The 56027-nt window shown below is 41.1% G+C and carries 64 protein-coding genes and 4 tRNA genes (1 of these 68 cut by a window edge); 35 read left to right on the top strand and 33 right to left on the bottom strand.

What is annotated here, in order from left to right; translation table 11 throughout:
- The first annotated feature begins 84 nt into the window (after positions 1-84).
- From CP947_RS02810 to CP947_RS02780, 8 genes are all read left to right on the top strand, one after another.
- Positions 85-170 (top strand) — tRNA-Leu (locus CP947_RS02810).
- A gap of 467 nt (positions 171-637) precedes the next feature.
- Positions 638-952, top strand: a complete 315-nt coding sequence (locus CP947_RS02805; RefSeq protein ID WP_096711726.1) for a DUF6951 family protein — start codon at positions 638-640, stop codon at positions 950-952.
- A gap of 78 nt (positions 953-1030) precedes the next feature.
- Positions 1031-1885 carry a universal stress protein gene (locus CP947_RS02800; RefSeq protein ID WP_096711725.1) on the top strand — a complete coding sequence of 285 codons (855 nt, stop codon included), beginning with the start codon at positions 1031-1033 and terminating at the stop codon, positions 1883-1885.
- A gap of 5 nt (positions 1886-1890) precedes the next feature.
- Positions 1891-2946, top strand: a complete 1056-nt coding sequence (gene arsB, locus CP947_RS02795; RefSeq protein ID WP_096711724.1) for an ACR3 family arsenite efflux transporter — start codon at positions 1891-1893, stop codon at positions 2944-2946.
- 66 nt (positions 2947-3012) lie between these two features.
- A complete protein-coding gene (locus CP947_RS02790; protein WP_096711723.1) occupies positions 3013-3867 on the top strand; it encodes a fumarate hydratase in 855 nt (284 codons plus the stop codon).
- Positions 3852-4427, top strand: coding sequence for a FumA C-terminus/TtdB family hydratase beta subunit (locus CP947_RS02785; RefSeq protein ID WP_096711722.1), 576 nt, complete (start codon positions 3852-3854; stop codon positions 4425-4427). The genes CP947_RS02790 and CP947_RS02785 overlap by 16 nt, the downstream gene beginning before the upstream one ends.
- Before the next feature lie 23 nt (positions 4428-4450).
- A complete protein-coding gene (locus tag CP947_RS10910; protein ID WP_277749683.1) occupies positions 4451-4576 on the top strand; it encodes a hypothetical protein in 126 nt (41 codons plus the stop codon).
- A 225-nt stretch (positions 4577-4801) separates the two neighbouring features.
- Positions 4802-5965: an MFS transporter gene (locus CP947_RS02780; protein WP_241645864.1), complete on the top strand. Its 1164-nt coding sequence runs from the start codon at positions 4802-4804 to the stop codon at positions 5963-5965.
- Position 5966: 1 nt separating this feature from the next.
- Here CP947_RS02780 and CP947_RS10905 read toward each other — a convergent pair whose 3' ends face one another.
- Positions 5967-6095 (bottom strand): hypothetical protein, encoded by a 129-nt coding sequence (locus CP947_RS10905; protein ID WP_277749682.1) that lies wholly within the window; start codon positions 6093-6095, stop codon positions 5967-5969.
- 537 nt (positions 6096-6632) lie between these two features.
- On the opposite strand from CP947_RS10905, the gene CP947_RS02770 reads away from it, so the two are divergent.
- Together CP947_RS02770 and CP947_RS02765 are read left to right on the top strand one after the other, a co-directional pair.
- On the top strand, positions 6633-8153 hold the full coding sequence (locus CP947_RS02770; RefSeq protein WP_096711719.1) for an AMP phosphorylase: 1521 nt from the start codon (positions 6633-6635) through the stop codon (positions 8151-8153).
- A gap of 42 nt (positions 8154-8195) precedes the next feature.
- Positions 8196-8723, top strand: a complete 528-nt coding sequence (locus CP947_RS02765) for a tRNA (cytidine(56)-2'-O)-methyltransferase (RefSeq protein WP_096711917.1) — start codon at positions 8196-8198, stop codon at positions 8721-8723.
- A 1-nt stretch (position 8724) separates the two neighbouring features.
- Here the strand turns inward: CP947_RS02765 and CP947_RS10490 are convergent, their stop codons facing one another.
- Together CP947_RS10490 and CP947_RS02760 are read right to left on the bottom strand one after the other, a co-directional pair.
- Positions 8725-8874: a hypothetical protein gene (locus CP947_RS10490; RefSeq protein ID WP_164909016.1), complete on the bottom strand. Its 150-nt coding sequence runs from the start codon at positions 8872-8874 to the stop codon at positions 8725-8727.
- A gap of 9 nt (positions 8875-8883) precedes the next feature.
- Positions 8884-9624, bottom strand: coding sequence for a Nif3-like dinuclear metal center hexameric protein (locus CP947_RS02760; RefSeq protein WP_096711718.1), 741 nt, complete (start codon positions 9622-9624; stop codon positions 8884-8886).
- A 305-nt stretch (positions 9625-9929) separates the two neighbouring features.
- On the opposite strand from CP947_RS02760, the gene CP947_RS02755 reads away from it, so the two are divergent.
- Both CP947_RS02755 and CP947_RS02750 read left to right on the top strand, forming a co-directional pair.
- The gene (locus CP947_RS02755) at positions 9930-10721 is read left to right on the top strand and encodes a beta/alpha barrel domain-containing protein (RefSeq protein ID WP_096711717.1); all 792 of its coding nucleotides are present in this window, start codon (positions 9930-9932) and stop codon (positions 10719-10721) included.
- Between the two features lie 9 nt (positions 10722-10730).
- Entirely contained in the window at positions 10731-11504 is a 774-nt protein-coding gene (locus CP947_RS02750; RefSeq protein WP_096711716.1) for a DUF364 domain-containing protein, read from the top strand.
- A 9-nt stretch (positions 11505-11513) separates the two neighbouring features.
- Here the strand turns inward: CP947_RS02750 and CP947_RS02745 are convergent, their stop codons facing one another.
- The 8 genes from CP947_RS02745 to CP947_RS02710 form a co-directional block, all read right to left on the bottom strand.
- Positions 11514-12284: a formate dehydrogenase accessory sulfurtransferase FdhD gene (locus CP947_RS02745; protein WP_096711715.1), complete on the bottom strand. Its 771-nt coding sequence runs from the start codon at positions 12282-12284 to the stop codon at positions 11514-11516.
- 2 nt (positions 12285-12286) lie between these two features.
- A complete protein-coding gene (locus tag CP947_RS02740) occupies positions 12287-13594 on the bottom strand; it encodes a formylmethanofuran dehydrogenase subunit B (protein ID WP_096711916.1) in 1308 nt (435 codons plus the stop codon).
- A 1-nt stretch (position 13595) separates the two neighbouring features.
- A complete protein-coding gene (locus tag CP947_RS02735; RefSeq protein ID WP_096711714.1) occupies positions 13596-13985 on the bottom strand; it encodes a molybdopterin dinucleotide binding domain-containing protein in 390 nt (129 codons plus the stop codon).
- 9 nt (positions 13986-13994) lie between these two features.
- Complete coding sequence (locus tag CP947_RS02730) at positions 13995-14804, bottom strand: formylmethanofuran dehydrogenase subunit C (protein WP_096711713.1); 810 nt, start codon at positions 14802-14804, stop codon at positions 13995-13997.
- 4 nt (positions 14805-14808) lie between these two features.
- The gene (locus tag CP947_RS02725) at positions 14809-16566 is read right to left on the bottom strand and encodes a formylmethanofuran dehydrogenase subunit A (RefSeq protein WP_096711712.1); all 1758 of its coding nucleotides are present in this window, start codon (positions 16564-16566) and stop codon (positions 14809-14811) included.
- Between the two features lies 1 nt (position 16567).
- Positions 16568-17593, bottom strand: coding sequence for a 4Fe-4S dicluster domain-containing protein (locus CP947_RS02720; RefSeq protein WP_096711711.1), 1026 nt, complete (start codon positions 17591-17593; stop codon positions 16568-16570).
- Entirely contained in the window at positions 17586-18197 is a 612-nt protein-coding gene (locus CP947_RS02715) for an FmdE family protein (protein ID WP_096711710.1), read from the bottom strand. Before CP947_RS02715 ends, CP947_RS02720 begins: the two co-directional genes overlap by 8 nt.
- Before the next feature lie 182 nt (positions 18198-18379).
- Positions 18380-21127 carry a UPF0182 family membrane protein gene (locus CP947_RS02710; RefSeq protein ID WP_096711709.1) on the bottom strand — a complete coding sequence of 916 codons (2748 nt, stop codon included), beginning with the start codon at positions 21125-21127 and terminating at the stop codon, positions 18380-18382.
- A 180-nt stretch (positions 21128-21307) separates the two neighbouring features.
- Between CP947_RS02710 and CP947_RS02705 the strand changes: the two genes are divergently transcribed.
- From CP947_RS02705 to engB, 4 genes are all read left to right on the top strand, one after another.
- Complete coding sequence (locus CP947_RS02705) at positions 21308-22912, top strand: BatD family protein (protein WP_096711708.1); 1605 nt, start codon at positions 21308-21310, stop codon at positions 22910-22912.
- Positions 22913-23047: 135 nt separating this feature from the next.
- Entirely contained in the window at positions 23048-23206 is a 159-nt protein-coding gene (locus tag CP947_RS10485) for a hypothetical protein (RefSeq protein WP_165868996.1), read from the top strand.
- Positions 23207-23392: 186 nt separating this feature from the next.
- Positions 23393-24370 (top strand): single-stranded-DNA-specific exonuclease RecJ, encoded by a 978-nt coding sequence (locus tag CP947_RS02700; protein WP_096711707.1) that lies wholly within the window; start codon positions 23393-23395, stop codon positions 24368-24370.
- On the top strand, positions 24367-24990 hold the full coding sequence (gene engB, locus CP947_RS02695; protein ID WP_096711706.1) for a GTP-binding protein EngB: 624 nt from the start codon (positions 24367-24369) through the stop codon (positions 24988-24990). Before CP947_RS02700 ends, engB begins: the two co-directional genes overlap by 4 nt.
- A gap of 13 nt (positions 24991-25003) precedes the next feature.
- Here the strand turns inward: engB and CP947_RS02690 are convergent, their stop codons facing one another.
- The 9 genes from CP947_RS02690 to CP947_RS02650 all read right to left on the bottom strand — a co-directional run bounded on the left by CP947_RS02690 (position 25004) and on the right by CP947_RS02650 (position 33332).
- Positions 25004-25603 carry a TatD family nuclease-associated radical SAM protein gene (locus tag CP947_RS02690; protein WP_096711705.1) on the bottom strand — a complete coding sequence of 200 codons (600 nt, stop codon included), beginning with the start codon at positions 25601-25603 and terminating at the stop codon, positions 25004-25006.
- The gene (locus tag CP947_RS02685) at positions 25600-25944 is read right to left on the bottom strand and encodes a gamma-glutamylcyclotransferase family protein (protein WP_096711704.1); all 345 of its coding nucleotides are present in this window, start codon (positions 25942-25944) and stop codon (positions 25600-25602) included. The genes CP947_RS02690 and CP947_RS02685 overlap by 4 nt, the downstream gene beginning before the upstream one ends.
- Positions 25945-25946: 2 nt before the next feature.
- Positions 25947-27137, bottom strand: a complete 1191-nt coding sequence (locus CP947_RS02680) for a geranylgeranyl reductase family protein (RefSeq protein WP_096711703.1) — start codon at positions 27135-27137, stop codon at positions 25947-25949.
- Between the two features lie 46 nt (positions 27138-27183).
- Positions 27184-27636, bottom strand: coding sequence for a hypothetical protein (locus CP947_RS02675; RefSeq protein WP_096711702.1), 453 nt, complete (start codon positions 27634-27636; stop codon positions 27184-27186).
- A gap of 11 nt (positions 27637-27647) precedes the next feature.
- Positions 27648-29126 carry a dihydropteroate synthase-like protein gene (locus CP947_RS02670; RefSeq protein WP_096711701.1) on the bottom strand — a complete coding sequence of 493 codons (1479 nt, stop codon included), beginning with the start codon at positions 29124-29126 and terminating at the stop codon, positions 27648-27650.
- A gap of 69 nt (positions 29127-29195) precedes the next feature.
- Positions 29196-30356 carry a cell division protein FtsZ gene (gene ftsZ / locus CP947_RS02665; protein WP_096711915.1) on the bottom strand — a complete coding sequence of 387 codons (1161 nt, stop codon included), beginning with the start codon at positions 30354-30356 and terminating at the stop codon, positions 29196-29198.
- Positions 30357-30712: 356 nt separating this feature from the next.
- Positions 30713-31426: a UPF0280 family protein gene (locus CP947_RS02660; RefSeq protein WP_096711700.1), complete on the bottom strand. Its 714-nt coding sequence runs from the start codon at positions 31424-31426 to the stop codon at positions 30713-30715.
- Positions 31427-31440: 14 nt separating this feature from the next.
- Positions 31441-31827, bottom strand: a complete 387-nt coding sequence (locus CP947_RS02655; protein ID WP_096711699.1) for a 4Fe-4S dicluster domain-containing protein — start codon at positions 31825-31827, stop codon at positions 31441-31443.
- A 2-nt stretch (positions 31828-31829) separates the two neighbouring features.
- On the bottom strand, positions 31830-33332 hold the full coding sequence (locus CP947_RS02650) for a homocysteine biosynthesis protein (protein ID WP_096711698.1): 1503 nt from the start codon (positions 33330-33332) through the stop codon (positions 31830-31832).
- A gap of 187 nt (positions 33333-33519) precedes the next feature.
- Between CP947_RS02650 and CP947_RS02645 the strand changes: the two genes are divergently transcribed.
- Complete coding sequence (locus CP947_RS02645; RefSeq protein WP_096711697.1) at positions 33520-34527, top strand: PAS domain-containing protein; 1008 nt, start codon at positions 33520-33522, stop codon at positions 34525-34527.
- Between the two features lie 75 nt (positions 34528-34602).
- Positions 34603-36234 carry a sensor histidine kinase gene (locus tag CP947_RS02640; RefSeq protein ID WP_172425443.1) on the top strand — a complete coding sequence of 544 codons (1632 nt, stop codon included), beginning with the start codon at positions 34603-34605 and terminating at the stop codon, positions 36232-36234.
- 68 nt (positions 36235-36302) lie between these two features.
- Here the strand turns inward: CP947_RS02640 and CP947_RS02635 are convergent, their stop codons facing one another.
- Both CP947_RS02635 and CP947_RS10365 read right to left on the bottom strand, forming a co-directional pair.
- Positions 36303-36512 (bottom strand): ATP-binding protein, encoded by a 210-nt coding sequence (locus CP947_RS02635; protein WP_096711695.1) that lies wholly within the window; start codon positions 36510-36512, stop codon positions 36303-36305.
- Between the two features lie 17 nt (positions 36513-36529).
- Entirely contained in the window at positions 36530-36700 is a 171-nt protein-coding gene (locus tag CP947_RS10365; protein WP_123151341.1) for a HAMP domain-containing histidine kinase, read from the bottom strand.
- 273 nt (positions 36701-36973) lie between these two features.
- On the opposite strand from CP947_RS10365, the gene CP947_RS02630 reads away from it, so the two are divergent.
- Positions 36974-37699 carry a peptidylprolyl isomerase gene (locus CP947_RS02630; protein WP_096711694.1) on the top strand — a complete coding sequence of 242 codons (726 nt, stop codon included), beginning with the start codon at positions 36974-36976 and terminating at the stop codon, positions 37697-37699.
- A 63-nt stretch (positions 37700-37762) separates the two neighbouring features.
- A tRNA-Ser gene (locus tag CP947_RS02625) sits at positions 37763-37847 on the top strand.
- A 39-nt stretch (positions 37848-37886) separates the two neighbouring features.
- Here the strand turns inward: CP947_RS02625 and CP947_RS02620 are convergent.
- From CP947_RS02620 to CP947_RS02605, 4 genes are all read right to left on the bottom strand, one after another.
- Positions 37887-38414 (bottom strand): DJ-1/PfpI/YhbO family deglycase/protease, encoded by a 528-nt coding sequence (locus CP947_RS02620; RefSeq protein ID WP_096711693.1) that lies wholly within the window; start codon positions 38412-38414, stop codon positions 37887-37889.
- 335 nt (positions 38415-38749) lie between these two features.
- Positions 38750-39112 carry a response regulator gene (locus tag CP947_RS02615; protein ID WP_096711692.1) on the bottom strand — a complete coding sequence of 121 codons (363 nt, stop codon included), beginning with the start codon at positions 39110-39112 and terminating at the stop codon, positions 38750-38752.
- A complete protein-coding gene (locus CP947_RS02610; protein WP_096711691.1) occupies positions 39112-39363 on the bottom strand; it encodes a PleD family two-component system response regulator in 252 nt (83 codons plus the stop codon). Before CP947_RS02610 ends, CP947_RS02615 begins: the two co-directional genes overlap by 1 nt.
- Positions 39360-41258 carry a PAS domain-containing sensor histidine kinase gene (locus CP947_RS02605; RefSeq protein WP_096711690.1) on the bottom strand — a complete coding sequence of 633 codons (1899 nt, stop codon included), beginning with the start codon at positions 41256-41258 and terminating at the stop codon, positions 39360-39362. The genes CP947_RS02610 and CP947_RS02605 overlap by 4 nt, the downstream gene beginning before the upstream one ends.
- Positions 41259-41559: 301 nt before the next feature.
- Here CP947_RS02605 and CP947_RS02600 point away from each other — a divergent pair, with 301 nt between their 5' ends.
- The 7 genes from CP947_RS02600 (at position 41560) to CP947_RS02570 (ending at position 46051) form a co-directional block, all read left to right on the top strand.
- Positions 41560-42006: a 30S ribosomal protein S13 gene (locus CP947_RS02600; protein WP_072359858.1), complete on the top strand. Its 447-nt coding sequence runs from the start codon at positions 41560-41562 to the stop codon at positions 42004-42006.
- Positions 42007-42018: 12 nt separating this feature from the next.
- A complete protein-coding gene (locus CP947_RS02595) occupies positions 42019-42573 on the top strand; it encodes a 30S ribosomal protein S4 (RefSeq protein ID WP_096711689.1) in 555 nt (184 codons plus the stop codon).
- A gap of 14 nt (positions 42574-42587) precedes the next feature.
- The gene (locus CP947_RS02590) at positions 42588-42968 is read left to right on the top strand and encodes a 30S ribosomal protein S11 (RefSeq protein WP_013037689.1); all 381 of its coding nucleotides are present in this window, start codon (positions 42588-42590) and stop codon (positions 42966-42968) included.
- A gap of 51 nt (positions 42969-43019) precedes the next feature.
- Positions 43020-43820, top strand: a complete 801-nt coding sequence (locus tag CP947_RS02585; protein ID WP_096711688.1) for a DNA-directed RNA polymerase subunit D — start codon at positions 43020-43022, stop codon at positions 43818-43820.
- Positions 43821-43958: 138 nt separating this feature from the next.
- Positions 43959-44046, top strand: a tRNA-Leu gene (locus CP947_RS02580).
- 526 nt (positions 44047-44572) lie between these two features.
- Entirely contained in the window at positions 44573-44932 is a 360-nt protein-coding gene (locus CP947_RS02575; RefSeq protein WP_096711687.1) for a hypothetical protein, read from the top strand.
- 147 nt (positions 44933-45079) lie between these two features.
- Entirely contained in the window at positions 45080-46051 is a 972-nt protein-coding gene (locus tag CP947_RS02570; RefSeq protein ID WP_096711686.1) for a hypothetical protein, read from the top strand.
- A 23-nt stretch (positions 46052-46074) separates the two neighbouring features.
- On the opposite strand, the gene CP947_RS02565 is transcribed toward CP947_RS02570, so the two are convergent.
- From CP947_RS02565 to CP947_RS02550, 4 genes are all read right to left on the bottom strand, one after another.
- The gene (locus CP947_RS02565; protein ID WP_096711685.1) at positions 46075-47088 is read right to left on the bottom strand and encodes a DNA-methyltransferase; all 1014 of its coding nucleotides are present in this window, start codon (positions 47086-47088) and stop codon (positions 46075-46077) included.
- 303 nt (positions 47089-47391) lie between these two features.
- Complete coding sequence (uppS, locus tag CP947_RS02560) at positions 47392-48258, bottom strand: polyprenyl diphosphate synthase (protein WP_243641544.1); 867 nt, start codon at positions 48256-48258, stop codon at positions 47392-47394.
- 44 nt (positions 48259-48302) lie between these two features.
- Positions 48303-48614, bottom strand: a complete 312-nt coding sequence (locus tag CP947_RS02555) for a DUF2551 domain-containing protein (protein ID WP_172425442.1) — start codon at positions 48612-48614, stop codon at positions 48303-48305.
- Positions 48615-48818: 204 nt separating this feature from the next.
- Entirely contained in the window at positions 48819-49865 is a 1047-nt protein-coding gene (locus tag CP947_RS02550) for a radical SAM protein (RefSeq protein ID WP_096711912.1), read from the bottom strand.
- A 181-nt stretch (positions 49866-50046) separates the two neighbouring features.
- Between CP947_RS02550 and CP947_RS11005 the strand changes: the two genes are divergently transcribed.
- From CP947_RS11005 to CP947_RS02520, 6 genes are all read left to right on the top strand, one after another.
- Positions 50047-50124: a 4Fe-4S binding protein gene (locus CP947_RS11005; protein WP_096711911.1), complete on the top strand. Its 78-nt coding sequence runs from the start codon at positions 50047-50049 to the stop codon at positions 50122-50124.
- 76 nt (positions 50125-50200) lie between these two features.
- On the top strand, positions 50201-50593 hold the full coding sequence (gene tsaA, locus CP947_RS02540) for a tRNA (N6-threonylcarbamoyladenosine(37)-N6)-methyltransferase TrmO (RefSeq protein WP_096711684.1): 393 nt from the start codon (positions 50201-50203) through the stop codon (positions 50591-50593).
- Between the two features lie 72 nt (positions 50594-50665).
- Positions 50666-50743: transfer RNA gene (locus CP947_RS02535), tRNA-Arg, on the top strand.
- A gap of 167 nt (positions 50744-50910) precedes the next feature.
- On the top strand, positions 50911-51186 hold the full coding sequence (locus CP947_RS02530; protein WP_096711683.1) for a DUF1699 family protein: 276 nt from the start codon (positions 50911-50913) through the stop codon (positions 51184-51186).
- Positions 51187-51301: 115 nt separating this feature from the next.
- Complete coding sequence (locus tag CP947_RS02525) at positions 51302-51811, top strand: N-acetyltransferase (RefSeq protein WP_279387846.1); 510 nt, start codon at positions 51302-51304, stop codon at positions 51809-51811.
- Between the two features lie 48 nt (positions 51812-51859).
- Entirely contained in the window at positions 51860-52801 is a 942-nt protein-coding gene (locus CP947_RS02520; RefSeq protein ID WP_096711681.1) for a DNA polymerase subunit beta, read from the top strand.
- Here CP947_RS02520 and CP947_RS02515 read toward each other — a convergent pair whose 3' ends face one another.
- A complete protein-coding gene (locus CP947_RS02515; RefSeq protein WP_096711680.1) occupies positions 52802-53113 on the bottom strand; it encodes a DUF2098 domain-containing protein in 312 nt (103 codons plus the stop codon).
- 14 nt (positions 53114-53127) lie between these two features.
- A complete protein-coding gene (mptA, locus tag CP947_RS02510) occupies positions 53128-54081 on the bottom strand; it encodes a GTP cyclohydrolase MptA (protein WP_096711679.1) in 954 nt (317 codons plus the stop codon).
- Positions 54082-54323: 242 nt separating this feature from the next.
- On the opposite strand from mptA, the gene CP947_RS02505 reads away from it, so the two are divergent.
- Positions 54324-54626: a non-histone chromosomal MC1 family protein gene (locus CP947_RS02505; RefSeq protein ID WP_096711678.1), complete on the top strand. Its 303-nt coding sequence runs from the start codon at positions 54324-54326 to the stop codon at positions 54624-54626.
- A gap of 103 nt (positions 54627-54729) precedes the next feature.
- Complete coding sequence (gene argB / locus CP947_RS02500) at positions 54730-55617, top strand: acetylglutamate kinase (RefSeq protein ID WP_096711677.1); 888 nt, start codon at positions 54730-54732, stop codon at positions 55615-55617.
- Between the two features lie 4 nt (positions 55618-55621).
- Here the strand turns inward: argB and CP947_RS02495 are convergent, their stop codons facing one another.
- A protein-coding gene (locus CP947_RS02495) for an archaeosine biosynthesis radical SAM protein RaSEA (protein ID WP_096711676.1) crosses the window boundary here: on the bottom strand, positions 55622-56027 show its end. The gene runs 635 nt beyond the window's last position; 406 of the gene's 1041 nt are visible here — the last part of the coding sequence; the start codon falls outside the window, past its right edge; it ends in the stop codon at positions 55622-55624.

The raw sequence follows: 56027 nt of genomic DNA, 5'->3' as shown, positions 1-56027 counted from the left end.
TAGATTTATAAAAAATCATGTTATTTAGAGGTTGCATATTCTGGTTGCAGGAAAATGTCAAACCAAATCTGCAATAAAAAGTGTGCGAGAGTAGCCAAGCGGCCAACGGCGATGGACTCAAGATCCATTCTCGTAGGAGTTCGTGGGTTCGAATCCCCCCTCTCGCACCAATCCATATTTTACATGTTTTAACTTCATTTAACAACTACCTCTTTAACCGGCTATATTTTCTCAGTTTTCAAGAATCATTTAGGGCAGAAATGTAAATGTATTTTGTTGCATTTATTTTTGTAGGTTGTTGTTTTTAATTTTAAATAACACTATGTGAGTATTTCATATTTACATTTTCAAAATTTCAGTTCTTCTGTCATGATTAATTCTCCATGACTTTGATACTTATGTAGCCCCTTTATCCACACTGAATCGATCAACCAAAGAGCTTTCAAGATCGTCTGTACCTCTACAGGGTTTAGATAAAAATTTCTTTAAAATAGGATGAATCAATTAAAGTACACGCAAAAAATCTATTTACATGCTGGTATTTCAAAATTCGTTGAAATACATATATATACAAGAAATAACAACCAATTAACTAGCGATATTCGATATATTAGTTGTCACACAACGGAGATAAAGAATGGCTGAAATTACCATTAATTCAAGCATATGTGGATTTGAACATAAAGTTGTTGGGAAAAAGGAAGGAAAAAACATAATTATTGACATCGAAACGGATTGTGCTAAAATAAAAAAGATGTCGCATATGGAAGTACCCATTGATCAGACACTTGATATCAAGGACAATTATGTGATATCAAAGGCCCAGGAATTGAACTGCTCATCCAATTGTCTTGTGCCCTGTGGAATATTACATGTGTGCAGGATGGAAATGGGAATTCTGTCTGAATCCCTGGCAAAGAAATCCGGAAGAGTCAGCATCGATTTCCAATAAATTATCGTATTGTAAATAGATATCTGATATTATATCAAGATCTCCTTGTCTATTAAGTAGATAATATTTGGGGAAAACATGATTCAAACTATACTTATACCTACTGATTTTACGATTGAGAGTGAGAAACTGCTCTCCTGTATTGCAGAATTGAAAAACACAGGCTTGAAGAAAGCTATATTGTTGCATGTTGTGGACATTTTTAAATCCCAGGGACTTGCTCCCATGTTCGAGGAAAATGCAAAGAAAAAAATTGCTGAATACAAGCAACTGCTGGAAGAAATGGGAATCGATACAGTCACACATGTTGTTGAAGGCGATGTTAATAAAACTATAATTAAAGTTGCAGATGAAGAAAACGTAGATTGTATTGTTATGGGTGCAACCACATCGGGAGTTATAAAAGGAAAGCTTACAGGCAGGACTACAAACTATATTTCCCGAAGGTCCGATAAGATTCTGCTCATTGAGAAATACAATAAACTTGAAAACGGTGAAGAAGAATTATATGCGAAGGCATGTTCTGCAAAGTTTTCAAAAGTAATGGTTCCGTTAGACTTCTCGGATAATTCAAGTAAAATACTTGATATGCTCCGGCAAATGACAGATGTCATCCATGAAGTTGTCTTTGTACATATTATAGAAAATGCAAAAAATAAGCCTCAACTTGAACATAAGAAAAAGGGAAGTCTTGATAAACTCTATGAGATCGGTAATGATTTGGAGAAAAAGCTGGTAGTCAATTATGTTGTAAAGGAAGGCAAACCTGCAAAAATACTGGATGAACTTGCAGAAGAAATGGGAATCACCCTGATAATGATAACCACACATGGAACCGAATCATTAAAGGATATTCTTCTGGGAAGTACTGCCGAAAACCTCCTCCGAAATACTGTCAAACCAATATTGCTAATTCCTGCAGATAACAGGTGAAAACAATGGAAGAAGAAAGAGAACTTGATTTTTTCAGCAAGTATTTGTCCATATGGGTAGCCATCTGTATTGTACTGGGTACTGCAATAGGTTCCCTGTTCCCCAAATTTGCAGATACAATTGGTCAATATGAAATTGCAAATGTGTCTATTCCAATTGCAATCGTCCTCTTGATCATGATGTATCCCATCATGTTAAAAATAAGTTTTGAAGAAATACTAAAAGTAAAAGAAAATAAAAAACCTCTTTATCTGACCGTTTTTGTAAACTGGGCAATCAAACCATTTACAATGACCATAATTGCCTGGATATTTATCAGTATATTTTTCTCTGGTCTTATACCGCTTAATCTTCAAGCGGAATATATTGCGGGTTTAATTATACTGGGACTTGCACCCTGTACCGCAATGGTACTGGTATGGACATATTTAGCAAACGGTAATATCAATTACGCTCTTGTACAAGTTTCTGTAAATGACCTGATTATATTGATATTGTTTGCTCCCCTGGGAGCGTTTCTTGTTGGCCAGACCACTGACTTCCCAATACCTGTACTGACCATATTCTATTCTGTACTATTCTATGTAGCGCTCCCTCTCGTCCTCGCAATGTTAACCAGACATTATGTCATTAAAAGCAAAGGCCTAAGCTGGTTTGAAAACAATCTCATCAATAAAATAGAATGGATTACACCCGCGGGACTCCTTATAACCTTGGTCTTGATTTTCACTCTTCAGGGTGAAATGATAATCAAATATCCTTTACATATTGTCCTGATTGCTATACCTATCATAGTGCAAACATATTTTATATTTGCAATCAGCTATTATGGCGCAAAAAAACTGAAAATCCCCTTCTATGAAGCTGCACCTTCTACATTTATTGCACCAAGTAACTTCTTTGAACTGGCAGTAGCCACCACATTAATACTGTTTGGTGCAACTTCAGGAGCAACGCTGGCAACTGTAGTAGGTGTACTGGTAGAAGTACCTGTAATGTTATCACTTGTAAAGATAATGAAAATGAACAGGCACAAATTCCAGTTTGAAGAGGGAATGTGACAGCTGGTCTGAAAATTATAATGCAGCGTAGTCATCTTCCTTTTTTTATAATGCAGGTGATTTTTCTTGGAATCAGGAATAAAATATGAAGACATTGTGCAGGCAACAGTCTCGGCCATACAAAGGGCAGAGACTGAATTGCCTGATGATGTGGTTGCTTGTCTGGAAAACGCTGAGCAGGAGGAGAGCAGTGAGATTGCACGCTCCCATTTGCAGGCAATACTGAAAAATACAGGGATTGCTCGCAGACATTCTGTGCCCATATGTCAGGATACCGGAATTATCATTCTTTTTGTGGAAATCGGCCGCAAACTCTCACCCCTTCCAGATATTGAACAAGCTCTTATTGAGGGGGTGATGAAGGCCACATCTGCTGTACCTCTGCGGCCCAATGCCGTACATCCCCTGACACGTATTAATAGTGGGGATAATACTGGAGATGGGTTACCGGATATAAAATATTATTTAAATAATTCAGAAGAATTGAGGATCACAGCCGTTCCCAAAGGTGCAGGCTCGGAAAATATGAGCATACTGAAAATGCTTAATCCCACAGAAGGTGATTCAATCGACCGTCTTGTCCTTGAAACCGTCAGGAATGCCGGGGGAAAGCCCTGCCCGCCTGTGATCCTGGGTATTGGTGTTGGTGGATCATTTGACAAAGCCGCTCTGCTTGCCAAGTGCGCTTTGCTGGAGCCGGTAAATGACATGGATGAAAAGGAAAATGCTCTGCTGAAAAAAGTCAATTCCCTTGGGGTTGGTCCTATGGGTACAGGTGGCGATACGACGGCTCTGGCGGTACATATCAGGACAGCCCACTGCCACACTGCTTCCCTGCCCGTGGCTATCAACATCCAGTGCTGGGCCAACAGGCATGCCACAGCTGTTATTGGAGGTAATGGCAAATGGAATATCATCTGAAAACCCCTCTTTCCATCGAGGACATATCACCCTTGAGAATTGGTGATATAGTTTACATATCAGGCAAAGTCCTCACAGCCCGTGATGAGGCTCATAAACGTATTCTGGAAACCCCTCTGGAAAATATGCCCTTTGATCTGGACGGGTCTACTATCTATCATTGTGGTCCTCTTATTCAGGAAAAGGAACCTGGAATATGGCAACCTGTGGCAGCCGGCCCGACCACCAGTGCACGCATGTCTGCAATGACTCCTCAACTTCTGAAAAAGCACAATGTGAGAATGTTGATAGGTAAGGGTGGAATGGACAATGTCGCCGATTCAATGAAAGGAAAATGTGTCTATCTTGCCTATACGGGAGGATGCGCTGCACTGGCGGTCAATTCCATAACAAAGGTTTGTGATGTCCACTGGCTTGATCTGGGTATGCCAGAAGCAATATGGGTACTTGAAATGAATGAATTCGGCCCCTTGGTTGTGGGAATAGATACTGGGGGAGAAGACCTTTTCAGGAATATCAGGGAAAAGGTAAACGAAAATCTTGAAAAGGCTCTCAGATAAGGAAGGTGAAAGTGGTCCGTGCTATGATGGTCAGCAATAAGAAGTACTTTAAGCCTGCTGACACCTGTCCTTCCCTCATCTGGCCCGCTACGATTCCTGTAACAAACCCCTGGATCACAGAAGCATGGAATAATATACGGGTGAACTGATCCGGATCAAAAACACCTGTGAATTGGCTTCTTGCACCTGCAAGAGATGTGGCTACATTGGCAGAAACAGTAGTTTTGCCGTTTTTCTCTTTCCCCGGGCAAATGTATAAATTGAAGCCACTTTATTACCCAATAAATATTATATTTATCGATAATTCAGGGATCTATAAATAATGATATCCCGGTTAAAATACAATACTGATAGGACTGATTATAATGGGATTCATGGATGAGTTGGTGCTTTCTATCATATGTCTTGTTGCTTTTTTCGGTATGGCTGGCGGTGCACTAATGGGGCCTGTATTACCATCAATGGTCGAGCCGCTTAATACATCCCGTGAAGCGGTTGGATGGGTGCTTGGTGTATATACGATTTCTACCGCATTGTTCATGGTACTGTTAGGTGTGGTGACAGATAGAATAGGTCGCAAAAAAGTGCTCATACCCTGTCTTTTAATAAATGGAGTAGCTGGTTTGGCGGGTTATTTTGCACCAAACCTTCCAATACTTCTTGTATTCAGATTTATCCAGGGTATCGGTATTGCAGGCATGGTGCCTGTGGTAATGACCATGATAGGCGAACTCTATGATGGACTTGAAAGAGTTCATGCTATGGGCATAATGAGCATGACCACAGCCGTAGGTTCGGTGTCGGCACCATTTATTGGGGGAACCCTTGCAGTTTTCGGGTGGAATTACTCCTTCCTGTTTTATGGGTTGACTATTCCTCTTGCATTTATAGCAATGCTTGTCTTGCCCGAAACCATGAACATGAAGGCCAATCCAGAACAAAGAACAGGTTTTAAAAAAATGTTCATGTCTCTCAAAGATATCAGAGTGGCATATACAGTGTTTTTAAGTTTTGCAGTATTCTTCCTTTTATACACAATTGTAATTTATGTCCCATTTATATTGAAAGATAATTTTGGTTTTACATCACAGGGTGCAGGTCTGGCTCTTGGTGTAGAGGGTGCTTCTGTGGTGATATTTGCATCCCAAGCAAAACGTCTGGCATCAAAATATCCAAAATATACCATACTTGGGATTGGGTTCACCTTACTAGGTATTGCAGTCGTGGGAATGTCTGGTGCTAACTCTATACCACTGGTATTCATGTTATTGCTGGTTTTTGGTGTTGGTTTTGGGATGGTTCAACCGTTGCTAAACGCACTTATCACTCAGGTGGCTCCTGATGATGAAATGGGAAGTGTTGTGTCACTGTTTAATACAATGAAGTATGTCGGCCAAACTGCAGCACCTGCGGTACTTGGTGTAATACTGTTAAATTCCAACCTTGCTGTAGTCTTTATAATCTCAAGTTTGCTGGGTTTTTGTGTTGCTATATCTACCTTCATAATGAGACACAAAATCTATACAACAGACACCTGAATCACTGCACAATCGTGAAAGGTACCAATGTGAAGCAGAGTGCTCCAAGAGCAAAAGTAACAATTCCTACTCCAAGTCTTCCTTTATCAAGGTTTATATTGTCTTCAAGAGGTTCTGGATGTCCAACCATTGAAAAAACGACAATATAAATCCCCCATATCAGCCATATAGAACCATTTTTATTTAGTATATAATTTACATATATGCCGATACCAAGAAATAAAAACGGCATGGTCGACGATATTTATCTGGATTTGTTACCAAATATTGCTTTTAATATATGCCCATCATCAAGCTGTCCTGCAGGAAGCAGATTCAATCCTTGTTTATTGGATGTAGATCTACAACACTTATTAGTATAATGTCCACCCAGCGTGATATAATATCAATGTACACACATGGTAATTATTATCACAAAAAAACATCCAATGGGTGATATGGACACTTGTAGGGATCTCCATGTGTAAGCGTGGTACAGTTCATTTATTATATATTAAGATTTGTTTTCCTGCAGAAGTTTATATAGCTTTTTCGATATATGATTCCATTAAGATTTGCTTTGAATAAGCATAAATGAAAAGTAGATAACTTGGATAAACAAAATCTTCTTGAAAAGTTAAATAAATTATCGATGTAATATAATATAAAACTCATATAAGGTGTAAGAATGGAACTTAAAGTCCAGCCAATCGATATCAAAGTCGGAAAATACAAAATTATACTTAACTCCATAGATGCTAAAGAACTGGGTGTTTATGAAGGAGACCGGGTTCGTGTAACAGGGCATGTTACAGTTACAGCAATTGTGGATTTTACAGAAGATATGATATCTCCGGGAATGATCGGACTGTATCACGAAGTTAAAGAACAGCTTCAGAGGGAGTGGACTGAAATTGTAGAGATCGAACCTGCAGAGAAACCCAAATCTGCACGATTGATCCGCAAAAACATGGATGGGGAAAAACTTGTTCAGGAAGAGATATATGGCCTTGTCAAAGATATTGTGGAAGAGAACTTGAGTGAAATCGAACTAGCTGCTTTCCTGACATCCACTTATATAAATGATATGACGGATGACGAAACCGAATGGCTTACCCGGGCGATGATAGATACAGGAGAAAAACTTGAATTTGCGAAGGGTCCGATCATGGATAAGCATTCTATCGGAGGAGTGCCGGGTAATAAAATTTCTCTTCTGGTAGTACCTATTGTAGCAGCTAACGGGCTACTTATTCCAAAAACAAGTTCCCGTGCAATTACAGGTGCAGGGGGGACATCCGATCTTATGGAAGTTCTGGCACCCGTTGAATTTTCCGCTTCCCAGGTAAAGGAAATGACAGAAAAGGTTGGAGGTGTTCTGGTATGGGGTGGTGCCACCAACATAGCCCCTGCAGATGACAAACTTATCAAAGTAGAATACCCCCTCTCCATTGATCCACACTGTCAGCTGTTGGCATCAATAATGGCTAAAAAGGGAGCTGTTGGTGCTGATAATGTGGTTATTGACATACCCACCGGCCCCGGTACCAAGATTGCAAACGTGCAGGAAGGTAGAAAACTTGCTCGTGATCTTATCAATCTGGGTGAGCGACTCGGAATGAATGTGGACTGTGCCCTTACCTACGGTGCTTCTCCGATTGGTCGGACTGTGGGACCAGCACTTGAAGTACGAGAGGCTCTCAAAGTGTTGGAAACAGGTGAAGGACCTAACAGTCTTATCGAAAAAAGTATGGTTCTTGCAGGAATGCTGCTTGAGATGGGTGGAGTGGCTGCCCGTGGCCAGGGTAATGAACTTGCCATGGAAACTCTTAAAAATGGCAAAGCTCTTGCCAAATTCCGGGAAATAATAGAAGTACAGGGCGGCAATCCCGATGTGACTTACAAGGATATTACTGCCGGTGAGCATACAGCTGAGATAACCGCACCTGCAAATGGATATGTACTTGAATTCAAAAATAAGAGAGTGGTGCAGATTGCACGGCTTGCCGGTGCACCCAATGATAAGGGAGCGGGTGTGCTGATTCATAAGAAACAGGGAGAGCCGGTCAAAAAAGGTGAACCCGTTCTTACCATTCACGCAGAAAAGAAAAATAAACTGGAAACAGCTCTGCGGAATGCCCAAAGAGACTCCCCTATAGTGGTTGAAGGTATGCTACTTGAACGAGTACAATCCTTTAAGGAAGTGTAAAGCGGCCATTACGCTTTAATATCCTTTTTCCTATTTTTGCCCATGAAAAGAATTGTAATACTGCGTCTGGGACACAGGCCTCAAAGAGATAAACGTATCACAACCCACGTGGCCCTTACAGCAAGGGCTTTCGGTGCTGAAGGGATACTCCTTGCAAGTAACGATCCCTCTATTACCCGGAGCGTGACCCAGCTGTGCCAACGCTGGGGAGGAGAATTTTATATCCGCAATGATGTAAAATGGAAGACCGAGATTAAAAAATGGAAATCAGAAGGCGGGAAGGTTTGCCATCTTTCAATGTATGGTATCAATCTGCCAGATGCCGTTGCGTCTATGCAGGAATGTGAAAAACTCATGATCGTTGTCGGTGCGGAAAAAGTCCCCTTTGAGGTCTATGAACTGGCTGACTGGAATGTTGCGGTGGGTAACCAGCCTCATTCAGAAGTGGCCGCTGTAGCTGTTACTCTGGACAGGATCGCAGAAGATGAGCCCTTGAAGAATGAATTTAAAGATGCACAACTTCATGTTGTACCAATGGATCACGGGAAGAAAATAATCGAAAATCCCTGATTCAGTCTTCCTTTTTGTCCTTTACCTCGGCACCCCTGTATATCTTATTGCGCTCGTATCCACCAAATCCCCGGTGTTTGCGATCCCTTTTTCTGGATGATTCTGCAAGCATGTTTTCCAGTTCATCATCCGATATTTCATCTGAACCCATATTATCACTTCAGGAAGTGCGTATCAGGGGATTGTGGTCAATAAATTCGGTGTCGATACCCAGGTCATTTTCCAAACGGGTTGCAAGTGCTTGCATTGCAGGATTTTCGGTGGCATAATGGGTTGCATCCACCAGCAGCATATCTGTAAAACTGCGGATCACATCATGTTTGAGTTCGGAGGACACATAGGCATCTACCTCCATTGAATTAGCAATATCAAGAAAAGGTCCTTTAAATCCACTCCCACCGAAGACCATAACTTTGGAAATCATCTCTTTTTCACCGACGTATTGTACATGGGTGTTCAGGGACCTGCACACGTGATTGATGAAAACATCCTTCGAGACAGGATCCATTTCTCCTATACATCCCATGTCCAGTTTCTCAATATTTTTAAGACCCAGCTTTTCAGCAAGAATGTCATTCACTCCTCCTTCTGCGCGGTCATAGTTGGTATGCATTGCATAGAGGGAAATATTGTTATCCAGCGCGATCTTCAGGTTTGTGGCCAGCTTGCAGGATATTGAATTAATCGAATGGAATAATAGGGTATGGTGTGTAATAAGCAGGTCTGCTCCAATATCTGCTGCCCGGCTAAGCGTATATTCAGTAGGATCCAGGGCCACAGCTATTCGATTAACTTCATTTTTCAGGTCCAGCGTCAATCCAATCCTGCCTTCATCAAAATCTTCTGCAAGTTCAGGAGGTGCAATTACTTCCAATTTTCTGACAATTTCTGAAAGGTTCATATTCCTGAAATTAATTTATCCCAATATCAAACTGTCGGGTTTTAGATCGATAGCTTTTTATTGATATGTATGTATGTACATAACGCATAGGAAATAGCCGATTGTCTCTGTCGGAAAAAACACTGGCCGAATAGATGTTACCTCTCTTAAAAATCGTTACATGCATCATTTATCGGTAGTCTCCAAACCTTTTTATTCTATTCGGAAAGTGTTATATTCTATGCAGCTGGCAAAATGAGGGATGTCCAGGAACTTTTATACACTTAGGATTTGAAAGGCTGGCGTAAATTAAAGGTTGGTTTAGTATGATAGAGAATTTTGAACATTACTTGCAGGAAGACTGTCCTTACGGGGATGAAACCACAGAATTGCTTCAGATAAATGGTGGAGGTACCCTGAACATTCTGTCACGGGATGAGGGAATTGGAGCATGTGCTGATGATCTGGAACAATTCTACAAAAACAAAGGACTGGATGTGACCTACAGGGTTGAGAACGGTGAATATTTCGAAGGAGGGGCTGTAATATTCTCCGCACAAGGAAACCTCAGAATATTGTTCAAACTCTGGCGTGTCTCTCAGACTTTCCTTTCAATAGTATGTGCGATTGCAGCGCGGACTCATAATTTCGTAGAGGCTGCAAGAAAAGAAAATCCCGATATAATGATTGCCACAAGTCGCAAAACCCATCCGGGATTCAGGAAATACGAATTAAAGGCAGTAAAGGTAGCCGGAGGAACTCACCACCGTAATTCCTTGAGTGATTCCATTCTTGTGACACAGAACCATCTGGATGTGGCAGATTCTTTTGAGAATCTCAAGGCAGTGAAAAAAATAGAAATAGAACCACGTGATAATGACGAAGCACTCAAATACGCTGAAATTGCCGATGTCCTGTTACTTGATCATTATTCTCCCGAAGAAATGGCTGTGCTTGTTACCAAACTTAAAACAATAAATCCCGGCCTTGAGATTGCTGTGGGTGGTATTAAATCGGATGAGATTCCGCAATATGCTCCTTATGTGGATATTATTGTCTCCACTGCACCTTATTATGCTCAACCTCTTGATCTGACCACCAGAATTGAAAGAATTTGAGGTGTTCCAATGGGTGATATACTAACCGGATTGATTGACAGGCTTGCTAAAGAAAATGCTGATACTTTTCCTGAAAGCATTGTAGATGAAATATCTCTGGGAGTGGTTTACAGTGGTGCCAGAATTGGTATCCACGGCGGTGTTGCTGCAACTCAGATTCCTCAATCAGCCCATTGTGAAATCCTTTCATCCGCAGGTAAAATTCATAATAACCCTTTGCCCCGGGTTCTTGAGATGGGTAAATCATCCAATTCCCTAAAACGAACAGTTGCGACCAGTGCACTCAATGCTTTCATCAAAAAAACCGGGGAAGAGATTTCTTCTTACGAATCGTCAGATACCAGTGTATTGGATATTATTAAAAATAATGACAGGGTAGCAATGGTGGGCCATTTTGCCCCCATGATTCCCGGTATACTAAAAAAAGCCTCAACCCTTTATGTGGCGGAAAAAAGGCCAATAAAAGATGAAAGGATAACCATTGTACCCGAGGAAGAGCTGAAAGAAACAATAGCATCATCAGATGTTGCTATAATCACAGGTACCACTCTTTTGAACAACTCCCTTGGTCCTTTGATGGAATCAGTAAGCCAGGCATCTAACGCGATTCTGCTTGGACCTACTACTCCCCTGTATCCAGAACCTTTCTTTGAGGAAGGCTTTACTGCTGTAATGGGTACAAGAATTGATGATGCACCAACAATGTTAAGAATAGTTAGCCAGGCTGGCGGGACAAAGCAGCTTCACAGAAATTGTGGTACAAAGATATCTTTTGTTCAGTAAATATTATCCTTAGATCAATCGCTCAGGATTGGAATAGATGTAAAGATTGGGCCTGCGTGCAAATCCCACAAGCGTCATATTATTTTGTCTTGCGAGCCTGATTCCCTTATCCATTGGTGCAGCTTTACTTACCATGAGGGGAATTCTGGCATTGACGCCTTTTCCTACCATTGTAACGGACAATCTGCCAGAAGTTGCCATTATGCAGTTATCAAGTTCCACACCCCCCATTGCAGCTTTACCGATTGCTTTATCAACTGCTGATGCCCGGCTGACATCCTCACAAAATGTGAGGATTTCTCCTTTAGATGTTGCGATTACAGTCGAATGGGCACCACCGGTACGCCTCCAGATCTTGCCCTTTTCAAAAATGTAGTCGATAAGATCGAACAGGGTACTGCTTTTGACCTTCATTTCAGGGTTAGGAGTGGTCTTATCTAAGGATGATGGTTTTGTTTTGCAGAACAACTTATTTTTATCTATAACAATAGAAATGATCTGGTCAATATTTTCAATATGTCCTTCACATATGAGGTGACCTGCAGCCATTTCCTTAAGTTGTCGGGGGCTTGCCAAAAAAGAAGATATGAAGTTGCCATTGAGGAATACTTCATACATTTTCTCAATAACAACATCTACACTGATCTCTTTTGGAGAAGCATCTCCTTTCACTTCGATACACTGGATGGGAATATAAGGAGCGGTAGTATCCCGCTCCTCCTCTTTCCACGTAATCTCTGTATCCGGTTTCTTATCGAAGTGCCAGTCTGCTTTACTCATGCTTAACTCTTCATTTCCTTTATCTTCGCAAAGAGTTGTTTGAGGGTATCCTCATTGCTTTCTGTGAAGTCAAAGGGAGAGGAAGTAAAGGGTTTGAAATAGACAGACACGTTGTCCAGCCTGTAGAATGTACCGTCACATTCCATGGCATCAATTACACCAGGCAGTATTACATCAGCTGCAGTTGGTGTTGGGCCTGGAGCAATGTCTATGCATACCATTGGAATTTCTGCAAGATAGGATGCACAGTCTGCCGGAGTATGTGCCATAAGGTCGGCACCTACAACCATTGCCGCATCCGTGTCCTTTTCCCTGAGAATATCCACACAGGTGGTTTCACCGGGGTTGTATCTGGGGTAGCCGCGTGTGAAATCAAGACCGAAGGGATAACCGTAGAGATAGGATGCAACCATGTTGAATCCTGCAACATTGCAGTGACCACGAAGGGCACCGATACTGGCTTTAGTACCGTGGTTGTTGTTCAGTTCTTTGACCACGTTAAGCGCCATTTCGATGTTGCGGTGTTTTCCATATGATGAACTTACACCCAGACCAACGGAGAAACTGGCAAAGTTGGCATCGAGAATCATGTCCGCCATTTCTTCCATGACAGCAATCGGAACACCGGTTACTTTTTCAACGGAATGGTGAGGCTCTTTGCCGTTAAGGATTGTCAAAAGAGCATTGAACAGTTCATAGTCACTGTTGGGATTGAGCTGGACATGAAGGTCTGAAGCATCGGCTGTAGGGGTTCTTCTTGGATCTACAGTAATAACTTTCCTGTCGAAACGTCCTCTCTTGGTCCAGTAACCTCTGGGGAAAATACCATACTTGGACATATGCCTGGGCATGGATTCCAGTGGGTTGGTACCCCAGTAGATGCTTACGTCACTGCGGTTCTTTTTTGTACCCGCAGTTGCTGCGGCACATCCTGCTTCCTGGATACCCATTACAGTTGGGCCGTGACAGATTGTCGCATTGGAGTCTACTGTTCCACCAAGATATTCGCCTATATGCAGACCAACTTCCTGGGCTTCGCAGGAGGTTTCACTTCCTATAAAGAGCATGGGTTTTCTAGATGCTGCGAGAATTTCTGCGGCCTTTGTCAGGGCTTCTTCCCAGCTGACTTCCACGAATTCCCCATCTTTTTTTACCATGGGTTTTTTGATACGGTGGTCGCTTACGACCTCCTGGAACTTTGCATTGCCCATCTTACATGCGTTCTTGACAGTGATGCTGTTATCTTTCAGTTCAACCTGTACATCATCACAAGAAGCACCACAGACGGGACAGAATATGTTCTTGAACATTTCACTTACCTCCTGCATATACTTTCAATACAATATCCTCGGCTGTAAGAACCTCCTCGTCAGTGGGTTCTATATCTACAGGACTTCCCTTGTAGATCGGTGATCCTGTGGAGAAGGTGTGTGGGTCGATTACCACATTGGACCAGATAGCACGGGGCATGAATATGTTACCGCACATTACCCTGTCAGTGCATCTTGTGTATACAGCTACGGTATGTTTACCATCCATGCTGGTTACTTTAACCTTTTCAGGACATCCCAGTTCTTCAAAATCTAAGGGGGAGATCCAGCACAGGGCACATTCCTTCATGTAACCTTCAGAATATTTTTCGCCACCCTTGGCAAATTGTCCTTCGTAAATTGTACTTCCGGTATTTAGTAATGCTTTCATAATATCACCTCAGAGTTCCAGGTTTGCTTCCTTGCCAGCATACAGGATCCCTTTTGGTTTTTTGGATATGGCAAAGTCACCTGTGAATCTTTTGAATACTCCGCCACATTCGATGTCTTCGAAACAGAGATCATATTGCTCGTCTTCATACTGCATACCGGGAGTGAAATTGGTAATATGGCCTTCGACCACAATTGTCCCACCGCTCATTTCGGCACCAATTGCACGTATAGCATTTCCTCTGATGACAATAAGACCACCGGACTGGCGTATACCACAGAAATTTTCGGCATTACCGTTAACGATGATCTCGCCACCAGTTAATCCTCCGCCGATCTGGCTCTGGGCATTTCCGTCAACAACGATACGACCACCGGTCATTCCTTTCCAGCTGCCGCGGTAGGCACATCCCAGGTGATCGACTGTGTTGCCCTTTACATGGAGCAAACCGCCTTTCATCTCGGTTCCTGCCCAGGAATCTGCATCCCCTTCTACGACAATTTCGCCGCCTTTCATCTCAGCTCCGACTTTCAGGCCGATGGAACCCTGTATAGTGATCTTACCGGCGGTCATTTCCGCTCCGATCATTTTTACGCGGGCTACATCCCCTTTAATCACAATGGAAGTCTCTTCAGCAGAGCTTCCACCCTGACCTTTCACATCAAAGAAATTCTTCAAGGGCAATTTGTCCGGTCCCTGCCAGACAATCAACTGCTCAATTTCTTCCTTGCTCTTGCCTGCAAACTCATCTGGTTTGATTACATCGGCTTCGATCTTAATATCAATTTCAGTGTTTGGTGTAAGTACTACCTCTGTCATGACATCACTTCTCCATGTTTACATTGATGGGGGTTGGGTTGACGAGGTATTTCTCAGGTGTCGGATAGTTCTCGAAACCAAGGGTGTAGTACCTGAACCAATCCTTCACGTCCTCAAGCATCTTCTTTTCCTCGTTTGCATCGACCTTTATGTCACTGTAGTAGGTCCTTCTTTCGGGAATCGACATTATCTCGCCGTTATGGGCTACAATTTCTCCACCCTTGACAGTATAATCGGCATACCTGAATTTGGTGAGCAGGTCATTGTAGTTGGCTGTAACGTCCAACCTGGTTGGATCGATATCATAAATGGTTACATCACCATCTGCTCCAACAGCAAGACTTCCTTTCCTGTGTGCCATACCATTGGTCTTTGCAGGAGTGGCACGGGTAATGGTTGCAATGTCATAGAGCGACAGTTCACGGCTGACACCACCGAGTGTACTTCTGTCATTTGCCCATTTGTGGACTTCGTTGAATGTTTCATTCCTGTAAGCCTCTGACATCAACCAGGTCATGACATTCGGATATTTGGTGAATGGTCCACCGTTAGGATTATCGGTTGTCATGATGGTCTTCCATGGATCATCGATCAGAAGCAGAGATTCAAGTCCCATTGCCCACTGGACACTGTGTACGGGGTTGCTCTTAAGATATGTGAACGGGCATACACCGGAACCACATTCAAGTTCTACATCACAGTTGGACCATTTACCGCCTGTAAGGACTGCGATATCATGAATAGACGGACCGTCACCGGTCATACATGTGGCTTCACCGAAAGGTACACTACCACTGTCAATTACCACATGGTCCTGACTGTTAACATAATCTGTAATATCCTTCACACCGGATTCAAAGTCTCTCCAGGATGTTCCGCCAAAAGCATTGAATTGCAAGTGAGTCAGGTAGATGGATTTATCCTTTGTAGGATCGATCTTGGTTTCTGCCCATTCTACTCCCATATCCTGATTGGGTTTGACTTTTGATGGAATGGTAAGGGATTCCTTTGTTGTTTCATAACATCCCGGATGACCCAGATTGTTGGCGTGCAGGTGTACTGGCATAGGAATACCGAGCATTTCATTGACTTCGGTAAGTCCTTCGATGATTTCCCTTGGTGTAATTTCAAAATGGATGTTGGTCTCATCCAGGGATTTGACATTCTTACCCCATCCCCAGTTCTCCACACCGGCAGGGTTCACACATTTTATACCATAGGTCTTGTGTGTCCTCATCATCCAGGCCACATATGCAGCAGCCTTTTCGAGATCGCCTTCCTTGAGATAGCGCATCATGAACCAGTTGTTACCAAGAACAAGGTATCCTCCCATGTCAAGCATTGGGATGGAATGCATCTCTTCATGGGTGTGACGTGCTTCCATAGGCGGGACTGCAGCTTCAAAAGCTGTTGTATATCCCATCTGGGCATACTCATATCCTTCAAGATATACAGAAGGTACGGTTTCCCCGGTTCCGCCATGGGTTATTGAGGTCTTTGGACGATTCCACTTATAACTGTCCTCTGGCCGCATCAGACGGCCGGAGTTTACTTTGGCACCCGCAATATGGGTGTGTGAATCCACACCGCCTGGCATTACAGTTTTACCAGTGGCATCAACGACCTTTGCGTTTTTCATTTCCGCATCAGATAATTCAGGGACTACTTTTCCGTCCTTGATATAGATGTCCATGATGTCCCCATTTATCTCATTGAGGGGATCAAAAACATGTCCATTTTTTATTGCAATAGTAGCTGCCATATTATTCCACCTCTCTCTTCTCCAGCCATATAGCGTTTGTCGGGCAGATCATGGCACATGCGCCACAGGAGCCACAAACGTCCTGATCAATTATATTAACTGCTCCGTTCTTGACTTCCAGCAATGCTTTTTCATCCATGTTATTGAGGTGCCCCGCAGCAAGTTCTTTGTTTGCATAGGCATTCACAGGACAGACAATTACACAGTTTCCGCAGCCAAGACAGTCATATTCGTCGGTGACAAGTTTGGAAGTAAGTGTTGGCTCGGGGGAAGGTTTGTCGAGGAGTTTTTTCTCGAATACTTTCTTCTTTTCCATTTCAGCTGTAATTGCAGTTTTCCTGACATCAATTGCCTGTACTGGACAGGAAACTGCGCATGCTCCACAGTAGATACATGCATCCGGCCTCTGGGCTACTTTGTCAACACGTTCCCCGGCTTTCCACTCCGGATTGAATAATGCATTGCATGGGCATACATCCACACAGGTACGGCACGCCTGGCAGACATTCTCGTCCCTGAACCAAGTTCCTTCAAATGGTTTCTCCACTTCTATGGCATCAACCGGACAAACGGATTCACACCATCCACAATGCACGCAGCATTCCTGATTGATTGTTGTTGTACCATCGATTTTTGCTTCATTATCGTTGGAAAGCCACTGATCCACTTCGATGCAACCCTGTGGACATACCTGCTCGCAAAGTCCGCAGTGTACACAATCATCATTGACAGTGGTTGGTTTAATAGCATTTATGAGGAAGGTTTTTTCCTCGACTGGCTTTCCGTCTTCTCTCATTTCAAGAGCACCTGTAGGACAAACTTTGGAACACATTCCACATGTTATACATGTGTTCGGTCTGATCTCCAGGAACTCTTTGTCGATGAGTCCTCTGGCAACCGGCCCGACTGAACCGATGACCAGTGTCTCTTTTGGACACACCATGACACAAGTTCCACAGCCGATACACTTCTCAGGAATGTATATCACCTGTTTGTTGTCCTTTGTCGAAATCACTGTTTCATTCATATTGTATAGTCTCCGTTTGGCTATCATTACATGCATCACAAAGAACTTCATTGTTTCTTTGAATAAAACTTTCATTGCATTTCTGGCATAATTTTATTGTCTTTTTCTTTTTTACCGGCACATCTATATCTACCATTTCACAGGAATAGACATTCTCACCGGCTTCAAGAAGCACAGGAACAACTTCTTCGTGGCGAAGTTTCTTTGTGTTCATATACCAGGCATGCAATTTAGGGTAATCTTTAGTCTTCTCCGGGTCGAGATATATTCTTACTCCTTTAACAGAAGCAATTCCCGATGGAGCTTGTTTGTTCACGATCACAGCCATTTTTCCTGTATCGTGAACTCTCAAACGTTTATTGCCAGTTGTGGCACTTTCAAGTATCTGAAAAGGGTCCGGTATACAATTATACGTTTCACTTTGAACGTATATCCTTTCTCCTTCCTTTACATCAAGTACCCTTTTTGCAATATTTAGCATGTGGATTCCTATTAAAGCACCACTGCTCAAAAAACCGTGGAATGGGACGACCTTTTCGACCTGTGTAAATAGTTCTGGATATTCCACTTTTATCTTCTCTAGGATCTCATCCATAGTTTCCATATAAAAACCTCTAATAAAGAAGGCCGGTGAGATGCTTATAAGCGTCCGGATGCCTAAAGAACATAGCGATGAAAATTATATATAATTATCGATGTGCATCAACCCGCAGACCTACCATAAAAGAGGCTATGCAGCCTTGCTAAAGGCTGCAATAACTATCTGCAAAGAAGCTATTCTTCCTTTTATTCTGTTGCTGTGGAATTGTCTTCAGCCAGGCTCTGGGAAAGCTGGTTTAGTACATCTTCCATCTGATCTATTTCTTCCCCGTAACCGGTCCAATTGCCTTCTTTCAGATATTCCCGGGCCTGATTGTAATGGTCCAGTGCTTTTTGTGCAAGCTCCCGGGAGGTTTGGGATACTTCCGGCTGATCGGTTCCTTCTTCCCTGTCAACACGGCCTTCAACTAGCATTTGCAGGGATTCTTTCAGGTCTTCCCCCATGACAACTCTTTGTCCCGAAGAAACAACAACTCTCCTTAGTTCCGGAATTTCAGACTGTTCAGCACTTATGAACAGGGGTTCTGAATACAATATCGAGTTACCGATTGGAACTACAAGCAGATTTCCCCTAATTACACGGGAACCACTTTGACCCCAGAGGGTCAGTTGCTGAGAAATATCAGGGTCCTGATCGATTCTGGATTCAATTTGGGTAGGTCCATAGACAAGTTCTCCCTTTGGCAATTCGTAATGCTTGAGTTGTCCATAGTTTGGCTTATCACATCTGGCTGCAATCCAGGCAATCATATTCTCTCTGTTACGGGGTGTAAACGGTTGCAGCAACACATATTCCAATCCACCATCATCGGGTAATTTGGTGACCATGTAATAGGGTTCCATTTCAATACTGCTTCCCCTGTAAACTTCCCTTGGTATTTGCCAGGAATCCTCTTTATTGTAGAATTCTTGGGCAGATTTCATGTGGTAATTTTCGTATAAGTCCATCTGGACCTTAAAGAAATTCTTGGGATAGCGGATATGTTTTTGCAGGCCTTGCGGCATTTCATCAAATGACTTAAACAAATCCGGGAAAATCTTAGAGTAGGTATTTACGACCGGTTCGTCCTCTATCATATAGAAATCAACCGTTCCATCATAGGCATCTACAACAACTTTCACTGAATTTCTGATGTAATTAATACCGTTAAACTGTGCTCCGTAATAGGTTTCAGAATAAGGATACTTGTTAGCCGTAGTGTAAGCATCCATTATCCAGTAGACCTTGCCTTCATGGATTACCGGATACGGGTCATTGTCATATTCGAGGAATGGTGCTATTTCCTGTGCCCTGTCCTCAATCTGTTGACGGTACAACAAGCGGGATTCATCATCGATATACTGGCTCAGGATAAAATTCGGTTCACTAAAGGTATATGCGAATATCAGCTGTTTTACAAATGAATCCAGTAGTATTCCACTTTTACCTTCATATTGTGTAAATACATTCTGCCCTTGTTTTGGATAATCAAATTCATCCTTTCCGGTATTTACTATATTGTAATCCCTGTTGATTTCCCCGTAATATATCCCTGGACTATCAACTTCAAATTCTCCTCTTGGAGGAATGTCCTGTAAGACCAATTCAGGTCTGCCATCTTCGGTTTTTGTACTGACCGGATTCATAACCATCCCGTAACCATGGGTATATACCAATTTTTCATTGACCCATGTCTTGGCTTCAGGGGATAGGCGAGAGGTATCCAGTTCCCTGGCCGATATCATATACTGCTTGTATCCATCTTCAACATGATAGCGGTCTGTATCAACATCGTTGAAAGTATAATAGGTTCGGATCTGCTGAAGCTGTTTATAGGTCTGCTCCAGGGCACGCCGATCCCATATCCTTATATTATCAATTACCTCTGAATTGTCTTCCAGCTCTGATGAAGTCAAATTCATATTGGCTTTGAACGGCTTTTCTTCAATATCAGAAAGTCCGTAAGCAGTTCTTGTATAATTTATATTGTATTCCAGATAGGGTTCTTCAAGCTGGATTTCAGTCGGTTCGACCTTGAATTGCTGATAAACACCCGGTACAAAAGAGCTGGCCACTATAAAGAGTGCTATAAGAGCTATAGCCACAAAAGGTATTTTTATGTTTTTCAATTTGACGTTGGCCAGTAAAGCAATTGAGGTCAGCACTGACAATACAGTCAGAATGGTGAAAATCGGCAAGCTTACATTGACAGCGGTATACCCGGCGCCTGCGACAACCCCCTGCTGGGAGAATAATATTTCATATCTTTCAAGGAAAAATCCAAAAGCAATTAATGCAAACAGGAATGCAAGTATTGCAGAAATATGGACAAGAACTTTTGTAGGCAATTTATCCATAATTTGCTTTAAATCAATTGATTGATTCAAAAAATAAGGTTCTTCAGAATCTTCTATTTCAATTTTGTCGGAGCTGAATAAAGGTTCAAGCCTGTAAAAATAAAGAGCCAGTACCAGTATTAGAGAAAGAATTGTCAGACCGAGAAAAACGCCTCTTATCATATGAAGGAAAGGTAGCTGGAATACGTAAAACCCGATGTCATTCATAAGAATGGGGTCTTCTAATCCGAAAGATGTACTGTTAAAATATAACAGTATAGTTTTCCAGTTTCCACTGAATATGAGGCCAAAAATAAATGATACAGCCACAATTGACACCAGGATTATCTGGGAATCTACTTTTTCTGATGTAATGTTCTTCTCTGTAAGGATCTTATCAATCGAATCTCTTGCAAATTTTGCATTTATATAAAGAAATAAGAATGCAATTATAAAACCGGGAATTATTGCAATTAATTTCCATTGTAATATTGTTGTAAATACGGATGTATATCCTATCATATCAAACCATAGGTAATCCGTGTAAATTCCTACCAGGGGACTTATCCCCAAAAATAATGCCAGAATTAACAGGAATATAATTTTCATATCTTTCATAATAAACCCCATGAGTAACCTGACTCATATAAAAGTCTCATTTAGAGAAGAAGTTGCATGTTTATAAACCTTTTTTCCCACATAATTGGGATAATTATATGAATATTGGTACATTTAGCCAATACACAAAGTAAATATAATCTGCCTTATATACATTCCCACAAATAAAGAGGTATATCCATGTATTCAAGAATTTTCTTATCCCTCCTGTTAATATGTGCTGGGGCCACTACAGCATCTGCTTACACACTTGATGACATCCAGTGGGACAAAAGTATCGATTCTGCAACCCTTCATTGGGGAGATTCCGTGGAGGATAATGGTTATACTATTACTGCTGAGGATTTTCAAAAGGATGAACACGTCTATATAAGCATATCAAAAAATGGCCAAACCTTGAAACATGGAGCATTGCTTGTTGGCGATAATCTTGAATACAGGGATACAGAAGAGGGAAAAGATATACGGGTTCATGCGAATGAAGTAAAGGTTAACATTGATGAGTGGACTGGAAATATGGAAGATCCCACCGCTGAAATTAGTATTTATAATCGAGGGAAACCTGAGTTTGACATTAGTATCGAAACAGATAGGGATGAATACGACCCCCGTATAACTTCCAAGGCCGAAATAGAAGTTACATTGAAAATCAAAAATGATGGTTCAGCGAAAGCTGAAGATGTTCAGCTTAGTGTTGACCCGGCAGGGATGGATGTTGTTGAAGGGGACCTTACAGAAAGCATATCTTCGCTTGAGATCGATGAAACTACAGAGGAATACGAGTTAACTCTAAAGGTTCCTCATCTGTGGGAGGAAACGGATTTAGATATTGTTGCTACAGTAGAAGGATATGATATCAACGGGGATTTGCATAAAAATGAGGAGATCGAAACTGTAACAATCGCTCCTAAGGTTGAGTTAATGATAACCAAATCCATACCTGAAGAAATATATATGGATGAAACGGCCCGGGTTTTAGTTTCAATACGTAATAATGGTCTTTATGATGTGAGTAATATTACTGTAAAAGATAAAATCATCGATCATATGGAACTGCTTGATGATGTAGTTCTTAATAAGAATATTTCTCTTGATGCAGGAGAAACCATTAAAATTTTTGAATACTCAATGAAACCCACCAAATCAGGAGAATTCAAAGCGCCTGCTACAATTGCTTCTTTCAAAGCATCTAACGGGAAAATCTATGAATATGAATCTAACCAACCTGAAATTCAGGTTGATGGTCCAGTAATAACAGTTACGCAGAGTACGGAGAGTTCAACAATCAGACCCTCTGATGAGGTGAAAGTTACCGTTAAGGTAAGCAATAAAGGTAACAGGGATGCGAGTGTGAAGGCAGTATCTGAAATACCTGATGATGTTACCTTTGTAAGAGGAGAAACCAGTCTGGATCAGGTTATTCCAGAAGGTAAATCAAAAAGTTACAATTATATTATTCGTGCAGGAAATGAGGGTAATTTCACAGTACCAGCTGCTAGAGCTTCTTTTATCGACATGGAAAATTACAAAGGAGAAAGGGTCTCCAATATCCTGCAATTTGATGTCATCAACACTTCAACCCAGGATGCAGCAACTGATGCGTCAAACAAGGCTGATTCACAAATATCCGATGATAGTGGAGACGATAATAGTATTTTCAGTGATGACGAATCAAATGGCGGTTCCGGTGAAACGAATGAAAACAACAAAGTCCAACCCGGATTTGATGCATTGATGGTAATTTTCGTATTAACAGGAATATATGTATTTGGGATAAAGCGATAAGTCAACTACCCTCCCTTACGAAAGTAGACTCCTGCTCTAAAAATTGAAGGAATAGTATGGAGCGCAACTTCACATCCTTGTCTTTCAGGATTTTTCTTTTTTCTGGTTATCCTTCTTGCAGTAAATATAGCTGCAATGGCAGTTTCTGCAGAGTATATCGATCAGAAAGACCCGGAGGAAGATACTCTCGATTGGGGTGAAGAGGTTAATGTTAGTGGTTATACAATAAAATCAAATAAGTCCTATAGCTGGACTGCTGTTTTGGGTACTAATCAATCGGTTATCCTTTCATGAAAGTTTTCAATGGCCTTGCAAAATAAATGAACCAGTAAAACCAGATTACGAATCCATCAATGGGGCAAATAATACTTCTTCCTTTGGTTCGGTGAGGTTAATAAAAGATTTTGTGAATGTAACAATGGAAATCATATATGATTCCCTCAATTTTTAATAATTGTAGTGATATTGATATGGACAGACATGAAAAAAACTGATACAATTATATTCACACATGGTGATTCGGATGGAGTATGTTCGGGAGCCATAGCCAAAAGTGCATACCCTGATGCCAGGGTCTATTTTACCAGTCCAGTGAGTCTGCATAATAGACTTGATATGGCTGAAGATTATGATAATATCATTATCTGCGACATAGCCGTGGATGAACGCTCATGTGTAAATCTCTACAATAAGATTAATGATATTGCCAGTCATACAGATATTACCTATATTGATCATCATCCTCTTCCAAGGATGTGCTGGGATGAACCCTGGTTTCACCATGACCTGAACACATGTGCCGCAGAACTTACATACAAGGTTTTTAAATCTCGTTTGGAAAGGGATATCCGCAGGATTGCTGTGTATGGTGCCATAGGTGATTACAGGGATAATACTCCTGAAATTAAGAAATGGACAAGGGACTGGGACAAAAGAAGTCTCTATTTCCAGGCAGGAACATTGATCCAGGCATTGCAATATGTTGGTAGAAACTATGATTTTAAAAGAGAAATCATTGACCCTCTTTCTACTGATTTAATTCCTTCTGAAATACCCAATCTCATCCCCTATGCAAAAAAAGCATCAAGAATTGAAGAAGAGTTGAGGATACGTGTAAAGGAGTTGGTCCATCCGCTTCATTCGGTAGCTTATGTACTTGATCCCGAAGGTTACCTTTCCAAATCCGCAATCTATGCAGCCTCCTATGGAAGAAAAGGAATAGGGATTGCAGCCGAACACAGGAATAATAAAGCTGCTTATGATCTAAGCTTGCGCTCCCGTAACAGCAGTGTGGATATCAACCTCCTTTTGCGAGATATTGCACCCCAGTATGGCGGTAGTGGCGGCGGCCACCCAATGGCTGCCGGGGCCCGTATTCCGGAAGAAAAACTTGATGCATTCCTTCAGGAATTTGACCGGAGAGTTAATATGGCTGAGACAAAGCAGGGAGATTTATGAAACCTACTGCAGTTCCCAAAAACAATGATTTTGAAATTGTATTTGCCGGTCGCTCCAATGTAGGCAAATCTTCTATTGTAAAAGCCCTTTCAGGACGCAAAGTAAAGGTCGGCAAAAGACCTGGTGTCACCCTGAAACCCACTCATGTGAAGAAAGGGGAATTAGTGATTACAGATCTTCCCGGCTTTGGATTTATGAATGGTGTAAAAGAGCGCAAACAGGATATCGTAAAGGATAAGATCGTACGTTATATAGAAGAAGGAAATCAGCGGATTAACATCGCTGCTATAGTAGTTGATGCAGGTTCTTTTGTTGAGGTTGTGGATCGCTGGGATCAACGGGGCGAGCTTCCCATTGATATAGAAATATTCGATTTTTTTACAGAAATGGATCTTGAACCCCTGATAGTTGTAAATAAAATGGATAAGATCAGGGAAGAGGATAAAGATAGGGTCCTCGATGCTATTATTGAAAGATTGGGGCTTTTTCCACCATGGAGGCAGTGGATTGACAGGGTAGCACCGATAAGTGTTAAAAAAGGAGATCTGCAGGCCTTAAATTCTATTATAAGGAAGCGCATCCATTCGGCTAAGAGGGATTCCTTGCTAAAATATATCTGAAAATAGGGTATTGTTAGCCCCTTATGCGGAAATCCACACCCATGTCCCTGGCTATCTGGCTGCATTTATCAGTATCAATTTCAGGAACATCTACCACGCTGAAACGTACATAAAGGCCTGCTTTTTTTGATTCTTCCGCAAATTTCAGCAGAGCAGCATAAGAGTTTTGGTAGAATGGTTTACAAATCCTGTCATAAACTTCTGCGGATTCTGCATTGAGGCTGACTGAAACTGCATCCAATCCGGCATCCACAAGACAATCAACCACATTGATGCCGGGATTTATAAGCTGGCCGTGTCCATTGGTATCCAGTCTTACATATGTTCCCTTTGCTTTCAACCAGCGGGTGACAGCAAGCAGCACGTCAAAACGGGCTGTAGGCTCTCCGAATCCTGTGAAAACGATCTCTTTATACTTTTTCAGATCATGCTTTTCCAGTTCTGCAATTATCTCTTTTTCGGAAGGGTCTTTTTTAAGCCACAGGTTATATCCGTATAATCTTTCTCCCTGGTTGCGAATACAAAAATAACAGTCTGCACTGCATTGATTGGTTATGTTCAGGTACAGGTTACCATGGGCCTCATAGCATATAGAGGGTTTATCAGTTTTCATTTATTCCAAGCTCCATCGGGAACAAGAGGATAGTTAGAGGTATTACATGCAGAATTATCAAGAAAATACATCCAGGCTTCTCTGTTGCTTTCCAGTTTTACTTTTTTTCTTGTGAAAAACTTGCCTTCAAGTATATCAAGGCTATTTAACATATTTCTGTCAAAATATACTTCTCCCTTGATATTACAACAATTACCATTGTTCACAACAGCTGGAAAACTACCCAGATCGAACATGCAATATTGATCAGCTGTAATATCTTTTCCAATAAATACAGAATCCCTGATTATATGATTATTGGAGAATCCTTTTTTAAGAGTCCCATACACAAAAATATCCATGATTAACCCAATCCGAAATTCAGTTTTGTGAGTGTTTTTTTCACAGGATCGGGAAGTTTGCCACACTGTATTGCTTTCATGTGTTGTGGTGAGATCGTCCGTATGGCCTTTGACATCAATCTGTCAGATCTCATCAGGTTGTCCATCATTTTACGGATATAAACAGCAGTTTTTATCTCCAGTCCCATTTGCTCCCTCCATCTCCTTTCATAAATAGAGAGTTCGCATTTACCTGCAATATATTCTCCAGCCGTTTCTCCTGCCAGTTTTCCCCCTATCATGGCCGTGGGAATTCCCCCTCCGTTGGTAGCGATCAACTGGCCTGCAGCATCACCGGCAAGCATTACACTGTTTGAGACAGTTCTTTCGGGGGCGCCCCCTACCGGCACCACTCCGGAAACCACGGAAAGTATCCTGGCATCCTGCAGCTTATCGCTGGCAATAGGATGTTTGTACATGAACTTTTCCAGATAATCCCGGGCACACATATTCTTCTCGAAAAGGACTTCCCGGATTCCCACACCGATGTTTGCGGTGTTTCCTCCCTGTGAAATAATCCAGGCATATCCACCGGGAACATAGTCTTTTCCGAAATACATCTCTACGGCATCTCTGTCCGCTGCGGTGTTTGCAAGTTCATATTCAAAAGCAGTTCCGATTCCCATTGGATCATGTCCCCTTTTCATACCGTGGGCTCTTGCAACAATAGAATTTGGACCGTCTGCACCTATCAGGACTTTGCCCCTGATTGTCGATGGTCCAAAGACCCCGTCTACTTCAATTGCATTTCCGTTAACATCTGTTACATTGGTTCCCACCATCAACTCGGCGCCTTCCTCAGCCGCCCGGGATGCCAGGAATCTGTCAAACCTTCTCCTGTCAATAGAATCGGCTTTTACTTCAAACCCCTTTGAATAGCCATCCGGTGCAATAAAACGCTGATAGGTGCTGGTGGAATGTACACAATTTTTCGGATAATCAAGCAGGGTGTGGGGAAGGTGTGCATCGGGCACAAGTTCCTGCAGGGTATCGGCATGGGGCATAAACCCGCCGCATTGGAGGGGTACACCTATGTCTTTTTTCCTGTCAACCAGTAAAACGGATGCACCGCCCTGTGCGGCATACATTGCAGCTGTGGTGCCCGCCGGACCAGCTCCGACAACTACCACATCATATATTTCATCGGGATGCATGGGAATAATTGCTACTTTGGTATTGCTTATAAACCTATTTCATCAATCACATGCCGCCCCCTATCTGGGACAGCTCGAATTCCATTTCATCGGGGACTCTTGCAATGAATACAAAAACAGTATACCTGAGTTTCCTGGCCTCGGAGATAGCTGTCTTTTGTCTGTCGCTTAATCCCTCGGTAGAACTTATGCACAGCATCTTGTGGTTTGCTCCGACCAAAAAATCAAATTGTTCTACATAAGCATTCAAAAAATCAACCATATCCCTGAGTTCATCCCAGCGACTACACATGTGCAGGCTTTTCGTAGAAGAATTTTCTACATACCAATCCTTGCTCATGTAGGGGTAGGAATCATACTGATCCTTAATTTCTTCATAGGCTTTCTGTATTCTGGGCATGTCCTTTGCAAGGTTTACCCATTTCCATTCATTCTGCGAAAAGTATTTCCCGGCCAATATGTCAGCAATTTCCTTTTTATCTTTTGAATCAAGTTTCATAATATCACCTGTTAAAAATCATCGTCCTGTACATAACTCCTGTCAAATTCAATCGCAATTTCAGCTTTTTCCAGTTCCCTTCCAAGATAACCAGCATGCTCAAGGCTTGTGACAAGTCCTTTATCTATTATCATGTCCAGTATTTCTGCAGCATTTTTACCGATGATAGTTTCCTTTGCATGTTCTGCGACGATGTACCTTTTTCCATCATTTATATGTGCAATTCCTATATGGAATGCTCCGGCTGGATCCAGTTGCCAGTGGGGGCTACTCTTTGCAGCAGTTGCATTATCGGGCATATCAATATCCGGTCGCTTTCGTTTTTCTTTGATCATGAACATGTCAATTCCCAGGTCCTTTGGGGAACTGTGCCTTTCCTCTGCCAGTTTCATCATTGAAGAGGCTGTTTTTAGTTCGGCAATGGAACCCTGGGTTTTATCACTATATTCGGGTGTGAAAAGAATGGCTGCGCCGACCTCATGTGCTATTCCGCACAGTGTTGCATTTATACCTATTGAATCAGCATCCATAAGTTCAGTAACATTACCGGCTCCAAAGAATAGAGGTATATCGGGGTAGGTATCACGGAATTTTCTGTATCTTTCTACAGAAGATGTAAATCCATGACCAATTGGATCCAGCACAGGGTCTGCAATTATGTTTTCAATTCCGAATTCCTTTGCTCGTTTGATATTCTGCATCAATGTATCATATTTATTGCCACTGCCCGGGATAATCACAACAGCACATCCCTTTGCAGCGATCTCGTCTCCCAGCTCATCAATATTTGTATCATTGAGGCTGAGGACGATATCAATACCGGCTTCAATTGCACTACATATATGGGCAGGGTCCAGGGTATCCACACTTAGTGGCAGTCCGGTCATTTTTCTTGCATTGAAAATGGCCTCATGGACACTTTCAGTGGGTGTATCAATGGCCATGCCCAGATCGATGATATCAACACCTTTACGGGTGAATTCTGCCACTTTACTCTGAAGAAGGTCACAATCCATATTTCCCGCATCAACGATTTCGCCCATGACTTTCATTTGGGAATTGCCCCCTATTTTCGTACCATTGAATATTAAAGGAGCAAAAGCACTCTTTTCCATCTGGTTCAATTTTTTGTATGCTTCCTGTTGGCGTATATCTTTGAGTAATTCACATGCAGGGATTTTATCTGAAAATTGCACATCTCCGGCAAACCGTATTGCGTAACCCAGGTCATAGGCGTGTTTCGGACCTAAGTAGACAGGGCAGCCCATTTTGTTTGCAACTTCTGTGAAATCACCGGGGACAAGACCAGGAATAAGGATCATATCAAATTGCCCGGGTTTAAAATTATTGTTTTCATAGGAATGAATTAACCTTTGTGGGGTAATGAAAGCAGCTATTTCCGTATCCACAATAAGTACACTTGTCTCAGAACCAACCGCATGACGAACTGTGTTTTCCGCCAGCTGACCTGTAGCTACAAGAATTTTCATGGGGAATAATCGGTTGGATATTAAAAATAAGTATCTGTGAAAGATGCTTTTGAGGCATCTTTCCAGATTTTAATTAATTATGTCTATAATAGAACCGCCATTGTCAGAAGATCGATTCATTGGTTCGACTACCTGACGGCTTCCGTTTGGAACCTTTTTATAACGTGATTCGGTATTCTTTTCTACAATATCGGCCTGATATTGAGGTCCAAGTACCTGTGCTGACTGCACTCCGGTCATAATGGCCATTACACGAATCTTTCCTTCATAGTCATCGCGAATTCTGGCTCCCCAGATTACATTTGCATTTGAGGACAATTCATATGTCAGGGATGCTGCAACTTCTTCAGCTTCCTTGAGACTTAGATCCGGTCCTCCGGTAATATGTACAAGGCTACCCGTGGCGCCGCGGTAATCGACATCAAGAAGTGGGTGATTCAAAGCTGCCCTGACTACATCTTCACTCTTATCCTGATTCTTACTTTCCCCGACAAGCATTACGGCCACGCCACCACATCCCATAATAGCACGGATGTCTGCATAGTCCAGATTGATAAGAGATGGTTGTGTGATCGTTTCAGTGATACCCTTTACGGTTTCAGCGATTAGCTGGTCCATTACTGAAAATGCCTGCTCTATAGGGAGGTTTGGTACATAGTTGAGAAGCCTGTTGTTGTCAAGTACAATAACAGTATCTGCTGCGTGGCGGAAATCCTCTATTCCCTCTTCAGCTTTTACAGCACGTGCCCTTTCTACCCTGAAAGGACTGGAGACCATGCCTACTACAATTGCTCCCTGTTCCTTTGCTATGTCAGCCACAACGGGGGCAACACCGGTACCGGTACCTCCTCCCATACCTGCAGTTACAAAAACAAGGTCACTTTCCTTGAATACTTCTTCAAGGGTTCCACGGGCAAGATCTGCTGCTTTGGCACCGACTTCCGGGAAGCCACCCGCACCAAGTCCACGAGTTAAGGTTTTACCCACAAGGATCTTCTTGTCAGCACGTATGTGATCAAGATGTTGTTTGTCCGTATTTATTGCAATAGTTTCGGCACCTTCGATACCGATATTATACAGACGGTTGACGGTGTTGTTTCCGGCGCCTCCGCAACCAACAATGGTTATCCTGGGAAGCCCGAATTCAAAATCTTCTTCATCTTCAAAGTTCTGGCGATACTCTCTTTCCTGTTCTGATAGTTTCAATGCATCTTGCACTATGGACTGCACATTCATCCCCTCTGATGATTCGTGATTTTACGATCTCCTAAGTAATGACAAGGTATCCAGCATCCCCGATATGCGAAGAAACCTTTACCTCTATCTCCGATTTATTCTCTCATGCCGTCCGCATATTTCAATTACGGACGGGGATTTCGCCAAGCTACATGTGAATGATCAGTACCAACTGTTCTTTGGAAATTGAACTGTATCTTTTTCGTTATTGTAGCCCTGAGGCGTTCGACACTTGCTTGAATAAAGTCCGACTTTCAGCGGCCAAGCATCCACTTTTGGTCTGACTGAATCCTTACATTTTGTCTGATTCATTATTTATAAATAGTTGTATATAAGGGTATTCATTTATATCACCCTTTTGTGATACAATCGTAATTTACACGGGTTTTTTTAAACCTGGGTAGGTTTCCCCACATACCAACATATTCACCCTGAACAACAAGGGCACCATTTATACTCTCAATCCCTTCTAAAACTTTAAATGCTTTTTCCACAGCTTCCCTGCCAGGATCGGTTGCATTTGAAAGAGCGGTTGCAGCAGAGTCAGCAAGGGATACATCTTCGGAAAAAACAACTGCAGCATCTGCCATCCCAAAACTAATCGATGGACCGACAGTACCCGATGACGTGCATACACCTGTCACATTGTCAACTGGTTCAAGCACAAAACCAATATCCTTTACGGCGGATTCTCCTGCATATATACCTACGACAATCTGCCGGTCTGTTACATAGGCTATGTCTCCTCCATTATCGACCAGTGCAAAACTTGCTCCTGCATCTACCATTGCTTCAACAGCAAGTGAAGCAATCGTGCCTGCCACGGCACTCATAGGACCAAGTCCCATTGTAGATGAAGCATCTGTCATTCTTCTGACTATTTCAGGAGCATCTTTGGGGCATGAATGGGGTTCCAGTGTAATCTGAAAATAAGGGTCCCTTCGAATATAATTCTCAAGCAGTGACCTGTGGAAGCCAATAGCTTCTTTGGCTGCTTCCACATGGCTGACATCATCTGCATGGATGCTAACTATAGTTTCCTTGAGACGATAATGTTCTTTCATGTTTTGCAAGATAATTATTTCTCAAGGCTCAGGGCCCGATGCGGACACATTTTGATACAGGTGCCACACTGTATACATTTTTCTATGTCCTGGACAATACCCCATTCCTCATCAAAGGAAAATACATGTCCGGGACAAACCGATATACAGGCTCCACATTCTACACATTCTTCCTCATCCCTGACTATCGGATGGTCTAGAACTGTTACTTCAGCACCCTTTGATTCCAGTGCTTTTCTTATAGCCTTGAAATCATCAGTTTCTACCTCGGCAATTATCTCTCCGTATGTGGAATCGAAATGTGCCTGCGAAATGTTCAGGGCAGTTCTGGTTTCAATTATTGATTCTGCAAGTATGGGCTCACCTATGACATTGGACGAAATGCTGATCTTTATCATCATCCTCACCGCCTCCTGGCAAACAGTTTGCTGATATCATTACTCGTGATTATACCGATTACATATCTGTCCTTATCTATCACAGGCATTGCTGATACTTCTTTCATGTCCAGATTGCGTGCTGCAATATCTATGGGATCGGTGGCATTGGAGGTGAGGACCTTTTTTGTCATTATATCCTTCACATAATTACATCCCGTTTCAGCAACAGCTTTGGATATGTCCCATGCAGTCACAATACCTACCAGTTTTCCATCCTCTGAAACAACAGGCAAATGGCTAAAAGTATTTTCCATGATCATTTTAGCTGCTTCATGGAAAGTTGCATTCTCATCGATGACTACTACATCCTTTGCCATTATATCCTGTACCAGAGGGTTTCTCGTTGTTTGTCTCATCGGTTTGCATGTGGCTTTTGCAGGAAGTCTCTGGGAGGGGGTGTTTACAAAAAAATCTCCAGCTGCGACCCATTTTTTCAGTTCCTCTGCAATCTCACGTGATTTTTTGAAACTTGACATAGAGGAGGTGGGTGTATCTTTGCCGTTTATTTCGATGCTACCGGAGCGTAGTTCTTCATAATTGACCTTTCTGATAACAGGCCTGTCCCGACTTGGCACCCCGTAATCCAGTACGTTTGTCACTACATCTTTATCTGTAACTGCGGTTGATTGTGCAAGTTGTTCATTCAGGATAGGTATAGGTATGCCCATCCCAACGTAGAGGGAAGTGCCGTATTCATGGAAATTTGCCGCACGAATATAATCGGCACTCATATCTTTCAGGTCACCCCTAAGCATCAATGTACCAAAATTAGTTTCCGGGCTGTGCTGTGTTCCTTCCCCAATAATATGTCCTTTTGCCCCACCAAGGAAGATAGGGGTGCCAACTCCTATTGTCTGGTAATCAGGATCATTGGATAATGGTGATAGTACACCAGCGCCGGAATAGGTTACATTTCCATAGTTGGGAAGTAACGAACCCATATATGTGTAAATCGTTCTGTTTATGCCGTTAGTAGCAACATTGTATTTCTGATATCCGTTACGGGGGTTGATCATGATTGCCTGGTTCAGGTCATATATGTTGAGTGTAGTGTCAAGTGTTTTTCTGGGATAACAATCGGTACCATAAGATGTGGCGTGAAGATCAATGGATTTACCGCGTATCAGGTCCTCAATTACATGGGCCCCACCATAATCGAAACCTTCAGTTTCGGAAAGTTGTCCTGCGCCTATAAAGGCATCTACTGCAGCTACGCCTGAGTAGGCTTCCACGCCATTCAAAAAAACCTTATTCATTTTCATTGGTGGTTCTGAATGACCGAAATTGAGCCAGACTCCTGAGGAGCACATTGCTCCAAATGTACCTGTGGTAACTACATCAACTTCCTTAGCAGCTTCTTTTGCACCCAGTTCTCCTACTATACCTGCCATTTCCTCAGCCGTCACAACATTGACATTATCCTCTTTTATTCTCCTGTTTATCTCCTCTATGGATTTTTCTACCATGAAATCTACCTCTTTTAATATCATTTGGTAATATTAGAGTACCTATATATTACTTCTGGTTATTGGATGTAATTCTTTTTTTGTTTTTGTGAATCAAAGAGTTATTATATTTGATGAAATATATGGCAAATGGGAGTTGGTATGATGTTAAGGGGGTACTAGCTTACATAATTCATTATTTGGCAATATGTTCTATGAAATCCTGGCAGAGGATATGTCATTTGACCAAAAGATGGAAGAAATTGCAAAAGTCCTTCCTCAAATACTTCGATATCCGGAGAAGGCGTCTGCAAGGATATTATTTGGTCCTTATTCTTATAAGTCTCCTGTTTTTAAGCAGGGTAAATATCAAATCTCCTCTTCAAATATACCCAAAAATGAAGAGAAAAGCCATGCGTTATGGCTGGAGTTATTTTATAAGGATCTTTCATTGAAAAATAATTACGAACCTTTCACTTCTGATGAAAAACAAAAACTTGATTTTATTGCAAAAATTTTGTCTGTATTTATTGATAAAGAGATCGAAGCGAAAAAAGTCCGGTATGATTACGATTTCCTTCTGGGCAGTACAAATGAAATTCCCTATTCCCTCAACAGTGAAGGAAAAATTGTCTATATTTCACCCAACATTCAAGAATACGGTTTGCGTCCTGAACAAATGCATTCCCGGCCATTTGCAGATTATGTATGTCTGGGTGATAGGGATGAGTGGTTGAATATATTTAACAAAATAAAATCAGTGGATAATTTACCCCTTAAAGCACAGATACGTATCCAGAATGGCAATAAAGAATTGCATTGGTTCCAGAACCGTATAGATCCAATATATGATGAAATGGGAAACTTTTTGGGAATTAATGGTATAGCTAATGATATAAACAGGAGGAAAGAGGCGGAAATCCATTCTCAGAAACAGTCCAATGCGTTTCGTTTCCTAGCAAGAGCGTGTAATCAGTTGGTAGACCCATTTTTTGAAGATATTGATCTGCTTATAGAACCAATTCTGGAAAAGATCAGGGAAATTCTTGATGCAGATTCAATTTTTATATATGAACTAAACCATAGCGAAAATAATATGCATCTAACACATTACACTTGTGTGCCACCCTTAAAAGGAAGATGCGAACTGGCAATGGATAAATTAAGCTCACTGTCAACTGCACAATTCCCGACTGTAATTGAGAAATTCCAGTAAAATGAGCCCTATTACGTGAATTCTATAGAGCAACTTCCAGATTCTGAAAAAAATCTGAAAGGACTCTTGACAACATTGGATATTGAATCGGCTCAGATTATGCCTGTACATGTCGAAAATCAGTTAGTAGGATTTATCGGTGTAGTTTCGGCCACAAAAAACAAAAATTGGCCATCCTATAGTGATGGTCTCCTCAGGATATTGTTTGATTCCATATTCAATGCAAAGGAACGTGGTAAGACCTATATGATGCTTGATAATACAATGCACCTTTACCGTTCTCTTTTTGACAGATCAAATGATGCTATCTTAATCCACTCTTCTGAGGGTACAATAATAGATGCCAATAGAAGTGCCTGCAAAATAATTGGCTGTTCTCATTCTGATATCTTATCTATGAAAATTGCTGATCTTTATCCTCATGAATCTGAATATATGGCACAGTCCCAATCAGCAATCCAAAAAACATTGAATGAAGGATCTACACGTTTTGAATCGAAAATTAAACATATGAATGATTCAGTTATTGATGTTGAGATCAGTTCTTCTGTACTTGATAAAGAAAATAGTATCATGCTCAGTATAGTACGAGATATTACTGAACGTAAAAGTTCAGAACTGGAACTGGAAAATTATCGCAAACATCTGGGAGAAATTGTGGATCAACGTACCTCTGAACTCCAAACTGCCAATTCCTGGGTCTCTGCTCTCTATGACAATGCTCCTATAGGTATCGGTGTGCTCAATAAAGATCTGGAATTGATTGACCTTAATAAAGGTATGGCCGAAATTACTGGCATTCCTAGAGAAAATATTGTAGGTAAATCTCTATTTTCTATATGCACTGAAGAATCTTCGAGGTATCTTGATAGCGACTTAGGGCCAGATATCCATGAAAAACAATTTTCCACAGAATTGCACTGGGTATGCAATAAAAAACACATCTGTATACAGTTCAATTCCCAGCCACTGGGTTTGAAAGATTCTCCTCAAAAAGTAATCTTTACTGCACAGGACATTACACGCAGAAAACAGGCTGAAATCGCCCTTAAGGATTACGCAGACCAATTGGAGAAATCTAATGAAATGAAGGACCTTTTTACCGATATAATGCGCCATGATCTTTTAAATCCTGCAAATATCGTGAAAGGTTTTACAGACGTACTCATTAAGAAAGAAAAGGAAGAAAAAAAGATTCATTTTTTATCAAAGATCAGGGATAACACAGAACGCTTGATCGATATGATCGAAAACGCAGCTTATCTGTCCAAACTTGAATCTACTGAAACCCTTGAGCTGCAAAAGATGGACCTGGGTCGAATATTAACTTCCTGCATTTCAGAGATGGTCCCTCTGGCTGAAAATAAAAATATGGATATAATACACGATCTGCAACAGCCATATCCTCTAAAAGCCAATCCTATAATCAAGGAGGTTTTTATCAATCTGCTTTCAAATGCAATCAAATATAGCCCTTCGGAAAGTTCAATTCATATAGGGGTGCAGGAAAACGACTCTTCATTTAAAGTAATGATTAAGGATAGGGGGTCTGGGATTGCTGATGATGATAAAACATACATATTTAACAGGTTTAACAGGGCACAAAAAGGAAGCATAAAGGGTACAGGTCTTGGACTTGCAATAGTAAAAAGAATTGTAGATTTGCATGGTGGCAGTGTTGGAGTGGAAGATAACCCACAAGGGTAGGGTAGTGTTTTCTGGGCATATATAAAAAAAGACCCTGAACACAATAGAAATTCATGTTTTGGGTAATTTCACATAAACTGTAGTACCCAATCTTTCCATACTCCTTGCCTATATACTTCCGTTATGAATATGATTACCCTTTTGCATATATGGAATCCCAGGCCAACACCATTATAGATGCGGGTTGTGGACCCAGCTATCTGGTAAAATATGTCAAAAATACGCGGAAGTTTTTCTTTTGGTATGCCTATACCATTATCCTTTATCTTTATGTGCATATATTCTTCTTCCTCTTTCAGGGTAATTTTTCTACCGGATCCTGTGTGAATTTTGAGGCATTGTCCAGTATATTCAGGAAAACGTATGTTAACCAGTTCCTGTCGCCATAGAGAAGGGATGATTTAATTTGAATATCAATGCCTATATCGACATCTTTTCCTTCTGTGTGGACTTTCATTTTATCCATAGCATCCGTTATGATTTCACCAACATCAACCTAGTCCACACATATTATAATGGTTATATTATTTTTATTTTCAATGTATGTCTTTTTCGCCATCTTTATGAGTGAAATATATATAGTATGTTTTGTTGCAATATTCTTGCATAAATGACCCATATAGTCGTATTACCCGTCCATCCTGTCGTCTAGTTTCCAAAAAGTTATATAAAGGCAGAAGGCTATACGGGACAGACCTTTAACATATCATATTAAAAGCTAAATTCAGAGTTGATTATATTGGCAATCGAGAACGGAGATTTCATAAAAGTATCATATACTGGTAAATTCGAAGGCGGTCTGATTTTTGACACTACCGATGAGGAACTGGCCAAGGAAAACCAGATATTCAATCCACGTGGAGTATATGGCGGTGATGTGGTAGTTGTAGGTGCCGGTCATACCATTAAAGGGCTTGACGAGGATTTTGTTGGCAAGGATGTTGGATACAAGGGAGAACTTGTCATTCCTCCTGAAAAAGGATTTGGAGAACATGACCCCAAGCAGGTCGAGACCATTTCCCTGAATAAGTTCGAGGACCGTAAAGCAACTCCTGGGATGGGTGTAGAAATAGAAGGAAAACGTGGTGTGGTCACCAAGGTCATCGGAAGACGTGCACGTGTTGACTTCAATCATCCCCTTGCAGGCAAAGAAGTAACCTATGAATACACTATTGATGAGAAACTCGAAGGTGATGTTGACAAAATAAATGGTTTGCTTTCTCTTTACACAGGTGTACCAGAAATCGAAGTTGAAGTTGAGGATAAGACTGCCATTATCAACATCCCTGTTGCACTGAGTTTCAACCAGCGCTGGCTCATGTCAAAGAACAGGATTGCTTCTGAGATAATCGAAAACATCGGAATGGAACAAGTCAAATTTGTCGAGACTTATCCGGTAGGATCCCCTGCATCTGCAGAAGAGGAAGAAGCAGAAAGCGAAGATTATGAATCAGGTGAAGAGTAATCTTCGCCAATCTTTTATATCATAAGCGCTGTTCACCCGATGCTTGTGATTGTTTTTCATTGTGCTGAGGTAGCCAAGCGGCCTACGGCGCCGGTCTTGAAAACCGGTGGTGCTCTGCGCCCCGGGAGTTCGAATCTCCCCCTCAGCGTCTTTTTATTTTTTTAACAATCAAAAAAAGGAAGGTAGATTATTCTTTCAGGAATTCCGTGACAGTTTTGCCGAATGAGCGAGCAGCTTTTGGATCTCTGGCAGTGATTATATGGCCATCTCTGATAACCTCTTTGTCCTTATAGTCAGCTCCTCCCCTTTTGATCTGTTTTACACTTTCCGGATCGCTGAATACGGTGCTCTTTTTACCTTTCAGTATTCCTGCTTTTGCCAGCACTACCGGTGATACACAGATAGCAGCGATCAATTTGTCCTGTTTGTAGGCATCCTGGACAATTTCGTGCAGTTCCTTGTTATCCCATAGATATTGCTTTGCCCCCCCGCCTCCTGAAATGACAATGGCATCATAACTATCGGCCTTTTCAGAGGAAATGGTCGTGTCGGGTTTGACTTTACCTCCAAGCATACCTTTGGCAACTTTATTTTGATTTGTTGCAACGGTTATATCAAATCCCGCATTTTCAAAGATCTCTCTGGGTTGAAGGAATTCTTCATCACGGAAATTTTTCTGGGCGATTACCATTAATATTTTCTTTTTATTATCCATATCGATCACCGTATTACGATATCTGCTGTATCCTATTTGGTATTACCGATTACAATACCAATGCAACAAATATCCTCGACTTCTCAGTTAGTTCTGGTTTCTGCAAATCTGGCGAATTAATTATCTCTATGTTTGAGATTATTAATCAGTTGTACGAGTTCCTGGCGCCGGAACATTCCTTTATGCATAATGCAGGCAACATTATCATCAAGCATTTTTCTGCTTTTGTTGGTAAGTTCCTGTGCAGTACAGACAATAATGGACTCTTCGAAATAGGATCATGGTTTTGGATATATTCAATAACATCATAGCCACTGAATTCTGGCATCATCAGGTCAAACAGTACTAATGTCAGGTTGCTTTTTTTGGATAATTTCTATTGCTTCTTTTCCTCCGGAAGCATCCAGTATCCCGAAACCTTCCGAATCCAGCATGGAATGGATAAGTTCTCTATCTTTTTCCTCATCATCTATCACAAGAATCGTTGTCTCTTCTGGTTTCATGCTTTTCCTGACTCTTTCAAGTGTTTCGATAAGATCGGTTTTGTCAAGAGGTTTAACAAAATAATCTTCAACTGCCCACATGCTGTCGATTTTGCCCTTGTCCAGTATAGATGTTATGATAACAGGTATGTCCCGTGTATGGCTGTCCTTTTTGAGTTTATCAAGTACGTTCCAGCCGTCCTGACCGGGCATCATTATATCAAGGGTGAAGGCAAGTGGTTTGAGTTCCTTGATATTTTTATTACCTGATCTCCTCTTTCCACTCCGATTGCATGGTATCCTTTCGAACTCAGCATCGCAAGCATAAGTTCTCTTGATTTTGGATCATCTTCAGCAACCACCACTAATGGATCATCTCCTTTAGGATTGTGAGGTGTAGCGACAAAGCTTTCCTCGTCAACTTTCGGTTCAGGCAGTTTCTTTTCAACTTTGTCTTCCGGTATCAATTCGTTTTTTCCGGAGGATCAACAGGTATGGAAAAAGTAAATGTGCTGCCTTTTCCTTCTTCACTTTCCACTTCAAGTGATCCGCTGTGAAGTTCTATGAACTTATTTATAAGTGCAAGCCCAAGCCCCGTACCTTCATATTCCCTATTTGACGTGGAATCAAGCTGGACAAAGGGTTTGAACAATTTGTCCCGATCACTTTCAGCAATGCCTATGCCTGTATCCTCTACAGCTACATGCACCATGTCTTCAGATGTGGAAGGAATAATTCTCACGTTGCCTCCCTCCGGGGTAAATTTTATCGCATTACTTAGCAGGTTATAAAGAATCTGCTTAATCTTTCCTTTATCTGCTCTTATTTTTGGAATGTTTTCGGCTGGGTCTATCTGTAGGTTTATGGATTTCTTGGCTGCCTGTGGTGAAATGATTGTTTTAACTTCTCTGAAAACATCATCCAAATAGAACATCTCGTAATGGAGTTCAATTTTTCCTGCTTCTACCTTCGATATGTCAAGGATGCTGTTAATGAGCTCGAGCAAATGTTTGCCACTTTTAAGCACATTTCCCACATACTTGGTTTGTTCTTCGTTCAGTTCCCCAAAAACCTGATCCAGTAGTATATCCGAAAATCCGATTATGGAATTAAGTGGGGTGCGCAATTCATGACTCATTGTCGCAAGGAATTCACTTTTTGTGCGGTTGGCAGTTTCAGCTTCGATTTTTGCATTTTCCATCTCAAGTTCTGCATGTTTACGTTTTGTGATGTCCACTACAATACCACTTACAATAACCGGATTCCCTTGTTTGTCCCTTTCTGTAATTGCACCCCTGTCGTGATACCATTTCCATTTACCATCTTTTGTTTTTATTCGGTAGTCCACTTCATAGGTAGGGCATATTCCTTCCATATGACAGCGCATTGCTTCCATTGCAATTTCTTTGTCCCGGGGATGCAGCAGTTTAATGAAATCAGTATAATGCGCATCTTTAAATTCATCCAGGGAATATCCCAGTCTGGTAACTTTACCGGGATCAAAGTTTACTTTGCCACCAGGAATTTCCATTTCCCACCAGCTAAGGTTACCTTCCCGCATTGCATTCTGTAGGCGATGTTGTAGTTTTCCAATCTGTTCTTCCGCTTCTTTCCTTTTGGAGATGTCCCGTGCAATACTGAGTATTACTTTTTCTTCACGATAATCAATGACTTTGCTGCTAATTTCCGTGGGAATTTTTTTGCCGTCTTTGGTCAGATGGATTGTTTCAAATATCAATGAACCGTTTTTCAGGATTTGTTCAATCATTTCGGGTACTTCTTTGGCATTTGTTTGACTATCAATATCCATGGGTGTCAGGTTTAGTAATTTTCCTCTGGTGTATCCAAGTCTTTTGCAGGCAATTTGATTTATCTCCAGAAAATTGCCCTTCAGATCATGGATGAAAATTGCATCAGCTGCGTTGTCAAAAATAGTATGGAACTTTTTTTCAGAATGGGTTAGTTTGTCTTCCGCATTCCTGCTCTTTATAGCCTTGCTTAGGCTTTTTGTCATCAATTCCATCAGTTTTTTTTCTTCATCCAGGAAGTCTGTGTCCTTTGAGGATTTGTTTTTGTAATACTCCAGTTTGCCTTTTGTATTTCCATTGATGTTGATGTTGTTTTCAAGTTTAAGGTCCGTTTCAAGGAAGCTGGTGCTTGTGAATATTTTATCTTCAAAAGTTATGCGTGCGAAATACTGATTTTCTCCACTGTTACCTGTCAGGAGTTCTGTAATATCTTTCATCAGCTTATCCGTATTCTCTGAAGATGCCAGGATATCGTAAAAACTGTCAAGACATTCCAATATCTGAAGGCCACAAAAATTTTCAAATTTAGCATCAGTATATTTTTCAGTGGTCATGGCTATCGGTTCCTCATTATATATACAAATAATCTGTTTGGTTTTTATTTATAATTATTACTTATAATAAACAGATATCTACTATTTTTGATCACAACTTATTTTTATATGAAAGGTATTGGCACATATGCTGTTTAACATCGACCTGATCTTATTTCAGACATTAACATTATATAAGAGAAAGTCATAGTGGGCCGAGTAAGTCTGTATCATAGGTTTTTACACAGCCTGTAAAAGGGCAGTGCTGGACCTTAGTTCCAGGGCTACGGGACGCAAGAATGTGTCCTTAAGGAGGTTTATAATGGCAGACGAAGAAATAAGACATCTTGTACGTATAATGAACACTGACCTGCAGGGTAAGCAGAAGGTCCTTTATGCACTCACCGGTATCAAGGGGATTGGTAGAAGGACTGCAAGACTCATTGCAGAAAGTGCAGAAGTAGATCCATCAGAAACCATTGGTTATCTTTCTGATGAGGGTATTGCCAGGCTTAATGAAGCTATAGAGACATTTGAAAATCACCTTCCTGTGTGGATGCTTAATAGGCAAAAGGATTTGTTGACAGGTGAAAATAAACACCTTCTTGGACAGGATATTGACCTGACCATAAGGGAAGATTTGAACGATCTTAAAAAGATTCGTGCCTATCGTGGTATACGCCATGAAAGAGGTTTGAAGGTACGTGGACAGAGAACCAAATCCGCAGGACGCGGTGGGTCCACAATTGGTGTCAGCAAAACAAGATGAAGGTGATTTGATATGGTTTATCCCGGAAAGAAAAGAAAAAGTTATGACACTCCGAAGCACCCCTGGCAAGCTTCCCGTATGGCAAATGAGGTTGACCTGATCAAAAAATACGGCCTCAGGAATAAAAAAGAACTCTGGAAAGCAGATAGTATTCTCAGACGATACAGGGCAGATGCCCGTAGGTTACTTGCTGATTCTGCAGAAGCTGAACTTACCGGTCACGCAAAGACTGAAGCAGACCAGATTCTATCCAAACTGATTCGTTATTCCATGATCAAAAGCGATGCCGAGATCGATGATATTTTGGCACTAAATACAGAAGTTATTCTTGAAAGAAGGCTTCAGACTCTTGTCCACAGACTTGGTTTGGCCAGAACTCCCAAGCAGGCAAGACAGTTTATTACCCATGGTCATATTGCAATTGATGGTAAGAAGTTGACAGTTCCTGGTATGCTGGTATCAAAACAGGATGAGATGATGATTGATTACTATGGAACATCACCTATGACTACCGAGTCACACCCGGAGAGACCCGCTCAGATTGCATCTTCCCTTGTGGAGGAATGAAGGAGGTTTGAATTATGGCAAATGGAATATGGGCTGTTGCTCACATCAAATGTTCATTTAACAATACTATAATCACAGTTACCGATATAACAGGTGCTGAAACAATAGCGAAATCATCCGGTGGGATGGTAGTCAAAGCTGCAAGGGATGAAAGTTCTCCTTATACTGCTATGCAGATGGCCGGCCAGCTTGCAGATACTCTCAGGGATAAAGGTGTCGAAGGTGTACACATTCGTGTCCGTGCTCCCGGTGGTAACAAGCAGAGAAGTCCCGGTCCAGGTGCACAGGCAGCCATTAGGGCTTTCGCACGTGCAGGTATCAGGATTGGACGTATTGAGGATGTAACGCCTGTGCCACATGACGGTACCCGTCCAATAGGCGGCAGGCGCGTCTAATTGCAGTGTAACACATATAGACAGGTTTGTAATTTCACGAGGTTCCCGAAAATGGAAATCGATATACTTGAGCTGTCTGATAGATCTGCCAGATTTATTTTGTCGGATGTGGATGCAGCTTTTGCGAACGGATTGAGGCGGGCTATGCTTGCCGATGTCCCCACTCTCGCAATCGATGAAGTCAATATTTACAACAATACTTCAGTCCTTTATGATGAACAGATAGCTTTGAGACTGGCCCTGGTACCTCTTGTGACAAGTTTCGATGAGTTTACTCCTCATGAAGAGTGTTCCTGTGAAGAGGGGTGTCCGGCCTGTACGGTTTCCCTCACATTGAGTGTAGAAGCACCAATGGGTGAGGAAAAGACTGTTTATTCAGGGGACCTTGTATCCGCAGATCCTAAAGTAAAAGCTGCTGATTCCAACATCCCTGTTGTTAAGCTTAAAGGCGGGCAGCAACTTGTCCTTGAAGCGATTGCAAAGATGGGTTACGGTCACGACCACGCTAAATGGCAGGCAGGAGTTGCCTGTGGTTACAAAAATGTGCCAGTGATCAAAATTGAGGATTGTGATCTCTGCGAAAAGTGTGTTGAGGCCTGTCCTCGCGATATATTGGCCCTTGGTGAGGAATCTGCAGAAGTTGTGAATGATAGGCTATTGAATTGCTCTCTCTGCAAGCAGTGTGTAGAAGTCTGTGGGATTGATGCAATCTCGGTTCGTGAGAATGATACATCTTTTATTTTTACTCTTGAATCCGATGGTTCATATAGTGCAAAAGAGTTAATTATGAATGCAGTTAATACTATCAGGACGAAAGCTTCAACCCTTGATGACATCCTGGGTGAATTGTAATAGGAGACATCTTTTCCTATTATCCTTTTATAGGATCTAATAGCAGAAGCAAAAGTTCATAATTGGAATTTTTGTTGGCCATCCATATGGGCAAAGTATATATAGCATTGACCCATTTATGGCGAAAAACAACAGCGTGCGAGGGTTGCCCAGCCAGGCCAAAGGCGCTAGGTTGAGGGCCTAGTCTCGTAGGAGTTCGAGGGTTCGAATCCCTTCCCTCGCACCAAATACTTTTTTAAGCCATTAAAAACATTTGCATATTCACCTTTCTTGATTTTTATTTCCCATAATATTACATAGGCGCTCCTTAACTGTGTTATTTTAACGATAAGTTTAGGGTTTACTGCAGGCCAACTTAAACCCTCCTTTATCTTTTAGTGTGGTTTTGATAGGTCTGCGTTTTGCACAATAGTTAAATAGAATTGAGTTATTACAAAATTAGTTGATTAAATATCGCTCTATAGTCAAAGGGGGATTTATTCATTTCAATAAAGAATATCTGGGGTAAAATAGAGAATACACTAAAGTCAATAAAAGGCATCGAAGAAACTCTTTTACTGAATCAGGCTGACAGGTATTATATTTTTGGGCTTGAGGTTTCTGATGAAAAGAAATCCTCCGCCAGCCTTGGAATTAAAAATAATACCGGGGTAAAAAAAACACTTGGCTCACAGATTCTTGTCTCTTTCCTGACAAACCAGGAATATGATTGGCCAGAAAATAATCTGAAACTCATATACGGGGATGAAATTGTGGGTGAAGATATCAGTGATCCTCTGGAGCTTGCACGACTTGAAAAATGCAAGGATTGCTGTGTGATGGGTAACATAGTGTTTTATAATGATAGGTTCAAAGCCCTCAAATCACCGGGTTTAGGACTTGAAATGTTAATTCAGGCAAAACCTTTCCCTGAAGTTGAGAATATCTCCTGTGTTTCAGAAGCTATGGTTGCATTACCCTCAAGGTTAAGTGATTCCTATATCAAATCCAGGATGGGTATTGAATCGAACAACTCTATGGGAACTTTCCTGTTAGGTCTGGATTTAAAACCGGATTTTTGTGCAAATATGGATTATTGCGAACCAGCCGAAGTTTGTAATCTTTCACCCTGATTTCATCTTTTCTTTGCATAACTCCCAATAATCGGCAATAAATTGATAAAGTATTAGTGCTTGAACTCACTTTATATATTCAATAATCGAGAATTGATTTATTTATGGGCGTAAGTTTTTGATTTATATGATGGAAAGGAGATTTATATGTCTGTTTTGAGGGATACGGGATGCAATGTCCCTTCTACTATTGTTAGAAATTTTTATCCATTCTATAATCCGCAGAACGTTGAGGGTATGATTATTGGCAACGATCTTGACTCCCTTCTGAGCGCCTCTTTTCTTAAAACAAAATTTGGATGGGACATAGTTGGTGTCTATGACTATGAAACATTAAGTTTTTCATCTACTGTAGAAAATTTCCATAATAAGTTGCTTGAAGGAAAATATATTGCTGTGGATCTGGACATATATCATCCATGTATCTTCTCCATTGGGCATCACATAATAGGATCCAGCTGTCAGGACTGCCTTGAAGGTCATTCCAGTTCACTGAATCCAAATCTTCTAAGGGGCATCCATCTCCAAAGTTACAGGAGAAAGTATCCGTTAAGTACCATTCACTTTCTTCTCTGGCTGTTTGAATCAGAAGCGGGTCTGGGTATAAAGACCAGAAGTCTTGTATGGCTTGCGGATTCCTCTTATGTAAATGGACAGCGTCACAGATTCAGGTCGAATGTTCATGAATGGGTGATGAATTTTTTCAGTTCACCGGCATTTCTGGATTCTTTCGAATTAATTGATACGTATAAGTTTGAATATTTATTATCCGACTGGCTGTTTCCTCTCCTTAAGGGAACCGGGTTGAATGTCTCAAGGGGTCAGGTTAGGTCTTATCATCTGGGTCTTTCCGGTTATCAATGCCAGTGGACATCTACTGAAAAAGAAAGAGCCTGTATTCTTGCGATGCTTGAACTGATAGAACATATTACAGGTTGGCATGCCCCTACATTCCCGCATAAATTTATCGAAATAAAAGGTGTTCGCAGGAGTATTGTTCTAAGCGATATTTTTAAAGATAGTACTAATCTGGATTCTTTTCTGCTAAAAAATAATGTGTTTTCTTTTGTATTTCCTACGTCAAAATCAATTAATTATACAACAGGAATTAAATTGTGATCCGGGTTAAGTCCAGATTGGTTTTATTGTGGATGTCTGTTTTCATCTTTTTTTTCCATTTTCTTAATTGCTTTCTCGATACTCCATCTACCTCTGCCCAATTCTTCGCCAATTATCTCTATAATATCTTTTTTGTTTTGTCCACTTTGGCGCAATTCCCTGTATCTTGTAAATAGGTAGTCTTCCTCATGTGAAGTCCAGGAGTTTCCCTGGTTTTCCAGATTCTTGATGATAGGTTTGCGTAATTCCGGGATCATAAATCCAGGTTTAATGACACTGCTTTGTCCAATTTCCCGGGTTTTTGCTCTAAACATCGTTTCGGATATTTCAAAGCCAGTACAACGCCTATTCAGGCCAATTGCAACGGTTGCAGTTGAAAATCCGCCCAGGAACATGTCACAAACAAGGTCGCCTTCATTGCTACTGTATTGTATAATTTTCTTCAGGAGTTTATAGGGCAATTCATTCTTATTTTTAATTTTGCCGGGTTTGTACTCCCTGTTAATTATCCAGACATCTTCCCTGTCCCTGTAATTCAGTGACCTCCCATCTTCTGTTTTTTCACAGGTTCCGTATCTTGATTCCAGATTAAAGGTGCGCCTTTTGCCGGGTTTTTGGTAGTATAAAATATGATAATGGGAGGATACGTATTTTGTTTTTGTGTAAACACCAAAATTGTATTTCCATATTATGTGATTGATCTCCTCCAGATTTGTCTGGTACAGAGCATGGAGGATATGATAGAGATTTGTGTATCCGGAGACAATGTAGATGGAGCCACCCGGTTTTAGAATTCTTTCTGCTTCTTTAATCCAGGTCAGACTGAAATCTGCATATTTATCTTCCGGGATTTCTACATATCCATCAATTACAAATTTTTCATTCCTATTGTAATGCTGGTGTAATTTGTCCCCTTTTATCCCATATGGAGGATCGGTAATTATCAGATCTACCGATCCATCGGGGATATGAGTTGCAGCTCCTGTAATGCAATCCTCATTGTAAAATACATTCCCATAAATTTCAGCGGGCTTCATTTTCAACTCCTTACGCCAGGTATTTTCATAACCTATCTGGAAGAATAAATAAATATTGTCTAAAAAGTGGCTGTTTTTGAGTCATTTATATTACTTTCACCTTGCTTGGAGGTCCTTAAAATAGCTTATATTCTTATTTCTTATTGAGGTGATAAGTATGGATGAATTCTTCAAAGGACTTATCGAGAGAACCAAACGCTATGAAAAACTGGACCACTTTAGGAACAATTAACAATAAAAAGGCTGGCCGGCTTTCATCACCCTCCCGTCATGGTTTCTGATGATACCGGCCTTTTATGAATTTTAGCTATTTTTTTCAGGTAATTTATTTGGTTGAGCATCAACATCTCTTACATCCAGTTTTCTCTCTATATTATGGATAAAATGCATTGTCCTGTTGGAAAGTGTTCTGCTTCTCTCTTCCTGTCTCTGCTGGTATGTACGGATGGATCGAAGGAAATCAATTTTCCTGAATTCCGGCCAGTATGGGGCGCAGAAATAGGCTGCACATTCATTTCCACATGCTTGCCAGGGGAGGAAATTCGAAACCCTTTCATTTCCCCCTGTGCGAATTATGAGATCAACATTTGATACGGCTGAATTTTCTTCCGGATATAGGTGTCTGGATATGGTTTTTTCAGTTATTTCACCCGTTTTGATATTCCCTGTTTTTATCTTCCTGGCAACTTCACGTATGGCCTGTATGATATCCTGTCTTCCGCCATAAGCAATTGCAATGTTAAGTTTTAGCCTGTCGTAGTCCTTTGTTGCCATCTCGACTTTATCAATACTCTGCAAGAGGTCCCCTGGCAAAAGGGTTCTGTCTCCAATTACACGTACTTTTAGGCGTCTTTTATGTGTCCTTTCATCAACACACATCTCTTCAAGTCTGGTTCCTATAAGTTTTAGTATACTTTTCTTCTCATCTTTTTTCCTGTTGAAATTCTCAGTAGAAAAAGCATATATTGTCAATTCCTTGATGCCGCTTTCATAGGACCATTCAATGACTTTTTCAGTAATATCGGCTCCCCGGGCATGGCCGTATGAGGTGAATTTACCAAGTTTTTTGGCATATCTGCGGTTTCCATCCATTATAATAGCTATATGCTGCGGTAATTTAGAATTACGGATATTTTTTTCCAGAAAAAATTCATATCCTTTATACAACATTTCAGGTAATATCCGCCACATCATTATCAGAGCTACAGGTGATGTTAATAATTGTCAAGTACTGAACGTACAATACCCCTGTAATCATTTTTTAATAAATAGATATTGTGGTCGCCGGTTACATCAATACTCAGGATTCCCAGGCGTGTGTTCATGAGCCCAACCATAGCTGAAACTCCCCTGTAACTGATATCAAAATTCTTTTCATGAAGGTATTTATAGATATCATTGGTGGTATATTTCCCGCCGTCAAGGAACAGTTTAAGCACCACTTTGCGTATCCCTGTTTCATCCCGGCCAAGATATTTTATCAGCCTTGATCTTACCCGGTTTTCAATGGTTTCCAGCACGAACACCTCTATCTAAACTATGTTATTTTTGCATATATATTTATGCTAACTTGTAATATGTATCCCTGAAAAGAAACAATCTCAAGACCTTTTATTTTTCTGATGCGGGATACCTGTTTGCCTGCCTTTTAAGGTTTGAACTGCCCCTTATTATTCATTTTAACATAAAAACATATTGTTTTATTTTAAGTTCAAGGGTATTTTTGCACTTTAAACAGGCATGCTTTCCACAATCAGGCCATCTGAGGTAGGGTATCTTTCAATAATTTCAATTTTATCACTAATGTCGCGGATATCATCTGCAATATCTTCAAGTATCCAGGATGCGATCTCAATTATATTTTCCTTTATTTCATACATTTCTTCAGGAACTTCAAATTCCTGCAATTGCTCAAGTATTTTAGCAGTATTTTTGGTATGTATTATTCCAAATATGATTGTTCCATCATCGGTTATTTCGTCAAATGAGCGAGAGGTATTTTCTGCAATCCTAATAAGACGTTTCCTTAACTGTATAGCGTCTTTATATGCAGATGAGCAGAAATGCCCCCTTCTAAAAAGTTTTATGACTTTTAATGCACTATCTCGTGAACCTGCTACCGCATTTGATATATCATCCTTTAACCGGTACCCTCTGCGATGCAATTCCCTGTAATTTGTATCTGTAAATTCCAGTTCATTGAAATTGATGTAACAATCAACGTTATCACACAAATCAGCAAACTTTCCAATACCTTCTATGGCAGGCACTTCGATTCCTGTTTCCAGCTCTGCTTGTTTACAATTGAGAATTGCCGTCTTAAATTTACTTTTTTTAATATTCTCCCATTCCTGCAGAGGAGGGTGAAAACGTATCTCGTCCAGTCCTGCTTCAACAAGATTATTAATTGCTTTTTCATCTACGGGTAAGGCAGTATAGAGATGAATATGGTACTTTTGTCCGAATGTGCTTTTCAGTAGATGGATGTAATGCAGGACCTTTCCCATTTCAAGGAGTGGTTCACCACCCGTAATTCCTGTTCCCAGGGCCTGCATACGCATGCTTTCTTCTATTACTTCATCATCGCATTGCACTTTCCTTTCATTGGCATATGCGGCATCGCCTTTTCTCTCTTCTGATAGCGGACAATAGAAACAATTCTTACCGCAACGACCGGTTATGTACAATACCATTTTTGCACCATCGCGGCACATTTTGCAACCGGTTGAAAGATAACTGTAAAAAGAGCCTGCTTCTGCTTGCTGGATATTTGCCATTGCTTTTGCATGAATATATAAGTATATAACTTTTTCTTTACCCATCGATTAACTAATATGAAATCAGTCATCATTTCATGGTACCTGGGTCACATGTAGCCGTATTCGGCTGCAAAGGCTGTAGAAAATGTATATCTATTTGCATTGAGAATGCAAATTTTATAGTTCCGGATGCGTTCAAATAGACATACAAAAGTGTAATGCTTGTGAGCAATGTGTTTCTCATTGTCCAAATAAGGCTCTTTTGTTGATGGATTAAGCAGCCATAAATCCTGCAGGTAAATCTCAAAAATGTTTCCGTTATATTTTTATTTGATAGCAGGTATGATTGAGACATGAAAAACATATGTTTTCCGGAATCTGTTGGTTATGTGAAAAGTACCTTTAAGGAACCTGTATTTGATGAAAAAATGTATTCATCAATTTCCTTTATTGAAATCTATCCTGATTTTGCAGAAGCCCTGGATGGAGTTGATGAATTTAAGAAAATCCAGATATTGTTTCAGTTTGACAAAAGTCAAGGCTATAAATTAAAGCAAAAGCGTCGAACCGATGGTAAATTGGTGGGGGTATTTGCCACCCGCAGTCCCCATAGGCCAAATAGTATAGGGATAACAACGGTAAACCTTCTTTCAGTCGACGGATTAACCCTGGAAGTGGAAGGCCTGGATGCCATAGATGGCACTCCTGTACTTGACATTAAACCGTATTCCATCAAATTTGACTGAAAGAATTTTCTGGGATTCAGTTTTACCAATAAGTATAAATGATTGTTTTTACATTCAGCATGTGTCGGAAGCGGGCGTGTGGCCTAGCCAGGATATGGCGGCAGCCTCCTAAGCTGTAAGTCAGGGGTTCAACTCCCTTCACGCCCGCCATTCTCTTATTATGTAATTTATTATATTGTATTTCTTTTTATACCTAAGTTTGTAAATTCTTCTATTCTCTATTGTAATTAAATACTATGAAGTACGAATTATATATTGTTATACAAAGAATACTATATGTATTTGCGCAATATCGATTAATTCATAGAGGTGAGTTGATGAGAATAAGGATGTTGAATTCCAAATATGAGATTGAAACTCTTAAAGAAGATGAAGAAGTTGTACATCTTTCTTTCAGGCCGAGCAATACGGATATTATGCAGATTATCACCAGATGCAAGGGTTTAAGGGCTCTGCAATTGCCTTCATCCTACAGGAAAACTCTGTCAGATGTGGCAATTAAATTCCTTGAAATGGAAGATGTTGAGTTACTTGAAGGTGACCTGAAAAGTACTGGTATCTCAATGTATAAGGAAATCGATTCTGAAGAGTGATTATAGTTTTTTATAAGTATTATTTGCAATTTTTATATTCTTTAGCCCTGTCACCTGCAACTTCCAGACAGGGTTATTACAATTTTGACTCGATATTTTTATTTATCTTTTGTTCATTCGTACCATTCATGCTATTATTTCGGAGGAATCTAATATCCATAAGCAGTTACCGGGTATAATTCGTAAGGCTGTAATTGAGGATGTAACTCCCATGAAAGACCTCATAAACAGCTATGCGAAAAAAGAGATTATGTTACCCCGCTCTGTGGGGGAACTATATGAAAACATAAGGAATTTTTATGTTTATGAGGAAAATGGTGAAGTGATTGGTTGCTGTGCTCTTCAGGTTGTATGGGAAGATCTGGCCGAAATCCTGTCTTTTGCTGTTAAACCCGAACACACTGGAATGGGCATTGGGTCGATACTACTGGATACCAGTATCGAAGAGGGGAAAAACATCGGGGTGAAAAGAGCATTTACCCTTACTTACGTGCCGGAATTTTTTGAAAGACAGGGTTTTTCAAAAGTTGAAAAGGCATCACTGCCGCATAAGGTATGGGTAGGTTGCATAAAATGTCCAAAATTCCCGGATTGCAATGAAATTGCCTTGCTCAGGTATTTGTAATTTATTTATCATGATTTCACTCTTGCATTTAATAAAGGAAGGCTATGGATGATCAGGACCAGATTAAGGGATTTTGTACGTACAGATGAAGACTGTTTTTTTTCGGTAGTCGATTATTTCCACCCCGACGGTATAAGGGGAATACTAAGGTATGCTCCGGATGAGGAGGGGAATCGATTTGCAAACGGAATGAAGTACAGGAAATACGATTTCGCCGATTCTTTTGATTACATGCGCAAGCATCACCCGGATTGGATAGCTGATGTACATATAATTCCACAGGAACGGATTTCAGAAATTCTCAGCCCTGTAGATCGGGTGCCTGAAGTAGTTGACTCGGATGAACAAATCAAAACAATTGTTACGGTTCTTTCTGATGCTGGTATACCTATGAGCAAACAGGGAGTTACCGGTTCAATCCTCCCTGGTTTACAAAATGACATGTCTGATATTGATTTTGTGATTTACGGGCCGGACTGGTTTAAGGCACGTGATGCCATAAACAGGGCAAAACTATCCAGTTCCCTTATTGAGGCAATCGATGAGAATATGTGGCAACGTATTTACAGAAAACGCTCTCCTGAAATTTCATATGATGAGTTTCTTCTGCATGAATTGAGAAAAGGAAATCGTGGAATGGTAAATGGTACCTATTTTGATCTCCTCTTCACAAGAGATTGGGATCAGATACATCAGCCCCTGGAAAGGGGGACAGATACCAAGCATATACAAATAAAAGCTACTGTTACAGATGCGACATTTGCTTTTGATAATCCTGCGTTGTATAAAATTGATCATGAGGAGATAGACCATATCCTTTCATACACGCACACCTATTCGGGTCAGGCATTAACAGGAGAAAGAATAGAAGCAAGGGGAGTGGTTGAGGAGCTGGGACATAAAAAAAGGCTTGTAGTAGGTACTTCAAGGGAGCCCCGGGGTGAATGGATGCGCTCCCTTACGTTGCTTGAGAAAGAGGGTTTATTGTAATCAGCCCCCTCCAGTGGACTGATATACATTCTCCAGATTTCCTGAAGAGGCTTCCTCGTCCTGGCTGAGCAGGTAATCCTTTACATCGCTTGCACTGTATTCTTTTTCTCCCCTTTTTCCTACTTTTTCGTCTGATACTTTCAAGGTATCGACCCTGTAGTAAAGGTCTGTGGTATTCATCAGGGCCCATGTGCCTTCATCATCTTCCTTTATATCGACGATTTCTCCCAGAGTTCCAGTATTGAGATATCTCACCACCATGCCTTTTTCAAGGGGGTGACCGTCGATGTCAGATGTTTGTATTTGTTCCATTTATATTGCCTTCTTTAACTATTTGCAATCTCATTTTTGAGATCACTGAAATCCGCAACCCTTTCGGCAAATGCATTATGCCTGTGTATGCTTTCCTCATTTATCTGTTTAATAGTTATTACAGCATCATCGGGTAGGTGGGGGAACTTTTCTACAACTTTCTGTGCCATTGTTCTCACACAGTCTTCCACGAATTTTGGATTTCTGTGAGCGGTTTCTACCACAAAAGCTTCGTCCTGGCGCTTCAATAATTCGAAGACATTTGAACTCATGGAGTTTTCGATAACCTTTATTATCTCTTCCAGAGACACTTCGACATCACACTTTGTCTGGATAGAAATTATACCCCTGCCTCGCTGGTTGTGGGTGGGCATTGGCATCCTTTTGAGGAAAAGGGATATGGTCTTCTCATTCACTCCAAGTTCTGTAAGCTCTTTCATGGCCTTATCCCGCATAATTTCCTGTGCACAGGGGCATGCGGTCATTCCTACAACTTCTGAACCAATAAGTTTCTTGACTTCGATGTTGTTTTCTTCATCACGGGTTGCAAAGGATTCTGCGAATATATCGACAACTTCCTGACATTGCATTTTATTCACAGGCGCTTCACGTTTGATCACGTACTCACTTTTCATGATCACTTCTGCCTGAGTGGCATATTCATGTCTTGTGAGAAGATTTTGTGCAACATCTCCGCAAAGTTCTTCTATCTCATAAACAGGCATATTGACTGCCTTTTCGAGAACCTCATCTATAGCTTCAAAATTACGTGAAAGGTTTGCTCCTTTCCTGTCGGAAGGCAGATCAACAAAAATATCGAAAGTAGATATAAGGACTATTGGTCTTTTATCTTTTCTCTTGATCTCGACCAGTTTTTTCACGTCGGTTACACCGACTCTGGTGAGGTTTATCGGTATTTTTGGTTTATTTGCCTGAACATCTGGTAATTCTAATACTGGGAGTTCCATTTAAATGACCTCTAAACGGGTTAAGTAAAATAAATTGATTGTAATTGAAACTATAATTGAAACTTATTCATCGCATGTAAATGTTTTGTTGACGAATTTATTGTATGTGTTTACTACTGTGCATTAACCCTTTTGGTCGGTTTTCATTCAAATCATTATCAAAAGGCAACATTAAAAGTTAATTATATATACAACAACATTACAACTAATCAATAACCGGTAACGGTGGACAAGGTGATTAAATGTCTAAGTCAGAACCGAGAAATTTTGTATTAAGGGATGAAAAAGGAAACGAACATGGAGTATTTACAGGAAAGCAACCAAGACAGGCAGCTCTTAAAGTTGCAAACCGTGGTAAAGGCACCAAGAAAAACCCTGAAAAAATTATGCTCCGTGAAAGGGGGACCAAGAAAGTCCATGTTTTCTATGGTTGGAAAGAGGAAGTTGATGCTCCCAAGAACAAACCAGACTGGATGCCTGACAAAATCAACAAGCCTTTTGTAAGAAAAGAAAAACCAGGCATAATCAAACTTGAGCAAGTCTGATTATTTCTATTACTTTCTTATTATACTCATATAGGGGTTATCCCCTTGTTTATCTATTTTTCTTTACAAAAAGTTTAAAGCATTGTTTTCCTATGTAGCCTTTATGTCAGAAGGCTCGTATAAGAAGGAAAATATATTGATTGAAGCCCTTCCCTACATTCGTGAATTCTATGATTCATTTATGGTGATAAAGGTTGGAGGGCACGCAATGGTAGACCCCGAAATAATGAGTGCAATTGTTGAGGACATTGTGCTTCTCAGATTCGTGGGAATACATCCGGTAATCGTACATGGCGGCGGACCTGAAATTACTGAAAAAATGGAGCAGATGGGCAAGAAACCCGAATTTGTAGGCGGCTTGCGTATTACTGATGACGAGACCATGGAAATTGCCCGTATGGTCCTTGTAGGCAGCATCAATACGAAAATTGTGTCCCTGATTGGTCAGCACGGTGCAAAAGGTGTGGGTCTTTCCGGAAAAGACGGGAAAATGATAATGGCTCGCAAAAAACCTGCCCAGAGGGTTATGATAGAGGATATAGAGCACAGTGTGGACCTGGGGTGGGTTGGAGATACCGAAATAATCAATACGGAATTGATCCATATAGTGACAAATCAGGGCTACATACCTGTGATCTCTCCGATTGCTGTGGATAATGAGGGCAATGCCCTGAATATCAATGCAGATACGGTTGCCGGAGATATTGCCAAATCCCTGCAGGCCAAAAAACTCATTCTAATGACTGATGTGGCAGGACTTATGAGGGATCCTTCAGACACTACGACAAGGATTTCACGGGTGCTTGCACCTCAGGTAGAGGATCTGATTGATGAGGGAATTATTGGTGGCGGTATGATCCCCAAAATGCGCAGTGCATCCACAAGTGTAGAAAACGGTGTAGAAAGGGTGCATATAATAAATGGAAGTGTGCCCCATTCCATCCTTCTGGAACTGTTTACAGATGGCGGGATAGGCACTATGGTATTTTAAGTTTTCAGGATTTGATGGGGCAGCCAAAGGTTAACCCGTCAAGTTCCAGTACTTTTTCCCATTCTTCCTTGCAATCACAGTTGAGGTCTTCCAATATCGCGATATCCTGTGTGAGGGAATATTCCCTGATCGTATCGGCAACCATGTGGCTGCATTCCCTGCAGTTATGAGGTCCACGCTTTGAGCCGGCTCCGACGGGATCCGATGTGATTACAAGATCAGGGTGATTCTTTTTGGACTCCATGAGTATCCGGACAACACTCCATAGCCAGGGCGGTCTGTATTGGTTTCTTTCCCATAGGCGTTCCACAAAAGTTCCTCTCTGGACATTACACAGGTTTATGGAGACCGTGTCAACCAGGCCGGCAATATCATTTATCGTATCTATAATGTCGTTCATTCCTTCGATT

Origin of the sequence: Methanohalophilus euhalobius (assembly GCF_900215215.1) — an archaeon.
GTDB lineage: Archaea > Halobacteriota > Methanosarcinia > Methanosarcinales > Methanosarcinaceae > Methanohalophilus > Methanohalophilus euhalobius.
The sequence above is the reverse complement of the archived record's forward strand: the minus strand, read 5'-3'. Positions and strand labels throughout refer to the sequence as shown.

Excerpts from the sequence above, each read along its gene's own strand:
- CP947_RS02620 (WP_096711693.1), bottom strand. The coding sequence starts at position 38,414 with ATGGATAATAAAAAGAAAATATTAATGGTAATCGCCCAGAAAAATTTC.
- CP947_RS02725 (WP_096711712.1), bottom strand. The coding sequence starts at position 16,566 with ATGGCAGCTACTATTGCAATAAAAAATGGACATGTTTTTGATCCCCTC.
- mptA (WP_096711679.1), bottom strand. The coding sequence starts at position 54,081 with ATGGAACTCCCAGTATTAGAATTACCAGATGTTCAGGCAAATAAACCA.
- CP947_RS02805 (WP_096711726.1), top strand. The coding sequence starts at position 638 with ATGGCTGAAATTACCATTAATTCAAGCATATGTGGATTTGAACATAAA.
- CP947_RS02740 (WP_096711916.1), bottom strand. The coding sequence starts at position 13,594 with ATGTTCAAGAACATATTCTGTCCCGTCTGTGGTGCTTCTTGTGATGAT.
- CP947_RS02600 (WP_072359858.1), top strand. The coding sequence starts at position 41,560 with ATGGCAGACGAAGAAATAAGACATCTTGTACGTATAATGAACACTGAC.
- CP947_RS02635 (WP_096711695.1), bottom strand. The coding sequence starts at position 36,512 with ATGCACATAAAGATAAAGGATAATGGTATAGGCATACCAAAAGAAAAA.
- tsaA (WP_096711684.1), top strand. The coding sequence starts at position 50,201 with ATGAAAAACATATGTTTTCCGGAATCTGTTGGTTATGTGAAAAGTACC.
- CP947_RS02690 (WP_096711705.1), bottom strand. The coding sequence starts at position 25,603 with ATGAAAACTGATAAACCCTCTATATGCTATGAGGCCCATGGTAACCTG.
- CP947_RS02550 (WP_096711912.1), bottom strand. The coding sequence starts at position 49,865 with ATGGCAAATATCCAGCAAGCAGAAGCAGGCTCTTTTTACAGTTATCTT.
- CP947_RS02765 (WP_096711917.1), top strand. The coding sequence starts at position 8,196 with ATGAAAAGAATTGTAATACTGCGTCTGGGACACAGGCCTCAAAGAGAT.
- CP947_RS02660 (WP_096711700.1), bottom strand. The coding sequence starts at position 31,426 with ATGAAAGAACATTATCGTCTCAAGGAAACTATAGTTAGCATCCATGCA.
- CP947_RS02720 (WP_096711711.1), bottom strand. The coding sequence starts at position 17,593 with ATGAATGAAACAGTGATTTCGACAAAGGACAACAAACAGGTGATATAC.
- CP947_RS10485 (WP_165868996.1), top strand. The coding sequence starts at position 23,048 with ATGGCAGTTTCTGCAGAGTATATCGATCAGAAAGACCCGGAGGAAGAT.
- argB (WP_096711677.1), top strand. The coding sequence starts at position 54,730 with ATGTCAGAAGGCTCGTATAAGAAGGAAAATATATTGATTGAAGCCCTT.
- CP947_RS02680 (WP_096711703.1), bottom strand. The coding sequence starts at position 27,137 with ATGCATCCCGATGAAATATATGATGTGGTAGTTGTCGGAGCTGGTCCG.
- arsB (WP_096711724.1), top strand. The coding sequence starts at position 1,891 with ATGGAAGAAGAAAGAGAACTTGATTTTTTCAGCAAGTATTTGTCCATA.
- CP947_RS02675 (WP_096711702.1), bottom strand. The coding sequence starts at position 27,636 with ATGAAACTTGATTCAAAAGATAAAAAGGAAATTGCTGACATATTGGCC.
- CP947_RS02685 (WP_096711704.1), bottom strand. The coding sequence starts at position 25,944 with ATGGATATTTTTGTGTATGGGACTCTTAAAAAAGGATTCTCCAATAAT.
- CP947_RS02505 (WP_096711678.1), top strand. The coding sequence starts at position 54,324 with ATGTCTAAGTCAGAACCGAGAAATTTTGTATTAAGGGATGAAAAAGGA.
- CP947_RS02755 (WP_096711717.1), top strand. The coding sequence starts at position 9,930 with ATGATAGAGAATTTTGAACATTACTTGCAGGAAGACTGTCCTTACGGG.
- CP947_RS10365 (WP_123151341.1), bottom strand. The coding sequence starts at position 36,700 with ATGGATAAAATGAAAGTCCACACAGAAGGAAAAGATGTCGATATAGGC.
- CP947_RS02745 (WP_096711715.1), bottom strand. The coding sequence starts at position 12,284 with ATGAGTAAAGCAGACTGGCACTTCGATAAGAAACCGGATACAGAGATT.
- CP947_RS02585 (WP_096711688.1), top strand. The coding sequence starts at position 43,020 with ATGGAAATCGATATACTTGAGCTGTCTGATAGATCTGCCAGATTTATT.
- CP947_RS02565 (WP_096711685.1), bottom strand. The coding sequence starts at position 47,088 with ATGAAGCCCGCTGAAATTTATGGGAATGTATTTTACAATGAGGATTGC.
- engB (WP_096711706.1), top strand. The coding sequence starts at position 24,367 with ATGAAACCTACTGCAGTTCCCAAAAACAATGATTTTGAAATTGTATTT.
- CP947_RS02735 (WP_096711714.1), bottom strand. The coding sequence starts at position 13,985 with ATGAAAGCATTACTAAATACCGGAAGTACAATTTACGAAGGACAATTT.
- CP947_RS02780 (WP_241645864.1), top strand. The coding sequence starts at position 4,802 with ATGGATGAGTTGGTGCTTTCTATCATATGTCTTGTTGCTTTTTTCGGT.
- CP947_RS02520 (WP_096711681.1), top strand. The coding sequence starts at position 51,860 with ATGATCAGGACCAGATTAAGGGATTTTGTACGTACAGATGAAGACTGT.
- CP947_RS02595 (WP_096711689.1), top strand. The coding sequence starts at position 42,019 with ATGGTTTATCCCGGAAAGAAAAGAAAAAGTTATGACACTCCGAAGCAC.
- CP947_RS02750 (WP_096711716.1), top strand. The coding sequence starts at position 10,731 with ATGGGTGATATACTAACCGGATTGATTGACAGGCTTGCTAAAGAAAAT.
- CP947_RS02710 (WP_096711709.1), bottom strand. The coding sequence starts at position 21,127 with ATGAAAGATATGAAAATTATATTCCTGTTAATTCTGGCATTATTTTTG.
- CP947_RS02570 (WP_096711686.1), top strand. The coding sequence starts at position 45,080 with ATGTCTGTTTTGAGGGATACGGGATGCAATGTCCCTTCTACTATTGTT.
- CP947_RS02730 (WP_096711713.1), bottom strand. The coding sequence starts at position 14,804 with ATGACAGAGGTAGTACTTACACCAAACACTGAAATTGATATTAAGATC.
- CP947_RS02800 (WP_096711725.1), top strand. The coding sequence starts at position 1,031 with ATGATTCAAACTATACTTATACCTACTGATTTTACGATTGAGAGTGAG.
- uppS (WP_243641544.1), bottom strand. The coding sequence starts at position 48,258 with ATGTTGTATAAAGGATATGAATTTTTTCTGGAAAAAAATATCCGTAAT.
- CP947_RS02645 (WP_096711697.1), top strand. The coding sequence starts at position 33,520 with ATGTTCTATGAAATCCTGGCAGAGGATATGTCATTTGACCAAAAGATG.
- CP947_RS02715 (WP_096711710.1), bottom strand. The coding sequence starts at position 18,197 with ATGGAAACTATGGATGAGATCCTAGAGAAGATAAAAGTGGAATATCCA.
- CP947_RS02700 (WP_096711707.1), top strand. The coding sequence starts at position 23,393 with ATGAAAAAAACTGATACAATTATATTCACACATGGTGATTCGGATGGA.
- CP947_RS02670 (WP_096711701.1), bottom strand. The coding sequence starts at position 29,126 with ATGAAAATTCTTGTAGCTACAGGTCAGCTGGCGGAAAACACAGTTCGT.
- CP947_RS10905 (WP_277749682.1), bottom strand. The coding sequence starts at position 6,095 with ATGGTTGGACATCCAGAACCTCTTGAAGACAATATAAACCTTGATAAA.
- CP947_RS10910 (WP_277749683.1), top strand. The coding sequence starts at position 4,451 with ATGATGGTCAGCAATAAGAAGTACTTTAAGCCTGCTGACACCTGTCCT.
- CP947_RS02515 (WP_096711680.1), bottom strand. The coding sequence starts at position 53,113 with ATGGAACAAATACAAACATCTGACATCGACGGTCACCCCCTTGAAAAA.
- CP947_RS02615 (WP_096711692.1), bottom strand. The coding sequence starts at position 39,112 with ATGATGCCCGGTCAGGACGGCTGGAACGTACTTGATAAACTCAAAAAG.
- CP947_RS02705 (WP_096711708.1), top strand. The coding sequence starts at position 21,308 with ATGTATTCAAGAATTTTCTTATCCCTCCTGTTAATATGTGCTGGGGCC.
- CP947_RS02650 (WP_096711698.1), bottom strand. The coding sequence starts at position 33,332 with ATGGTAGAAAAATCCATAGAGGAGATAAACAGGAGAATAAAAGAGGAT.
- CP947_RS10490 (WP_164909016.1), bottom strand. The coding sequence starts at position 8,874 with ATGGGTTCAGATGAAATATCGGATGATGAACTGGAAAACATGCTTGCA.
- CP947_RS02785 (WP_096711722.1), top strand. The coding sequence starts at position 3,852 with ATGGAATATCATCTGAAAACCCCTCTTTCCATCGAGGACATATCACCC.
- CP947_RS02655 (WP_096711699.1), bottom strand. The coding sequence starts at position 31,827 with ATGATGATAAAGATCAGCATTTCGTCCAATGTCATAGGTGAGCCCATA.
- CP947_RS02530 (WP_096711683.1), top strand. The coding sequence starts at position 50,911 with ATGAGAATAAGGATGTTGAATTCCAAATATGAGATTGAAACTCTTAAA.
- CP947_RS02605 (WP_096711690.1), bottom strand. The coding sequence starts at position 41,258 with ATGACCACTGAAAAATATACTGATGCTAAATTTGAAAATTTTTGTGGC.
- CP947_RS02760 (WP_096711718.1), bottom strand. The coding sequence starts at position 9,624 with ATGAACCTTTCAGAAATTGTCAGAAAATTGGAAGTAATTGCACCTCCT.
- CP947_RS02770 (WP_096711719.1), top strand. The coding sequence starts at position 6,633 with ATGGAACTTAAAGTCCAGCCAATCGATATCAAAGTCGGAAAATACAAA.
- CP947_RS02590 (WP_013037689.1), top strand. The coding sequence starts at position 42,588 with ATGGCAAATGGAATATGGGCTGTTGCTCACATCAAATGTTCATTTAAC.